The following is a 54,551-nucleotide window of genomic DNA, read 5'->3' as shown; positions in this document are numbered from 1 at the left end:
GCCGGTTACGAAAATCAAGGGAGTCATGGCTGCAAGCATCCTGTCTGGAAATGGAAAACGGCAACACCACGCGCACCCGGAGGGCGGGCATGGTGCTCGGAGGGGGTTTTCCGGTTCGCTGGGACAGCGAGGGAGGTGCGGATCCGTGCGGCGGCAGGCGCCGGACGGGGACCATCGTGCGAGGTCGGGGCGGCCGTGCCGGCCAAATCGACCGTCACCTGCGACCCGCCATGCTGGAAGCCACGCTTGGCCGCTCCAGCCCATTCGCAAAGGGTGGACACGCACTTACTCCCGGAAAGCCATAGTTTACAGATTGATGGCCGCCAACCCAAGGGGCAGACGCCACGTTCCTAAAAAGAAACGCCCCGCTGAGCGGGGCGTTCCGTTGCGCACCCCTTGTCGCAAGGGCGCTTGGCAGGTTGCGGGATCAGCGCTTCTTGCGCGCTTCTTCCTCTTCTTCCTTCTGCGGGGCCGGCTGGCCCTGCGCCTTCATTTCGGCATTGGCCTGGGCACGACGCTTGGCCTTGGCATCGGCCTCGGCCTGCGCCTTGTCGGCCTGGTCACCCTGCTGCGGGGCCGGCTGGCCCGCGTTCTGCGCCACCACCAGCGGCACTGCAACGGCGGCAGCGGCCAGGATTGCAACGGTCAGCAACTTCTTCATGAGGTCCTCCTCGCGGTATGGCTTGGATGTTTCGACCCGATGGGGCCGCCGGCGTTCAGATTCCAGCGACTGCCATTTTACCCCCTCCCCGGCGCCGAGGCTGAACCGCAGGCGTGCAAAATCGCCGTCCAGACCGCACACTTGCGCGTCGCTCCGCGCTTTAGAAGATAGATGAACGCCCGCTATAACGCCGCCGATATTGAAGTCCTGTCCGGCCTTGACCCGGTCAAGCGCCGTCCCGGCATGTATACCGACACCGCGCGCCCGAACCACCTGGCGCAGGAAGTGATCGACAACTCGGTGGACGAGGCCCTCGCCGGCCATGCCCGCTCGATCGAGATCACCCTGTACAAGGACGGCAGCGTGGAGGTCAGCGATGACGGCCGCGGCATGCCGGTGGACATCCATCCGGAAGAGAAGATCCCGGGCGTCGAACTGATCCTCACCCGCCTGCATGCAGGCGGCAAGTTCAGCAACAACAACTACACCTTCTCCGGCGGCCTGCATGGCGTCGGCGTCAGCGTGGTCAACGCGCTGTCGACCCTGGTGGAGGTGCACATCAAGCGCGAAGGTGCCGAACACCGCATCACCTTCCGCAATGGCGACCGCGCCACGCCGCTGGAGGTGGTCGGCACCGTCGGCAAGAAGAACACCGGTACCCGCGTGCGCTTCTGGCCGGACCCGAAGTACTTCGACACGCCCAAGTTCGCGGTGCGCGCGCTGAAGCACCTGCTGCGCGCCAAGGCCGTGCTGTGCCCGGGCCTGACCGTCAAGCTGACCGACGAAGCCACCGGTGAAGTCGATACCTGGTACTACGAAGACGGCCTGCGCGACTACCTGAAGCTGGAACTGGGCGAGCGCGAATCGCTGCCGGCCGACCTGTTCGTCGGCAACCTCAAGAAGGACACCGAGGTGGTGGACTGGGCCGTGGCCTGGCTGCCGGAAGGTGAGCTGGTCCAGGAAAGCTATGTCAACCTGATTCCGACCGCCCAGCATGGCACCCACGTCAACGGCCTGCGTACCGGCCTGACCGAGGCGCTGCGCGAGTTCTGCGACTTCCGCAACCTGCTGCCACGCAGCGTCAAGCTGGCCCCGGAAGACGTGTGGGACCGGGTGTCGTTCGTGCTGTCGCTGAAGATGACCGACCCGCAGTTCAGCGGCCAGACCAAGGAACGCCTGTCCTCGCGCCAGGCCGCCGGCTTTGTAGAGGGCGCCGCGCACGATGCGTTCAGCCTGTTGCTGAACCAGAACGTGGAGCTGGGCGAGAAGATCGCGCAGATCGCCATCGAGCGCGCCAGTGCGCGCCTGAAGACCGAGAAACTGGTCGTCCGCAAGAAGGTCACGCAAGGCCCGGCCCTGCCCGGCAAGCTGGCCGACTGCATCAGCCAGGACCTGTCGCGCACTGAGCTGTTCCTGGTGGAAGGTGACTCGGCAGGCGGCAGCGCCAAGCAGGCGCGCGACAAGGATTTCCAGGCGATCCTGCCGCTGCGCGGCAAGATCCTCAACACCTGGGAAGTGTCGTCCAACAGCGTGCTGGCTTCGGAGGAAGTGCACAACCTGGCCGTGGCCATCGGCTGCGACCCCGGCAAGGACGACATCACCGGCCTGCGCTACGGCAAGGTGGTGATCCTGGCCGACGCGGACTCCGACGGCCTGCATATCGCGACCCTGCTGACCGCACTGTTCCTCAGGCATTTCCCGGCGCTGGTCGATGCCGGCCACGTGTTCGTGGCAATGCCGCCGCTGTTCCGCATCGACGTGGGCAAGCAGGTGTTCTACGCCCTGGATGAGGAAGAGAAGCGTTCGATGCTGGACAAGATCGAGCGCGAGAAGATCAAGGGCGCAGTCAACGTCACCCGCTTCAAGGGCCTGGGCGAGATGAACCCGAACCAGCTGCGCGAGTCGACCATCCATCCGGATACGCGCCGCCTGGTGCAGCTGACCGTGGACGATGGCGAGCAGACCCGTTCGCTGATGGACATGCTGCTGGCCAAGAAGCGCGCGTCCGACCGCAAGGGCTGGCTGGAGTCGAAGGGCGATCTGGCCTCGCTGGAGGTCTGATCCGGAGCGGGGTCGGATCCCTTTCCGCAGGAAAGGGCTCTGACCCGGTTGGCGGCAGTGGGGTCAGAGCCGTTTCCTGTCAGGAAACGGATCCGACCCCATGCGCTCCGACCCCATCCGCCCCCATCGGCAAACCCGGCAGCGCCATAATGCGCGTCCACCCGTGTGGACCATCGTATTGGCCAGCCACTCGCTGCTGTTCCCCGGCCTGCCGCTGCAAAGTGCACGGCTGGTCCTGAGCCCGATCCGTCGTGACGATGCCGCCGCGCTGTTCACGCTGCAGTCCAACCCGGATGTCATGCGATGGTGGAACCATCCAGCCTGGACGCGACTGGCCGAAGCGCGCGAGCAGATCGACGATGACCTCGCCGCCCATGCCATCGGCACCCAGCTGAAGCTGGCCGTGCGCGAGTCGCTGGAAGGTCCGCTGCTGGGCATCTGCGTGGTATTCGCGGTGGACCGCGATGCGGCGCGCGCCGAGATCGGCTACCTGCTGGCACCCGATCGCCAGGGCCAGGGCTATATGCACGAGGCCCTGCAACAGGTACTGGCCTACCTGTTCCGCACCCTGCACCTGCACCGGGTGGAAGCCGAGATCGACCCGCGCAATGCGCCGTCCGCGCACGTGCTGGAACGCCTGGGCTTCCACCGCGAGGGGGTGCTGCGCCAGCGCTGGCGCATCCAGGGGCAGCTGGCCGACTCGGCCGTCTACGGCCTGCTGGCCGATGACGACGCCGCAGCCACCCTGCCCGCTTGACCCAATCTGGCCAGTAGCGGGCTCAACGCACGGCCATGCCTTTGGACACATACGGCATGGCCCGCCACCGGCCTAGCATCGGAACCCCCTTCCGCTGCCGAACCGGTGCCATGAAGTCCCTGCTGCACACTGCCGCGCTCTGCGTCGGCCTGCTCATCGCCCCTGCCAGCGTGCTGGCCGCGCCCGACGCCGAGGGCAAGCCCGACCCGAAAGACGACAAGACCGAAGCGCCTGCGCTGCCCGCCGACGCCTCGGCCCGCCAGAGCATGCGCCTGGCCGGCCGCACCCTGGACTACACCGCCACCGTCGGCACCCTGCCGGTACGCGATGCCAAGGGCAAGGTGATCGCCGATGTGGTGTTCACCGCCTACACGATGCCGGGCAAGGACCGGCCGGTGACCTTCGCGCTCAATGGCGGCCCCGGTGCGTCGTCGGTGTACCTCAACATGGGCGCGATCGGGCCCAAGGTGGTGACCTTCGGCTCCGAGGGTGACAGCGCATCGGCGCCGGCCACCCTGCACGACAACCCGGGCACCTGGCTGGACTTCACCGATCTGGTGTTCATCGATCCGGTCGGTACCGGCTTCAGCCGCGCGCGGATCGGCGACGATGAAGCCAAGAAAGCGCTCTACAACCCCAGTGCCGACGTCGAATACCTGTCGCGCTCGATCTACGACTGGCTGCTGCGCAACCAGCGCATGGCCTCGCGCAAGTACCTGACCGGCGAGAGCTACGGTGGCTACCGCGGCCCGCGCATCACCCACTTCCTGCAGACCCGGCTGGGCGTGGCAATGAACGGGCTGGTGCTGGTCTCGCCCTACCTGAGCCCGACCCTGGAAGACAACGCCGATGTCTCGCCGATGGCGTGGATGCAGACGCTGCCGTCGATCGCCGCGGCGCACCTGGAGCGCCAGGGCAAGCTGACCGATGCGGCGATGCGCGAGGTGGTGGAGTACACCCGTGGCGATTACGCCACCGCGTTGATGAAGGGCCGCAGCGATCCGCAGGCTACGGAAGCCATGCTGCGCCGGGTCACCGCGCTGACCGGACTGGACCCGCAGTTCGTGCGCCGCGCTGGCGGGCGCCTGGAGACCCAGGCCTACCTGCGTGAAGTGTTCCGCGACAAGGGCACGCTGGGCAGCCGCTACGACTCCAACGTGACCGCGTTCGATCCGTTCCCGAATGATCCGGAGCAGCGCGCCAACGACCCACTGCTGGACAGCATCATCGCGCCGACCACCACGGCGATGGTCGACTTCGTGACGCGCGTGGTCGGCTGGAAAGTAGATGCGCGCTACCAGGCGCTGAACTACGACGTGAACCGGCTGTGGGACCGCAATGGCGAACTGCGCCAGGGTGCGGTGACCCAGCTGCGCCAGGCGGTGGCGATCGACCCGCATCTGCAGGTGCTGATCGTGCATGGCTGGAACGACCTGTCGTGCCCGTTCATGGGCTCGATCCTGACCGTGGACCAGATGCCGACGATGGGCAGCAATCCGGACCGGGTGCAGGTGCGCAGTTATCCGGGCGGGCACATGTTCTACAGCCGGGCGGACAGCCAGGCGGCGTTCCGCAAGGATGTACAGGCGTTGTTCCAGCGTAATTGAAGGGGTTTGGCCGGGCCTGCGGCCCGGCACCCGCTGACAGCCACGGCAACGGCAACTGCAAAAGCTGGCTTCCTGAGGGCTGTTGGTGGGTGCCGACCGTTGGTCGGCACGGGGGCGGATCCCGTTGCTTGGCAACGGGCTCTGACCCTGGTTCTGCTCTGGCAGGTGTCGACCTTGGTCGACACGGTGGGTGCGGAAAATTCTTGCCCATGAAAAAGCCCGCCTGATACGGCGGGCTTTTTCGTTTGCAACCTTGGCGTGGCGATCAGGTCCAGCCGAACAGCTCGAACAGCTTCAGGATCAGGTACGCACAGCCACCGGCCGCCGGGATGGTCAGGATCCAGGCCCAGACGATGCGCTCGATCACGCCGAACTTCAGCGAGCGCGGGTTCTTGGCGAAGCCGACGCCCATGATCGCGGTGGAGATGCTGTGCGTGGTCGAGACCGGCATGCCGAAGTGGGCCGCCAGGGTCAGGATGGTTGCCGAGCTGGTCTCCGCGGCGAAGCCGTGGATCGGGTGCAGCTTGACCATCTTGTGGCCCAGGGTCTTGATGATCTTCCAGCCGCCCGAAGCGGTACCGGCCGCCATCACCACCGCGCAGGTCAGCACGATCCACATCGCGATGCCATCACCGGCATGCGCGTCCGGGTGCATGAAGGCCAGCCAGGACGGCAGGTCGTTCAATGCGCCGGTGGCTTCGGCACCGATCAGGGTCATGGCGATGATGCCCATGGTCTTCTGCGCGTCGTTGTGGCCGTGGGCGAAGCCCATGTAGGCCGCCGAGGCGATCTGCGCCTTGCCGAAGAAGGCGTTGACGATGCGCGGACGCGCCAGGCGGCCGATGGCACCACCGATCTTGGCCAGGCCGGCGATCAGCGCCCACAGCAGCACCATCACCACGATGCCGAGCAGGAAACCGGCAATCGGCGAGGTGATCATCGGCACGAACACCTTCCACAGCAGGCCCTTGTTCTGCGCCCAGCTGCCCAGGCGCTCGGACCAGATCAGCGCGTCCCAGTTGTTGTGGGCGGCAGCCAGGCCGGCGCCGCAGAGGCCACCGATCAGGGCGTGCGAGGACGAGGACGGCAGGCCCTTCCACCAGGTGATCAGGTTCCAGATGATGCCGCCCAGCAGGGCGCACAGGATCACCTGCGGGGTGACCTCGACCACGTTGGTGTTGAGCAGGCCCGAGGCGATGGTCAGCGCCACCGCGGTACCGGTCAGTGCACCGATGAGGTTCATGAAGGCGGCCAGCATCACCGCCCAGCCGGGCGAGAGCACCTTGGTCGCCACCACGGTGGCAATGGAGTTGGCAGTGTCGTGGAAGCCGTTGATGAACTCGAAGACGAGCGCGGCCAGGATCACCACCAGGACAAGGGTCAACATGCGGCGGCGTCCGTCAGCTGTTCTTCAACACGATCTGGTACGCCACCACGCCAGCCTCGCGGCAGCGGTCGATGGCCTTTTCCAGGATCTCGAAGAATTCCTTCAGCAGGAACATCTGCAGGTTGTCCAGGCGGCCCGAATAGATGTCGCGGTACAGCTCGAGCATCAGGCGGTCGGCCTCGTTCTCCAGCGAGCGCAGCTTCTCGTTGAGCGCGGTCATCCGGTCCAGGTTCATGTGGCGCAGGTCGGCCACCATCTCCACCACCACGCCGGCGGCCTGTTCGAGCATCGCCGCGCGCGGCGCGAAGTCGATGTGCTCCAGGTGCGTCGTGGCCAGCGAATAGCGGTCGGCGAACTTCTCGATCTGCTTGGGAATCTTGTACAGCGCCGAGCCCAGCGCTTCGATGTCTTCGCGCTCGATCGGGGTCATGAAGCTGTCTACCAGCGCCTGGCTGATCTTGTCCGAGGCCGCGCGTTCGCGCAGGCGGGCCAGCTTGAAGGCGTCCAGCGCGGGCTGGCGGTCGGCCTCGCGCAGCATGGAATGCAGCGCCTTGGCGGCGTCGGAAGCCGCGACGGCAGCCTCATCGAGCAGGGTGTAGAACTGTTTGCCGGAACCGAAAATGGTCTGCAGAGAGAACATTGAGAAACCTGTCAGCCGTCGCGGGAAGGACGGCACCAGATGGAATTATGACGGCTAGATGACCATCACGGGTATCCCCGCCCCCTTTCGAGGCCTTGGAACCCCCAACCTGAACAGGCGGTTGCCACCCTGCCATGCCCCTTTGCTAAGATGCCAGCGCGCCTTCGGGCGCACCTTATGGACGACGACCCTTATCCCCCTGCGCCGCGCCGGATCCCGTTCCTGAGCGCCTGCCGCCATCGCCAGCACCCGCCCTCCCTGCCACCAACCGGGGACGACGCCCGTGTTTGAAATGATCCTGATTGTCTTCGCGCTTGTTCTGCTGAACGGCTTCTTCGCCATGTCCGAGATGTCGGTCATGACCTCGCGCAAGAGCCGCCTGAAGCAGATGGCTGCCACCTCCAAGCGCGCGGCCAAGGCGCTGGAGCTGTCCGAGAAGCCGGAGAGCTTCCTGTCCACCGTGCAGATCGGCATCACCGTGATCGGCGTGCTGACCGGCTACCTCGGCGGTGAGGCGCTGGGCGAGGCCTTCGCCGGCTGGATCCAGGGGCTGATGCCGGGGTTTGCGTACGCGGGCAACATCGGTACCGCGCTGGCCGTCAGCCTGATCACCTTCATCACGCTGATCTTCGGCGAACTGGTGCCCAAGCGCCTGGCGCTGACCCGCTCGGAGGCCATTGCCGGCCTGGTCGCGATGCCGATGAGCTGGCTGGCCAAGCTGGCCCTGCCCTTCGTCTGGCTGCTGTCCAGGACCACCCAGCTGGTGCTGCGCCTGTTCGGCCTGGGCAAGGATGAAGTCGCCTCGGTGACTGAAGAGGAGATCCGCATGCTGGTGGCCGAGAGCCACGAAGCCGGTGTAATCGACGCCCACGAGCGTGACATGATGAACCGCGTCATGCGCCTGGGCGACCGCACCGCCGACAGCCTGATGACCCCGCGCAACCGCATTGCCTGGCTGGACACCCAGGCCGGGCTGGAGCGCAACCTGGAAATCATGGCCGAGCACGAGTTCTCGCGGTACCCGGTGTACCGCGACAACGACATGGACGTGGTCGGCGTACTTGAATTGAAATCGCTGGCCACGCGCATGGCGCGCGGCGACAACGCGCTGTTCCAGACCCTGCGCGAACCGCTTTACGTGTCCGAATCGACCCACGCGATGAAGCTGCTGGAGATCTTCCGCGAGGAACAGCAGTCGATGGCGCTGGTGGTGGACGAGTACGGCGAGATCCAGGGCCTGGTGACCATCAGCGACCTGATGGGCGCCGTGGTCGGCCGCCTGCAGGCGGTGGAGAATGCCGATGAAGACGCGCTGGTGGTGACCCGCGAGGACGGTTCGCTGCTGGTGGATGGCTCGCTGCCGATCGAAGACCTGCGCGAGCTGATCGGCAGCAACGAGCTGCCCGATGCCGAGGACGGCGATTACTACACCCTGGCCGGCATGTGCATCCACTACTTCGGCCGCATCCCGCACGCAGGCGAGTACTTCGACTGGGCCGGCTGGCGCTTCGAAGTGGTCGACCTGGACGGTGCGCGGGTGGACAAGCTGCTGCTGCGCACGCTGTCCGACGAGCAGGCCGATGAGCTCACCGCCTGAGGCCGGCCAGGGTCCAGGCGCCGAGCGCCCGGCCTACCGCAACGAGGGCATTCGCACCCTGCTGGAGATGTTCGCTTCCGGCGACCCCGCCGAGCACATGCCGCTCGGCCAGATCCTGAGCAACCTGCAGCAGAGCGCGTTCGGCGTGTTCCTGTTCGTGGCGATCCTGCCCTCGTTCATCCCGATCCCGGGCATGGGTGGCGCGGTCAGCGGCCCGCTGGTGATCCTGATCGGCCTGCAGATGCTTTTCTGCCTGCGCCGGCCGTGGCTGCCCGGCTTCATTGCCCGCCGCGGACCCAAGCGCGGCACCATGCACCGTTTCCTGGACCGCATCGACCGCCCACTGCGGCGCCTGGACAGGATGCTGAGGCCACGCCTGCCGCAGCTGTTGACGCCCCTCCCCGCCCACGCCTTCAGCGGCCTGCTGCTGGTGCTGCTGGGCCTGCTGCTCTCGTTGCCGATTCCCTTCACCAATTTCCTGTTCGGCTTCCAGCTGCTGCTGTTCTCGCTGGCGCTGCTGGAACGCGATGGCGCGCTGATGCTGTTCAACTGGATCGCCGCGTTGGCGGCGATCGCCTTCTTCGGCTTCAGTTCGGGACAGCTGGTGGGTTACACGGTGGACCTGTTCCAGCGCTGGTTCTGAGCCGGAATCCGGTAGAGCCGACCGCTGGCCGGCTGCCACGTTTCCAGGTCTGCCGGCCAGCGCCCGGCACTACCAATACCGGACATCGATCCTCACCGAAGATCGATGAAGCCATTGTCGGCCAACTGCGCCGGCTCGTCCTGCACCGCCGACAGCACGAAATTCAACGCCTTGCCCAGCAGCGTACCCGGACCATCCCAATACTCGGCCGAGTCGGCCCGCACGTGGATCAGGCGCAGGTTCGGGTCGTCCTTGCCGCCCGGGAAAAACAGTTTCATCGCCGGCGACCACAGTTCCTCGATCTTCGCGCGGTCGTCAACGATGCGCGCGCGCCCTGCCACCGATACGTAGGTGTTCTTCGACGGCGAGGCATAGGCCACGTTGACGTGCGGATCAAGCGCGATCTCGGCAACCTTCGGGCTGTCGGCGGTGATGACGAACCACAGGTCACCGTCGAAGGTGACCTGCTGGGTGGCCAGCGGCCGGCTGTAGAGTCGTCCGTCGACGCCGGTGGTGGTGAACATCGCCACCTCCACGTCCTTGATCAGTTCTGCCAGCTGGGCGATGTGTTCGGCGCGGGTATCCGCCATGGGAGGCTCCAATGGGAAGAGCCCCCATCAGACCCGTCGCGGCTGCAACGGGCCGTGACGCCATTGTTCAGCCCGCGTGGCGGGCATGCCAGGCCTGCATCGCCAGTTCGAACGAACGCAGGCGCGCACGGTGGTCATGCAGGTTGGCGGTGAGCATCAGCTCGTCCGGCGAGTGCCGCTCAACGAACGCGGCGATGCCATCGGCCACCTGCTGCGGATCGCCGAGCACGGTGCAGGCCAGGGCCCGCTCCACGCCGAGCTTTTCGTGCGGCTCCCAGAAGGCTTCGATGTCGTCGATCGGCGCCGGAATCTTGCCCGGCCGGCCGCGGCGCAGGTTGACGAAACTCTGCTGCTGGCTGGTGAACAGGCGGCGCGATTCGGCCTCGCTGTCACTGGCGACGACATTCAGGGCCAGCATCGCGTGCGGCTGCTTCAACGTGGCCGAGGGGCGGAACTCGCGGCGGTACACCGCCAGCGCCTCGTCCATGGCATCGGGCGCAAAGTGCGAGGCAAACGCATAGGGCAGGCCCATCGCGGCGGCCATGCGCGCGCCGAACAGGCTGGACCCCAGGATCCAGGTCGGCACCCGCAGGCCACCGCCCGGAACCGCCTGCACCGCCTGCCCGGGCTGTACCGGCTCGAAGTAGTGCAGCAGTTCGCGCACGTCCTGCGGGAACTGGTCGGCGCTGTCGAAGTAGCGGCGCAGTGCACGCGCGGTGGGCTGATCGGTGCCCGGCGCACGGCCGAGGCCGAGATCGATGCGGTCCGGATACAGCGAAGCCAGCGTGCCGAACTGCTCGGCCACCTGCAGCGGCGCATGGTTGGGCAGCATGATGCCGCCGGCACCGACGCGGATGCGCCGGGTGCCGCCCGCGACATGGCCGATCAGCACGGCCGTGGCCGCGCTGGCGATGCCGGGCATGTTGTGGTGTTCGGCCAGCCAGTAACGGCGGTAGCCCAGCGCATCGGCGTGCTGGGCCAGTTCCAGCATGTTGGCGAAGGCGGCGGTGGTGTCACTGCCCTCGCAGACCGGGGCCAGGTCAAGGATCGACAACGGGATCATCAGCGGTTTTCCGTCTCAGGATCCCCCCTGCATGGGGTCGGCCAGGCGCAGCGGCCAGTGACGGTGGCGGGATGCTGATTCCCGCGGAGCCGGTTCAGGGCCTGCCGGACCGTGTAGAGCCGAGCCCATGCTCGGCTGCTGTTGATCAACAAAAGGCAGCCGAGCATGGGCTCGGCTCTACAGAAGCGTGTCAGAACGCGCTGGGGCGCGGCTCCGGCAGCGGCTGGTCGACCATCGGCTTCAGTTCGGCATCCAGCGCCACGCGCTCGTCGAACACGAAACAGCGGCCTTCATAACCTTCGCCGCCCACCTCCTCGAAGTAGCCGAGGATGCCGCCATCGAGCTGCAGCACGTTGTCCATGCCATCGTTGGCCATCCACAGTGCGGCCTTCTCGCAGCGGATGCCGCCGGTGCAGAAACTGACCACGGTGCTGTCCTTCAGCGCCTCGCGATGCGGCGCCAGCGCCTCGGGCAGGTCGGTGAACTTGTGGATGGGCAGCACCAGCGCATCCTTGAAGGTGCCGTACTCCACTTCCTGCAGGTTGCGGGTATCGAGCATCACCACCGGCTTGCCGGCGTCATCGTGGCCCTGCCGCAGCCAGCGCTGCACGGTGGCCGGATCGACCGCCGGTGCACGCGGATAGTCCAGCGGCTGGCCGTCATCGCGGCGGAAGCTGATGATCTCGTCCTTCACCTTGGCCTTCAGCCGCGCGAACGGCTGGTGCTCGCTCAGGCTGGTCTTGACCCGCATCCCGGCAAAACGCGCATCGGCATGCAGCGCGGCGTAGAAATCCTCGACCGCCTCCGGCTCACCGGCCAGGAACAGGTTCAGTCCCTCGCCCGCCACCAGGATCGTGCCCCGCAACCCGGCCGCCTGGGCACGCGACAGCAGCTGGTCGCACAGGGCCTGGGGGGCGTCGATGACGGCGAAATGGTAGGCAGCGGTGTTGGCGATCATCCTGCCATTTTAGCGCCTCCCGCCCGCACAGACAGATTCAGGGGTCAGAGCCCTCTGCGCAGCAGAGGGATCCGACCCCAAGCCCGGCAGACACCCGGAATCTGTCAGAGGCGGGGCGGTGTGGGCAGGCGGGACCGTTGGCGCCATGGATGGCGCCATCGAGCCCCCAAGGATGGGTTTACGGCGTGTCCCGCCTGCCGACACCGCCCTGCCCGCCACGGATTGCCTGCCGTTGCTGTTGCTGTTGCTGTTGCTGTTGCCGGCCAGCGGCCGGCACTACCGCGGGTGCCGGGTGCAACCCGGCCGCGCCCCCTACCCCCGCAACAGCATGAACGGCAGCAGCACCAGCGCCGCCGCAGCGGCCATGCCCAGCAGCACCAGCACCACGAACACCGGCCGCCGCCGGAACAGGCTGCCAAAGGTCTCCGCCGTGCCATCCCGCAACGCCTGCTCACGCTCGGCCCGCACGCGCACACCGCGCGCCGCCTGGTACCCGGCCATCAGCGCCTTCGCGCGCGGATGATCGGCGTCCTCGCGCAGCCACAGGCCACCGTTGGAAATACCCCAGGGGCTGGGTTCGGTGCGGTACCAGGCGATGCCGTGCTGGTCGAGCAGCGTGCAGACATCGGCATATTCGTCGTCGCCGACATTGCGCAGATTGAGCAGGAGTTTTGCCATGCCGCCATGATACCCGGCGCCGATGCGCTACCCTTGCCGCCCTCGCCCTGCGCCCTTCTGGAGACGCCCGATGCGCCGCCTGCTGCTTCCCCTGCTGCTGTCCCTCGCCGCCGCTGGCTGCTCGAGCGAGCCCTCCGGTCCGCCGCCGGGCGGCACCCTGACCACCTTCGAGCGCATCGATACCGTCGCTGGCACCGGCACCGAAGCCGTTCCCGGCAGCAAGGTCACCGTGCACTACACCGGCTGGATCTACGACAACCGCACCGAAACCAAGCACGGCAAGACCTTCGACAGCTCCTTCAAGCACGGCCAGCCGTTCACCTTCGCGCTCGGCGCCGGCCAGGTCATCCGCGGCTGGGATGAGGGCGTGGCCGGCATGAAGGTCGGCGGCAAGCGCACGCTGATGATCCCGCCGGATTACGGCTACGGCGACCGCCGGGTCGGCCCGATTCCGGCCGGTTCGTCGCTGGTGTTCGATGTCGAGCTGCTCGATGTCAAGCCGTAATACCGCATTGCCCCATCGGGTCGCCGTCATCGGCGGTGGCCCGGCCGGCCTGTTCGCCGCCGAGCGCCTGCGCGCCGCGGGGCTGGACGTGGACCTGTACGAGGCCAAGGGCTCACCCGGCCGCAAGTTCCTGATCGCCGGCAAGGGCGGTCTCAACCTCACCCATTCCGATCCGCGGCCGCTGTTCGACAGCCGCTACCGCGAGCAATCCACGGCCGTGGGCCGCTGGCTGGATGGCTTCGACGCGCAGGCGCTGCGCGACTGGGCTGCCGGCCTTGGCGTGGAGACCTATGTCGGCAGCTCCGGCCGCGTGTTTCCGGTCGACCGCAAGGCTGCGCCGCTGCTGCGCGGCTGGGTGCGCCGACTGAAGGAACAGGGCGTGCGCCTGCATGCCAACCACCGCTGGATCGGCTGGGGCAACGACGGCGCGCTGCGCTTCGCCACCGAAGCCGGCGAGATCGATGTCCACGCCGATGCCAGCGTGTTGGCGATGGGTGGCGGCAGCTGGCCGCAGCTGGGCAGTGATGGCGCCTGGGTCGCCCCCTTGCAGGCACGAGGCGTGGACATTGCGCCGCTGCAATCGGCCAACTGCGGCTTCGACATCGACTGGACGCCGTTCTTCGCCCAGCGCAATGCAGGCGCACCGTTGAAGCCGGTGGTCGGGCACTGGCTCGACCTGGCCGGACAACCGCAGTCGCTGCAGGGCGAATGCGTAGCCAGCGAGTACGGCATCGAAGGCAGCCTGATCTACGCGTTGGCCGCAGACCTGCGCGAGACCATCAACCGTGATGGCCATGCCATGCTGTGGCTGGACCTGGTGCCGGGACGCGATGAAGCACGCCTGCTGGCTGATCTTTCGCGGCCGCGCAAGGGTCGCAGTTTTGGTGAGCATCTGCGCCGTCAGGCCGGCCTGGATGCGGTGAAGGCCACCCTGGTGTTCGAGATCCTTGGCAAGGATGCGGGCCACGACCTGCCTGCCGTGGCTACCACGCTCAAGCGCCTGCCGTTGCGCCTTCTGCGTCCACGGCCGATGGCCGAGGTGATCAGCACTGCCGGCGGCGTGCGCCTGGCTGCGCTGGATGATGGCCTGATGCTGCGGGCAGCACCCGGCGTGTTCTGTGCCGGCGAGATGCTGGACTGGGAGGCCCCCACGGGGGGCTACCTGCTGACGGCGTGCTATGCCAGTGGCCTGCGCGCCGCCGAGGGCGTGATCGGGTGGCTGGCTGGGCGGTGACACCCGCATTGTGGAGTTTAGCCGTGCTCAACTGCCTTTGATTCAGGCGATGAAGCAGTCGAGCATGGCTCGACTCTACAATCCCCGGGCGCTCACCACGGCCTGCGCATGCTCACCGAAGCCAGCGCCACGCCGCTGGGATGCGGGTAGGCTTCCTCCCGCACGGCAATGAATCCCTGCCGTTGGTAGAACGGCACGGCGTTTAGCGAGGCTGACAGCACCACCTCGCGCTCACGATCGGCCATCGCCAGCAGACGCTGCATCAGCGCCTGGCCGATGCCCGTGCCGCCACGATCCGGATCGACGAACAGCGCATCGACTTCATTGGCGTCGGTATCAAACACGCCGAACCCGAGCAGGACACCCTGCCCGTCCTCGGCCACCACGCAGCCTCCCTGCCCCAGCAGCCGTGCGTACTGCGACGGCGGCGGCGAAGCAGACCACGGATCGATCACCTCCGCCGGGTAATGGCTGCTGCACGTCTCGCGAACGCAACGCGTGCGCAGTGCCCACAGCATGGCGACATCGTCGATGGTGCCGGTCCTGAACCGCATGACATCTCCCTGTAGAGCCGAGCCCATGCTCGGCTCGGCTGTTCTTCGTTCCAACATCGCGATGAGAGAAGCAGCCGAGCATGGGCTCGGCTCTACAGCAACACATTATCGCGACTTGCTGGCGCGCAGCGCCTGGATCTTCGGCGGCGGCTGGAACGAATCGCTGCGTGCATCGGCCCAGAATGCATGGAACACCGCATGATCCGGCACCTTGTGCAGCAGCTCGCCCGGTTCCAGGTAGCGATACAGCGACGCCAGCGAGCGGATCTCGACAGGCGAAACACGACGCAGGATGTGCTCCGGCCCCAGTTCGGCCGGATCGTTCAGGCCGGCCGCACACAACAGCTCCTTCAGGGCGTGCAGCGTGTGCTCGTGGTAGCTGTACACGCGGGTGGCCTTGTCCGGTGCATCCAGGTGCTTCCAGCGCGCCGGGTCCTGGGTGGCGATGCCGGTCGGGCACTTGTCGGTATGGCAGCTCAACGACTGGATGCAGCCCAGCGCGAACATGAAGCCACGGCCGGCATTGCACCAGTCGGCACCCAGCGCGATGGTGCGCGCGATGTCGAAGGCGCTGGTGATCTTGCCCGCCGCGCCGATGCGGATCCGCTCGCGAAGGTCCAGGCCGACCAGCGTGTTGTGCACCAGCAACAGTGCTTCGTGCATCGGCACGCCGACATGGTCGACGAACTCCGCCGGTGCTGCGCCAGTACCGCCTTCGGCACCGTCGACCACGATGAAGTCCGGCAGCAGGCCGGTTTCCTGCATCGCCTTGGCAATGCCGAACCACTCCCACGGGTGGCCGATGGCCAGCTTGAAACCGACCGGCTTGCCACCGGACAGTTCGCGCAGACGGGCGACGAACTGCAGCAGTTCGACCGGCGTCGAGAATGCCGAGTGACGCGACGGCGATACGCAGTCCACGCCCATCGGCACGCCACGGGTGACCGAGATCTCGGCGGTCACCTTTGGCGCCGGCAGCACGCCGCCATGACCGGGCTTGGCGCCCTGCGACAGCTTGATCTCGATCATCCTGACCTGATCATGGGTGGCGTTGGCGACGAAGCGCTCTTCACTGAAACCGCCCTTTTCGTCACGGCAACCGAAGTAGCCCGAGCCGATCTCCCACACCAGATCGCCGCCCATCTCGCGGTGGTATGGCGAAATCGAACCTTCGCCGGTGTCGTGGTAGAAGCCACCGCGCCGCGCGCCTTCGTTCAGTGCGCGGATCGCGTTGGCCGACAGCGAGCCGAAGCTCATCGCCGAAATATTGAACACGCTCGCCGAATACGGCTTTGCACAATTGGCGCCGATCAGCACGCGGAAATCGTGCTTGGCGATGGCGGTCGGCGCCAGCGAGTGGTTGATCCACTCGTAATCCACCGCGTAGGTGCTGCGCAGGGTGCCGAACGGCACCGTGTCCATCTCGTTCTTGGCCCGCTGGTAGATCAGTGCACGCTGCTGGCGCGAGAACGGCACGTCCTCCAGGTCGCTCTGCACGAAGTACTGGCGGATTTCCGGACCGATCGATTCCAGGCCGTAGCGGAAGTGTGCCATCACCGGATAGTTGCGGCGCAGCGTGCTGCGCTTCTGCAGCAGGTCCCAGGTCCCCAGAGCCACCATCGCGGCGGTCAGGCCGACGCCCCAGTACCAGGCCGGCCAGATCGTGGCCAACCACAGGCAGATGGGGAACATCAGGATGGCGAGCAGGTAGACGATATACCGGTGCATGGCGTTCCTTGGTTGCAACTGCCTGCGAGTCTACCGTGCTGCCCGCCGCCCGGGTTTACAGGCGATCGTCAACCACGTTGCGTGGCCAGGCCGATTTGACGTCGTAGACCAGGCCGCCCGGCGCCAGCAGCGACCGGATACCGGCCTCGTCCATCGCCTTGAAGCGGGCATGGGCAACCGCCAGCACCACCGCGTCATAGGCCCCTGCCACGGGTTCGGCCAGCCACTGCACGCCCTCATCGGCCAATGCCGCCGGGCCGACCCAGGGATCACTGACCTCGACCTGAGCGCCGGCATCACGCAGGCGCTGCGCCAGCTCCAGCGCGCGGCTGTTGCGCAGGTCCGGGCAATCCTCCTTGAAGGTCACACCGAGCACCAGGATGCGCGACTGCACTGGTTCGCGGCCGCGTTCGGCCAGCATCGCCAGCACCCGCGACGCCACATGCTCACCGACGCGGTTGTTGACCTGCCGCGCGGTGTGGATCAGGTCCGGGTGGTAGCCCACGCTCTCGGACTTGTGCAGCAGGTAATACGGGTCCACGCCGATGCAATGGCCGCCGACCAGGCCCGGCCGGAATGGCAGGAAGTTCCACTTGCTGCCGGCGGCATCGAGCACATCCTGGGTATCGATGCCCAGCCTGTCGAAGATCAGCGCCAACTCATTGACCAGCGCGATGTTCACATCGCGCTGGATGTTCTCGACCACCTTGGCCGCCTCGGCCACGCGCATCGATGGCGCGGGGAACGTGCCGGCGGCAATGATGCGCTGGTACAGGCCATCGATCACCGCAGCCACTTCCGCTGTCGACCCCGAGGTGATCTTGCGGATGTCGGCCAGGCGCCGCTGGCGGTCACCGGGACTGACCCGCTCCGGGCTGTAGCCGCAGTAGAAGTCTTCGTTGAAGCGCAGGCCCGAGCCTTCTTCCAGCAGCGGCACGCAGACTTCTTCAGTGGTGCCGGGGTACACCGTGGATTCGTAGATCACCAGGTCACCCGCGCGCAGATGGCTGGCGATCAGCCGCGTCGCCGAACGCAACGGCTCCAGATCGGGCTGCTCATAGGCATCGATCGGCGTCGGCACGGTGACGATGTAGACGTTGCATGCATCAAGCAAGGCCGGATCGCTGCCGTACTGCAGCTGCCGAGCACTGGCCAGCTCGTCGGCCTCCACCTCCAGCGTATGGTCCTGGCCATCGCGCAGCTCGGCGATGCGATCGGCATCGATGTCGAAGCCCAGCGTCGGCCAGTGCCGACCGAAGGCCACCGCCAACGGCAGGCCGACGTAGCCCAGGCCGATCACCGCAAAACGCGGGGTCTCCGCTGCCGCAAGGGACGCGCTCACTGGCATGTCCCGCGCAACGGCATGCATGCCGCCATGGATTCGGCCGACCTGCTCATTCGCTGCACCACTCCGTGTAATTCCACGCCAGAAAGGCGACAGCGTAACGGCCCGGGCGCCTGCCCGCCAAGATGGGATCAGGAGCCCAGTGCGACCGCGGCCGGTTCCAGTTCGCCATCGGCGCCGGTCCAGGCCTGCCGCAGGCGCTCGAAGCCACCGCTGCCAAGCAGGAAGCCCGGCCACGCCGATTCAACGATCTGTGCCAGCAGCTCCGCATCAATGCGCCGGGTTCCCATCGACCAGCGCGGAAACGCCCGCTGCGCCACCGGCGCGCGGCACAGCACCTTCAGCTGGCCGTGGCTGCGCGCATTGACGATGCGCTGGTACACCGAATCGATACCGTCCTCCGGGCCTTCCAGGTACTGCAGGAAACGGCTGCCATCGAACATCAGCACACCGGTGACACCGGCTACACGGTTGAATGCCGTGGCATCGGCCAGCAGGCGGTCAAGATCGGTTGTCTGCAGATCGGCGCGGGCCTCACTGGCATAGGCAATCGCGTGCAGCGACATCGTGCGGCTCCCCCCCTGGGAACGATGGTTGGGACTATGACATGAATGGGAGCGACAGTTAAACACGCTGCCGCTCCACGGCAATCCGGCTGCGATTCTGCAGCTGGGCTACAATCGGCGCCGCGCTGCAGGCCCGGATGGCGAAACTGGTAGACGCATCGGACTTAAAATCCGCCGGGGGCAACCCCATGCCGGTTCGATTCCGGCTCCGGGCACCAACCGCGCTGCGCGAGTACACCTTAGATTGCACGCGAGTAACGCGGCTGTTCATGCGCCGCGCGCAGGTAGGGGTCGAAACACATCGCCAGCAGCCGCAGCAGCGGCCGACCCGGCTCGCTGGCGCGCACTACACCGTCGCGGTATTCGGCCAGGCCGTCTTCCTGCAACCGCTGCACCGAACGCAGGTCCTCGGCGAAGTACTGCTCGAAATCGACGCCATGGCGCTGGCCCAGCACGGCACCGTCCACCTCGCCCTGGCACATCAGCTGCTGGATGAGTTCAGCGCGCAGCTGGTCGTCGGCGCTCAGTGCCACGCCGCGCCAGACCGGCAGCTGGCCCTGGTCCACCGCGTCCTCCCACGACGGCAGGTCACGCGGATTCTGGCTGTAGGTGGCACCGATATGACTGATCGCACTCACGCCCAGGCCGAGCAGGTCGGTATCGGCGTGGGTGGTATAGCCCATGAAGTTGCGATGCAGCTGGCCGGCACGCTGCGCGCGCGACAGGTCCTCTTCCGGCAGCGCGAAGTGATCCATGCCGATGTACTGGTAACCCGCAGCAGAAAGCTTCTCCACCGCCAGGCCCAGCAGCGCCAGCTTGTCTTCCGGTGAAGGCAACCGGCGCTCGTCGATCTGCTTCTGCGCGCGGAACAGGTGTGGCAGGTGTGCGTAGCCATACACCGCCAGGCGATCCGGTCGCAATGCCAGCACTCGTTCCAGGGTGCGGCCGAATCCCTGCAGGCTCTGTCCAGGCAGCCCATAGATCAGGTCGACGTTGACAGAGCGCATGCCGCTGTCGCGGCAGGCATGCAGGATGTCCAGCGTCTGCTGCACGCCCTGTATGCGGTTGATCGATTCCTGCACATGCGGATCGAAATCCTGCACGCCCAGGCTGGCCCGGTTGAAGCCCAGCCGCGCCAGCATGGCGACATCGCGGGTATCGATGAAGCGCGGATCGAGTTCGATCGAGAAATCGCGCTGCGGCGAATCGCTGAAATCGAAGCGCCGGCGCAGCCCCTCCACCAGCGTGGTCATCGCCTCGGCCTCGAGGAAGTTCGGCGTACCACCGCCCAGATGCAGCTGGATGACCTCACGGCCGTCCTCGAACTGCGGCGCCAGCAGGTCGGCCTCGGCCAGCACGCGCGCGACGTAGCTGTGGCCCCGACCGCGGTCGCGGGTGATCACCCGGTTGCAGCCGCAGTAGAAGCAGGGGCTGGAGCAGAACGGCACATGCACGTACAGCGACAGCGCGCGCGCCAGCTGGTTGCTGTCGGCGATCGCCTGGCGCAGCGCCGGCGCGTCGAAGCCATCGTGGAAGTGCGGCGCGGTCGGATACGAGGTGTAGCGCGGCCCCGGCCGGTCATGCCGGCGCAGCAGGTCGGGGTCGAAGGTCCAGGCCAGGCCACCGGCGGCGGGAGAGAACGTGTCCATGCCGCCAGCATCGCGCCGGACGGCCATGACCGCCTTGACCCAGATCAATCGCGGGTGGGGATTCCCAGCACCGGCAGGCCCACCTGCGGCCAGCGCAGCATCTGGTAGCGCTTCCAGAAGGTGTCACCGATGCGCGCGGCGACGTCGTTGGCCAGCTCCTGCATCGGCGGGTTGCCGCACTCGGCGGTGGTGATCCGGAACAGCACCAGCCAGCGATCGAACAAGTCCTTGTCCAGCTCGATGGCCATGTGCTTGGACATCGGCGAGCCCTTGAAGCGGCGCGTGCCGCGCAGCATCGCCGACCAGAAATCGACCAGCTGCGCCAGATGTTCCGGCCAGTCGTGGACATGCGCCTGGAACACCGGCCCCAACCGCTCTTCCTCGCGCACGCGCGCATAGAAGTCGTGGACCAGGCGGGTCACTTCCTGCTCGGTGCACAGCCCGGGCGAGGCGACGGGCAGGACAGGTGGCGGTATTGCGTTCATCGGGGGTACCCAAAGCGTGCCGGCAGTGTGCCGCAGCCGGCCGGCACCGCCGTTGATCCAGATCAATGTCGGCGCAGTCCGCTGCACCTAGGCTGCCACGATTGCAGGAAGCATGCCCTGCGGATGCTGCGCCGGCCTCGGCGGAGTATACGCGCCGCCCTCATTCCGATCCGGGACAGCATGAACAGACCCTCTCCCAGCCGCCGCCAGCAGCTGATCCAGCACTGGGGTGCCATCCTCTGGCCCAGCTTCATCGCTGCCGGCCTGGCCAGCGTGGTGTTCTTCGCCTTCGTCGACCCGCTGCGGTTGCAGGCGATCAGCTTCCCGGGCACGGCGATCAGCCGTGAACTGGGCTATACGGCAGGATTCTTCATGTTCTGGTCGGTGACCGCACTTTCCAGCGCAGTCACCTGGTACCTGCAGCGGCCCCTGCCGAGCGATGACGACGACGAGCTGCCGCTGGGATGAGTACGCCCTGTACCGGAACCGGAACCCCACGCCCCTGGCGTTGGCGCGGCGCGCTCAGCGCGCTCTTGCTGGTCCTGTTCTATGCCCTGCCATGGCTGCGCTGGAATGGACACCAGGCCCTGCTGCTGGACATCAACGCACGGCGCTTCGACCTGTTCGGCTGGACGTTGTGGCCCGGCGATGTCGGCGTGCTGATCGGGTTGCTGGCGGTGCTGGCGGTGGGCCTTGCGCTGCTCACCCACCTCGCCGGCCGCATCTGGTGCGGTCATGCCTGCCCGCAGACGCTGTGGCGTCGTGCCTTCGACTGGATCGCGCACGGCATGGCCAAGGTCTTGCCAGTGCCAGCCGTGCGCCCGGCCACCCAGGTCGCGTGGGGGCTGCTGTCGCTGTGGACTGGCATCACCTTCGTCGGCCTGTTCAGCCCGATCGCCGGACTGCTGGCCGCCGCTCCGAATGCCGGCTGGAGCGGCTGGGAAACATTCTGGGTGCTGTTCTATGCCGCCGCCACCTGGGGCAATGCCGGCTTCCTGCGCGAGCAGGTGTGCCGTTCGCTGTGCCCGTTCGCGCGCATGCAACCACTGCTGATCGATCCACATACACCACGCATGCTGTACGACGCGCGCCGCGGCGAACCGCGCGGCATGCGCCCTCCGGGCATGGGGGGCGTGCTCGGACGCGGACGCGGCCTGCTCGACCCGACCACCGCACAGGACTACGTGTTCCGCGCCGCACATCCGCTGCTGGCCGGACCGATGCCCACCTTCAGCGCCGATCGCCTGGGCGACTGCACCGACTGCACCGCGTGTGTCAGCGCCTGCCCGATGCAGCTGGACATCCGCCAGGGACCGCAGGCCGATTGCCTGGCCTGCGGCGCCTGCCTGGACGCCTGCTCGCGGCAGCAGCACCAGGCCGGTTTCGGCCCGGGGCTGGTGCGCTACTGCAGTCCGCAGGCCATGGCCGGGCAACCGCGGCAATGGTGGCGACCGCGGACCCTGGCACTGCTGTCGATGCTGCTGGCGCTGTTGGCCTGTGGCGCCTGGCGCCTGCTTTGAATCAACGGGTCAACGCGGCCCGTTGGCGTGCGGCGGCACCAGCTGCGCACGTCGGACGATGCCGAGCTGTTCGATGATCAGCGCCATTTCATTGGTGACTTCGGTACGCTCGGTCCCCTGCGGGACCAGGCGGTCCAGCACCTGCTGGTAGGTATCCCAGAACGCCGGACCGCATCCGTGTTTGTGATAACTGGCTTCCAGTTCGCGGCGTACCCGTTCAGCCAAGCCATGCATGCCGTATTCCATACGACCTCCGTTGGACTTGTTCTGCATCGTTGACGGTCTACCGACTCACTTGCGAGCTACTGAAAGACTCCCGGGCTTCACGCCCGGTTGATGCCAATTAGTCATAGATTTCACGACAGGTCAATTACATGCAGCGACTTTCGTGATCGAAATTATTAATCGTTCACGAAACCACATACGGGATGACAGGCTTCCCGGATGGGCCGGAGCCGACAACCTACCCGATTCCTCCAGCCTCTGCCTTGGTAGGCCTCATCGATAGCCCGACCCCGTTCTATCGAAGTTTCCTATGTTGCTAAGCATACTTAGCAAATGGCACTTAGAGTGCTATATGCGACAAAAGGCGGCGCAGTTGAGGCTTATTCGCCCTGCGTGGCTTCAGTTGCCGGGAACAGGTTGGGATAGCGCTGATGCAGGATGTATTGGCGTAACGCAGGAATCGGGAAATCCTTGGGCCATTGCGACACTGCAGATCGGCTTATGCCAAAAAAGCGCGCCAGTTCGGCATCGGTGCGGAAACCCAGCCGGGTGCGCACCTGCCCCTTGCTCCAGAATTCGGTCACGGTCGGTCCTTCTGTTAACCAGACTTATTCTTGGAACAAGGGATCTTTGCGATCCACGCGTTAAGCTGGCTTGCATAGATGAATACTCTCGGCCAACGACTCGCCATTGCCATGAAGAAAGCCGGGCACCCTCGCCCGGCCGATCTGGCCCGCGCCGCCGATTCGACGACGGCAACCATCAGCAACTGGCTCAACGACCACGTCAGCCCCGCCCATGTGAAGGCCGAACAGCTGTTCCGCATCGCCGATGCGGCCAAGCTGGACGCGCGTGAACTGCTGTATGGCGTGAGCGGGCTTGGCGTCGGTGAGCGGGGCAATACCTATATCCCCAGCCAAGCCCACCTGGATGTCTGGCAGGACGCCTACGAACTGGTCAGCCATCTGGTGGAAGAGAAGGGCCTGGAGATCGACCACCGCCGCCACGCGGCCCTGGACCTGCTGGCCTTCGAACTGCTGATGGACGGCTTCAGCCGCAGCAAGGTCATCCGGGTGCTGACGACCTCGATGACGTGAATGCACTACCGCTGGTAGCATGGTCGCCGATGGGGATGGGGCTCCCCCGATAACCGCCTGAAAGGGCTGATGGCTCCTGCCAGGACGAACCGGCGTTCGTCGATGGCAGGCCGTGCCTGCCCTCGGCGTTCGCCATCGAATCAGCGAACCCGTACCCGAGGCACGTGATGCACGCATTGAACAACTACTTGCTGGTCTTCATCGGCGGCGGGCTCGGCGCCTGCCTTCGCCATGCCTGCAACCTGATCGGTACGCGGGTGGCAGTCGGCAGCCCGTGGCCATGGTCGACCTTCCTGATCAACATCAGCGGCGCGCTGCTGATGGGCGTGCTGGTCGAAGCCTTCGCCCTGCGCAATGGCGCCTCGCCGCAGCTGCGCCTGCTGCTGGCCACCGGCGTTCTCGGCGGCTACACCACGTTCTCCACCTATGCGCTGGAAATCGGCGTGCTGCTGCAGCGCGGCCAGCACGGCCTGGCAGCGTTGTACGCCGGCGGTTCGGTGGCACTGGGCCTGGTCGGCCTGTTCGGTGGCATGAAACTGGCCCGGCTGGTGCTGGGCTGAGACTCAGGCCGCGCCGGCGCGGGCCTGCCCGCGCCACTCGCGCGGCGACTGCCCGGTGTGCGCCTTGAATGCGCGCGACAGCGCGGCTTCGCTGCCGTACCCCACATCGTCGGCAATCCGCTTGAGCGGTCTGCCCTGGCGCAGTGCCTGCTGCGCCAGGCCCACCCGCCAGCCCTGCAGGTATTGACCGGGCGTGGTGCCCATCGCCTCACGGAAACTGGCAGCAAACACGCTGCGTGACATGCCGGCGACCTCGGCCAGGTCTTCCAGGGTCCAGGACTGTGCGGGCGCTTCATGCATCGCCACCAGCGCCAGCCGCAGCCGCGGATGACCCAGCCCGGCAAACAGGCCACCACGCATTTCGCCACCTTCCATCAGCTGGCGCAGCACCTGGATCATCACCACCTCGAACAGCCGGTTGACCATCGCCGCACGCCCGCAACGCTGCTCGAAGGCTTCCTCGAACAGCAGTTCCAGCGCTGCGTTGCCGCCGTACAGATCGGCCAGCGGCAGGCAGATGAAATCGGGCAATGCGGCGCTGATCGGGTTGAGCCGTCCGCCCTCGAAATGCAAGTTGGCGCAGGCCATGTCGGCGCCCTGCTGCGGGTCGGTACTGAAGCGATGCGGCATCGGCCGCGGGTACAGCAGCAGGCTCGGCACCTCGACCTGCACGGTCTGGTGGCCGTGGCTGACCTGCAGCGGGCCACGTCGCACCAGGTGCAACTGCCCGGCTTCATCCTCGCCCTCCAGCGTGTTGATGCCGCACAGCGCGCCGGCATGGAACACCGAGGCGGTGACCGAAAAACGTTCCAGCAGAATGGCGAGACGGTCGACCATGACGGGACTCCGGATCAAGCGAGACGAACTCAATGCGACAGATCGTATCGGATTCGGCGGTTGAGGGGGCGGCACTGGCTGAGTGATCCGTCTCGAATTCATGCAGCTGCGCCAGCATGACGACGGCCGCCTGGTGCTGCGCTACGCCGGGCCTGCCTCGGTACAGCGCATCACCACGAAGCGCTCTTCCGCGGCCGGTGCAACGAAGTGGCGGGTGATACGTTCGAACTCCTCGTCGCTGGCCTGGAACGGATGTTCGCCGAGAGCATTGCGCGCGCGCAGCCGCGCCTTGCAGACCTCATCGGCAATGTCGAGGAAATGCAGTTGATGTGCAGCGCCAACCGGCGAGAACACTTCACGTGCCCACGCGCGGCTGGCTGGCGTATTGAATGGAAAATCGAGCACCACCGAAACACCGGCCTGCAGCAATGTGCGCAGATGATCGGCCAGCACATTGCGCAACGTGGCTGCACGCTGCAGATAGTCGGCAATGGAATGGATTTCGCCCGGATACAGCGCCGCCAGCCACGTGTCTTCGCTGATCAATACGTGGCGCGGCTTCAACGCCAGCTGCTGCGACAGGGTGGATTTGCCGGCACCGATCTTGCCGCACACCAGGTGCAGCGTCGGCGCAGCGTCGTTCGATGAAAGGTCGTGCATCTGTATTCTCCTTGGTGGATTCATTACCCGGGAGAGCGCTGCATGCAACCCGCCTTCCCGGGCAGGTTGCTTGGCCGTGATGACCGCGCGCTACCCCGCCTTCCCGTGGGGAATGCGGATAATCGACGCGATGCTGTGCAGGGCCATGCCGCCAGCGTAGAGCGCAGCACCGCCGACCGGCAATGCCCTGCGGCACTGCAGCGCGCGCAAGGTTGTGCAGGGATCTATGCTCGGCGCCATTCCCGCATGGAATGACCCCGATGCGAACCTTGTTTCGATGTGCGCTTGCCCTCTGCCTGCTGCCCTGGATGACATTGCTGGCTGCACCACCGCCGGCACCGCGCACGCTCAGCGGCGAGCGGCAGGGCGCACCGTGGCGGCTGGATGTTCCGGCCAGCTGGAACGGCGACCTGGTGATGCTGGCCCATGGCTACGAACCGGTCGGCATGCCACGCACCGCACCCATGGCGGCCAATGACAGCACCGCGCCACTGCTGGCAGCAGGTTACGCCGTCGCGCAGAGCGCCTATGCCAGCCAGGGCTGGGCGGTGGCCGATGCGATCACCGACATGGAACGCCTGCGCCAACAGGCAGTGGCTGAACTCAAGCATGTCCGCCACACCTGGATGCTGGGATTCTCGATGGGCGGCGCCGTGACCATCGGCAGCCTCGAGCGCTTCCCGCAGCACTACGCAGGTGGCGTGTCGCTGTGCGGCGCCAATCTCGGTGGCGAACAGATCGCGACCGATCTGCTGACCACGCTGGTCGCATTCGATTACTTCTTCCCCAAGGCCGATGGGCTGCCGGCCGCCGGCCTGGTAGCGCGCGAAGTCGCCGCGCTGCCACAGGGCGAGTTGTACCAGGGCATCGCCAATGCCCTGCAACGTGATCCGTCGCACGCCGCAGTGCTGGCGCGGCGGCTGCAGGTGTCCCCTGATGCACTGGCCGGCGCCATCAGCCTGCACGCACTGGTGCTGCACGAACTGGCCACGCGCAGCGGCGGCATGCCGGTCGGCAACCTGGGGGTGGTGTACAGCGGATTCGGTGACGACGCCGCATTCAATGCCGGCGTTCAGCGCATCGATCCCGTGCCTGCGGCACAGGCGCATGTCCGCGACACGCTGGCAATGACCGGCGCACTGAAGCGACCGCTGGTGATCCAGTTCAACCACAACGACCCGACCATCGTGCCGCACATGCAGACGGTGTATCCGCAATTGGCCGTACGGGCTGGCGCACGCCCGCTGCCACGCGTGTTGCCGCCGGTGGGCGAAGGACACTGTGGTTTTTCTGGGACACAGGTGGTCGACGCCTTGAAAGCAGTGCAACGCTGAGTCCATCGCGTGCCGCAACGCATCACCACCGTGCGGGAAGGGGCTGCTCGGGTGGCGTGTGTCGTTCAGCCGCCAAGGCCTCGGCCTGACCAGCATGGTGCTGCACGATGCACGCCGCCCGATCGGCATGCAGGGCCAGGCGCTGACCGTGCGAGCGCAACCATGACGGGCCCAGTCAGCCGCCCAGCGTGCCCATCGTGAAGGTGTAGCCCGAGCTCATCAGGAATTCGCGCATGCGCATTTCCGCGCGCCGCGGTGAGGCCAGGCTGGCCGGCGCATACAGCGCATACACCAGGCCCGATCCCTCGATATGCTCGCGGCGGACCTCGCAGCGGGCGGTTTCCGAGGCAATCACCCATCCGTCCTTCAGCCGCTCCGGCCCGATGGATTGCCCGTTCTTCAAGCGAAAGGTCAGCCAACGCACATCTGCCATGACTTTGCTCATTTCCGTTTCGCTCCGTGGCTGAAGCGACGCGTGATGTCCTTGCTCGCCATTGCGGCTCCCTGAGACGTGGAACCCGACCATAGCGCCTTTCCATGTCGTGGGTGGCTGAGACTGGCGGCCGCGGCATGCGAGCTGCCGCACGGGTTCCCTCGCGGCGTCGGAAATGGCGACGGCAGGGAGCGTCCTGCCGGCGCAGTTCACGGGCAGGGAACCCGACTCACGCAGCGCGGTCGCTGCCCTGGTTCAAGGCGTGCAGCGCATCGGCCAGCGCCTGGATTTCGGCACGCAGGGCCAGCCGCTGCAACCACCGCCCGGGGATTCCGCGCGCACCATGGAATGCGCCCGCCAGCTGCCCCGCGATGGCGGCCGTGGTGTCGGCGTCCTCGCCAAGATTGGCCGCCTCGAGTACGACGGCTTCAAAGGTGTCGTGGCGATCAAAGCACCAGAGTGCAGCTTCGACACTGTCGACAACATAGCCATTGCCACGGATCTGCTCACGCGCGGCACCGCGGTAGCCGCCCGCCGCGATCTGCTGCAGCCGCGCGCTCTCAACGGGGACATTGCTGAGATCCAGCACCGCGTCACGGGTGCCACCTGCCAACGCCCGCTCCAGCGCGACCGCCAGCAAGCGGCACGCCTCCAGGCACTCCTGCGCAGCGTGCGTCGTTCGCGAACTCAGCTCGGCCATTGCCTGCAGGTCGGGGGTCCCGGCGTAGCGCAATGCCACCGGCGCCAAACGCATGATCGAGCCATTGCCAGCGCTGCGTGGATCGTCACTACCCGCCAGCGGATGGCCATCCTGCAGGAACCGGTCGATCGCAGCCCGCGTTGCCATACCGATATCGAAGCACTCGCCGGTCGCACTCCAGTACCCATGCCGGTACCAGTTGGCGTAGCGGTTCATCTGATCGTGCACATCGAAGGTGTCACAACGCACCAGGCTCTCGGCCAGGCACATCGCCATGGAGGTATCGTCGGTCCATTGCCCCGGCTGCAGCTGGAACGGCCCACCACCCACCATGTCGGTGATCGGGGTGAAGCTGCCACGAGGCTTGAACTCCAGCGTGGTACCGACGGCATCGCCGCACGCGAGGCCGAGCAAGGCGCCGCGGAAGTGATCAATCTGGTTCATCAGACCAGTGTAGCGCCACCGGATCCGCCATGACTGGCCGCCAGGCCGCGCAACGATCGCGCAAGCGGGAACGCAATCGTAGCCAACAAAAAAGCCCTGACCGGAGTCAGGGCTTTTCAATTGGAGGCCTCAAGCGGAATCGAACCGCTGTAAACGGATTTGCAATCCGGTGCATAGCCACTCTGCCATGAGGCCAACGTACTGCGCGCCAGGAACGGAACCCTGACAAGACAAAACCCCATGATGGGGCCTGTCGGAACATGGAGCGGGAAACGAGACTCGAACTCGCGACCTCAACCTTGGCAAGGTTGCGCTCTACCAACTGAGCTATTCCCGCGTAAGCCGACATGCTACCGGAAATCCGGAAAACACACCAGCGATTTCACCTTTCTGACTGCGCGCAAAGCCTTGCGGCTCAACGTGCCCCGCCTTGCCGTGGCGGGAGAAAAACAAGGCCCCTGCCGGGGCCCTGTAGAATCTGGAGCGGGAAACGAGACTCGAACTCGCGACCTCAACCTTGGCAAGGTTGCGCTCTACCAACTGAGCTATTCCCGCAGATTCCGTTCGACCTGCGTCGAAGGAGCGCTATTGTGTCCAACTTCCATCACGCCGTCAACAGTCTTCACATCATGCGGTCACGGGCGTCCGCACTGGGGTACGCTGCCCCGCCCAGCCCCATGCGCCCATGTTCCTTCGCGGCAAACCCTTGTTGATCGCCCTGCTGCTGCATCTGCTGGTGGCGCTGCTGTACTGGGCACTGATTCCGCTGGGAATGAACTGGTATCGCGACCATTTCGGCTTCACCGCCCATCGCGACATCGGCCTGGGCATCGCCCAGTTCCATCTGTTCTGGATGTTCATTGGCGCCCAACTGCTGATCGCAGTGTTGCGGCCATTGTTCGCCAAGCTGCTGGTGCTGGCGGCGCCGCTGGCGTTCGCCAGCTGGACGCTGATGCACGACCATCCGCTGCGCCTGGTGTACTTCACCGTTGGACCTGGCCTGCTGGCACTGGCCGCAATCGCCGCAAGCCTGCGCTATTCGTCGCGGGCAACCTCCCGCTACACCACGGACACCACCGATGCCTAGACGTTACATCCGCCTGTTCTGGCTGCTGGTCGCGCTGACCTGGCTGGCGCTGATCGCCGCACTGGTCAATGCCGGCTTCACTCCGGACTACTGGCTGCTGCACCACCTGGAAGGCGCCGAACTGCCCTACCCGACCAGCACCGTCATCGTCTTCGCGTTGCTGGGCACCGTCGAACTGGTGGTAGCCGCCTTGATCGTGCGGCCGTGGAGACTGAAACGCCTGTGGCTGCGCCTGCTGATCGCCTTCGCCCTTCTGCTGCTGTGGTCGGTGCCGTGGATGCTGTCGGCGATGCATCAGCCGCCGGTACAAGGCATGCATCTGCTGTGGCTGCTGCTGTTGGACGTGGGCCTGCTGCTGGCGCTGTGCATGGTGTCGGCGGTGAGCGCGTGGCGGGCGTTCAGGCGTCGAGGGCGCGCGGATGCGCCCCCGTTGCAGCACTAGGCCTACTTCCGGAACTCCACCCGCACATGCTGGCCGAAGCGCGCCTTGGCCTCGCCATCGAACTCCAGCACGCACTCCACCACCTTGGCCACGCCACGCCCCGCGTCTTCAGGCAGGCGAGCCTGCGCGAACACCGGGCTGATGCGTACCACGCGTGCGGGCGGCAGCGTGCTGGCGTTCTCGGCACCATCGCTGTCTGGCACCACGGTGGCCCTCATGCCCACCTGCACGGCATCGGCGTAGGCCGCGCTGAGTTCGGCACGTACCTGCAGCGGGCGCGCCGGCAGCAGTGATATCGCCGGCTTGCCGGCCTGCACGAAGGCGCCGAGGCCCGGCACCTGGCCGACCACGGTGCCGGCTTCCGGCGCGCTCAGCGACATCTGCTGCAGTTTCAGCCTGGCGTGTTCCAGCTTGTGCTGGGCCATGTCGACCTGCGCACCGGCCACGTCGACATCGGCGCGTACGCCAGCCAGCTGCTGCTTGGCCGCATCGGCCTGCTGGTTGGACGACACGCCTTCGCTCGCACCCGTGGACAGGCGGGTGGCATTGCGCTCCAGTTCGCGCAGCTGCGCCTGGCTGCCCTTCAGGCGGTCATTGGCCAGTGCGAGATCAGCGGTGGCCATCGCCACTTCCTGCTGCAGCAGCGCACCGTCCAGCGACAGCAGAAGCTGCCCCTTCTTCACCGTGGCGCCCTCCTTCACCAGCGCGGCGGTGATCGAACCATCCACCGGCGGCGCCAGCGCGATCAGGCCACCCTCGACATCGATGATGCCGCGCGCCACCGCAACCTTGCCGGCGGTGGCAGTGCTGGCTTTACCTGCAGGTGCCTGGGCGGGCGCGTCCCTGGAACAGGCGCAAAGCAGCAGTGCCGCGGACAGTACCAGGCTGAGGGGAAGCAGGTGCGACGTCTTGGTCATGGGGCGGACTCTACGGTTTCGTTCTGGCGGCGGTCATCACGGACCATGCCGTCTTCCATGGCGATCACCCGATCGGCATGCCGGATCAGGCGCGGATCGTGGCTCACGCACAGCACGGTGGCGCCATGCGCACGTGCGTAGCGATGCAGGATGTCGATCACGCGCTGGCCATTCTCGGCGTCCAGCGCGCTGGTGGGTTCGTCGGCGAAGATCAGTGTCGGCGACTTGGCGAAGGCACGGGCCACCGCCACGCGCTGCTTCTCACCGCCGGACAACTGCGCCGGGCGCATGTGGCTGCGGTGGCTGAGGCCCACTTCTTCCAGCGCCTTGCGCGCCAGCGGCTCGCTTTCGCGATTGCGCATGCCGCGGTAGCCCAGCGGCAGCTGCACCTGCTCCAGCGCAGTCAGTGCCGGGAACAGGTTGAAGCCCTGGAACACGAAGCCGACATGGTGCAGGCGGAAGCGCTCCACCTCGCCGCGGGTCATGTGGCCCACGTCCTGGCCCAGCGCGTGCACGCGACCGCCATCCGGCGCGGACAGGCCGGACAGCAGCGACAGCAGCGTGCTCTTGCCGCACCCCGAAGGGCCCGAGACCAGGGTCAACTCGCCCGGATAGATGTCCAGCGACAGGCCGCGCAGCACCGGCACCTGCATATCGCCGGACATGAAGCCTTTTTCCAGTGCGTCGGCCTGCAACGTTGGGGCGACGGCATGTTTGGAGGTCATCGGCCGGTCCTCAACGCAGCAGCAACGATGGATCGGAGCGGACCACACTGCGTACCGCCATGATGCTCGACAGCATGGCCATCACCGCGACCAGCGCCACGCAGCCGATGATGACCATCGGCGTCAGCTGCACCGGCACGCGCTGGGACTGTGCGATCAACAGCACGACGGTACTGAACGCCGCCGCCAGCAACATGCCCACGCCACCGATCAGCAATGCCTGCTCGAATACCACCCGTGCCAGCGCGTAGCGACCTGCGCCGAGCGCGTTGAGCGTGGCGTACTCGCGCACCGAACCAGCCACCACCGAGGCGAACGACTGGTTGGTGATCACCGCGCCGACGAAGCAGACGATGACGGCCATGAACAGCACCGCGATGCCGGCGCCGGTGTCGAACAACCAGTACTGCTGCGAACGGCTGGCGAACGCCGGCGCGGTCCAGAACTCGACCGGCGTGGCCTGGCCCATCGACGCAGCGAGGCGGTCGCGCACGCGGTCGGCCAGGTCCGGCGAGCGCAGGCCCGCCACGAAATAGGTACTACCCTCGTGCGGATCGGTACCGGCGATGGCACGCGCGGTATCCAGCGAGGCCAGCACGTTGACGCCACCGAGGCCACGCAGGCCCGGTTGCGCGGCGACCACGCGCACCGCCTTGCCATTGATCCATGCACGGTTGCTCTGCAGGTCCACGCCCAGCGTATCCAGGTCGGCGCTGTCGACGATCACCGCCCCCGGCTCGCGCAGCTGCGCGCGCAGGTCGGCAGGCAGGATGCGCGCGAACATCATTGCGTCATCGCCGGTGGAGATGCCGGACAGGTACACCGACACGTTGCCGGTACCCTGCGCGCCCGAGCGCCATTCGCCATCGACCCACTCGTAGGGTTCGACGCGGGTGACATCCGGGTCCATGCGCAGGTGGCTTTCGACGTCGGCGCTGATCGCATGGCCGTAGTTGACGCTCTGGGTGCCGGGGAAGCCGGCCCAGATGTCGGCCGAGGACGCTTTCACGTAGATCGCAGCGGTACCGAAGATGCCCAGCACCAGTGCCGCCTGCACGATCAACAGCACACCGGCGAAGCACATCGCCAGCACCACCGGCAGGAACCGGCGCCATTCATAGGCCAGGGTCTTGCGGGCCAGCGCGATCATTGCGATTCGCCCTCACCCTCGACAGGCAACGGAGCACCACCGAGGGCGCGGTAGAGCGACGCAAAGGCCAGCACGCGCGCACCCTGTGCACCGATCAGGTCGGCCTGCGCGGCGAGTGCCGCACGCTGCCCGTCAAGCCCGTCGAATTCGCTGGACAGCCCCAACTGCACCTGCCGCGCCTGCCGCTTGACCTGTTGCCCGGCGGCATCATCGGCCGCGCGCAGCGACTGGATGCTGCTGTCCTGGCGCGCCAGGCTGCCGAGCGCGCCTTCCACTTCGCTCACGCCTTCCAGCACCGCCTTGCGGTAACCCAGCAAGGCGGCATCCAGCTGCTTTTCATCGGCATGGAAGCGTGCGCGGCGCTGGCCCCAGTCCCACAGCGGAATATCGATGTACGGGCCGATCGACGGGCTCGAATCGGAATTGGAGCGGGCGTTCTGGGTTAGGTTGTAGGCGTACAGGATGGAGCCACCGAGGCTGACACGCGGATACATCGCGGCGCGTGCCGAACCCTTGCTGGCAGCAGCCTGCATCACCTCCGATTCGGCCAGCAGGATCTGCGGCCGATGGCGCAGCAGATAGGCCGGGACCTGCTGCAGCGAGAACGCACCCAGCGTCGGCGGCGTGCGATAGGCACGCCAGGCCGGGTCCGGGCCATCGCGTCCCAGCAGCAAAGCCAACGCACGGGCAGCGTTGTCCGCGTTTTCCCGTGCCTGCGCCGTGGCCGCGCGGGTGGCGGCCTGGCGTGCACGCAGGCGATCAAGTTCGCCGGGCTCATCAAGGCGCAGGCGCTGGCGTACCAGGGCCAACTGTTCGCCGCGATCGTCCACCGCCTGCTGGCGGGCCAACAGGTCCTGCTGGGCCTGCGCCACGGTCAGATCCAGATAGCTGCGCACCACGTCGGCGATCACCGCGACCTGCGCGGCACCACGCAGCGCCTCGGCGTTACCGGCCGACGCCTGCGCGCTCAACTGCGCGCTCTCGGCGGCGCCGAACAGGCCCAGGTCCCAGATCGCTTCGATACCCGCGTGGAAGTAGGTGTCGACCGCAGCGGCATCCTGCACCTGCTTGGCGCTGGCCGTGATTTCCGGCAGGAAGCGCGAATCGGACGTGCCGGCGACAATCCGCACGGCCTGCAGGCGCAGCGTGGCCTGCTGCAGGTCGAGGTTGCCGGCGATGGCCTGATCGACCAGTCCATCCAGCGCTGGGTCGGACAACACTTTCCACCACTGTTTGGCGTCCACCGCCACGCCTTGGCCCTGCGGCACCTGGGTCCAGGTGCTGGGCGTGCGATCAGGCAGATCCGGAACCGGCACCGACATGCAGCCCGCCAATGCGAGACTTGCGAGCAGCGCGCCGGGTCGCAGCACTGCCTGCAGGGAGAGTCCGCGCCCCGTCCTGGGCACTGCCACTGAAGTGATACGCCTGACCACCAGCCCGCCAACGTGTAGAAGGAGCATGAAGGCTACCGTGCGATTGTGGAGCGAACATGGAGAAATGGTCCGAAAAAGGTCACAGCACGCGTGCGGTTCAGGCAACGCCGGCGCAGGCCTTTCGCCAGCCTTTCAGTGCCTGCAGCAGGCGGAACACTGGTGCGGATTCCAGGTCATTGCGTCTGTTGCAGCCCCTCGTGCCAGGTGCTTCCGATCGTCCCCACGATCGCTGCGCCCCCCCGTCATGCCGATTGCGACACCAATGTCGGAATCGCCCCCAGCTGCAGACTTACCACGCCCACCATGAAAATGTCGTGGCCCGCCTGTAGCGACCCGCCTGGCCAACGTCATGACAAACGAAAAACGCCCCCTTGCGGGAGCGTTTTTCTGATTCTGGAGCGGGAAACGAGACTCGAACTCGCGACCTCAACCTTGGCAAGGTTGCGCTCTACCAACTGAGCTATTCCCGCAGATTCCGTTCGATCTGCGTCGAAGGAGCGCTATTGTGTCGATATTGCTGCACGGCGTCAACAGGAATTTTCACCGGCATTGCGGGAGGCGTTCAGGCCCTCAGGACCGACACCTCAGGTTCGCAGGCCACGGCGGTGGAAGTAGACCTGCTCGGCGATGCGCCGCGTGGCCCCCGTGTGCAGCAGTGCGTTGAGCGGCCAGTCGGCCTGCAGATGGTCCATCGCCCAGCGCAGCAGGCGCTTGCCGTGGAATGCCGGCGCCACCTGCCGCGCCACCCGTTCCGCTTCCGGCCCTTGCCCACGCAGATGGCGGGAAATCGCCTCGCCGACCGCCCAGCCGTGCCGCCACGAGGAGTGGATGCCGCCGGCGGACAGCGGCGAGACGATGCCTGCCGCGTCGCCGGTCAGGATCACGCGTTGGCCGGTGAAGGGCCCATCCGGCCGGCCGCACGGGACCAAGCCGGCGCGGGTGGCCGAGGGACGCGCCGAAGGCGGAATGCCGACCACATTGCGCACGTGGTCGAGGAAGCCATCGATATCCGGCGGCCGTACCTGTTGCGGGTCATGACGCAGCGCCAATCCCACCTGCAGCCCGGTCGGATTCTGCGCGACCCAGCCGATGTAGCCCGGTGCGTAGCGCTTGCTGACGAAGCAATGCAGTGCATCGCCCTGCGACACCTGCAGGCCGGCGAACTCACGCTCGACGCCGTAGAGGTTGTCACGCACCTGGCCAAGCCCGGTGCGTTGTGCCACGCGTGAGCGTGCGCCGTCAGCGCCAACCAGATAGGCGCATCGCCCTGCCCCATCCACCTGCCAGCCGTCACCACTGCGATGGGCGTCGGTAAAGGACTGCTGCAGGCGCAGGTCGACGCCGTTCGCATGCAGCTCGCTGGCCAGCCAGCGCATCAGGTTCGGCGTATCGGTGGTGAGGAAGTAATAGCCCGGTGCGGCCAGCAACACGCTGCGAAGGTTCGGCGCATACAGGCGCACGTTTGCGACCCGGTCCACCAGATGTTCGGGCATGCGCCCCAGCCAGGTCTCCTCCATCGCTTCCTTCACCACGATGCCGGTGGTGTGCAGGCGCTCGCCGGGGTCGACCTTGCGTTCCAGCACGCAGACGCGCAGACCGTACTGCGCGGCGGCCAAGGCGCAGGCGGCACCGGCGAAACTGGCGCCGACGATGACCACATCGTGGTCGTAAGCAGAGGATTGATGAGGCATCGCGGCATCGCCGGGCTGGAACGGAGATACAGCTTCGCGAGCACGCGTGGTGAGGCGATGGGGTGGCGGTGAAGCAGGGATGAAGTGCCCTGCACACAAACGAAAAACGCTCCCTTCCGGGAGCGTTCTTCTTGAATCTGGAGCGGGAAACGAGACTCGAACTCGCGACCTCAACCTTGGCAAGGTTGCGCTCTACCAACTGAGCTATTCCCGCTTGGGAGGCGAAATTCTACCTGTTCCAAGGATGGCGTCAAGCGGTTTTTCCGGGGCCTGCGAGGCGCCTTGCACCGCGTATCCATGCATGGCGTGGATCTACTACAGCGTCTCCGCAAACTGATGGATCCGCCCCCTCCGTGGATGCGGCATTTCCAGTAGATCCACGCCGTGCGGGGATAGGCGCATCGATGGGGTCAGAGCCCTTTCCTTCGGAAAGGGATCCGACTCCGGGGCTCAGACACCGGGCTCAGTTGCCCAGCTTCTTCTGCCGCGCACGCTCGCGCGCAGCGCGCTCATCGTCGCGCAGGCTCGGCCAGGCGGCGTGCAGGTACTGCAGGCCCGACCACAGGGTCAGCACGGCGGCAATGGCCAGGGTCCAGTCGCCGATATGGAACACCGGCCAGCCCATCCAGATGTCTTCCACCGGCACGTTCGGGGCCACCGAGTAAAGCAGGCACAGCAGCGCGACCATCTGCGCGGTGGTCTTGACCTTGCCGATCATCGCCACGCGCACCTTCGCGCGCTGGCCCAGCTCGGCCATCCATTCGCGCAGCGCCGACACCGCGATCTCGCGGCCGACGATGACCGCCGCCCAGAACGCCATCCACGGCGTCGGATGACCCTGCACGATCAGGAACAGCGCCACCGCCACCATCAGCTTGTCCGCGACCGGGTCGAGGAAGGCGCCAAAGGCCGACTCCAGCTGGTAACGGCGTGCGATCCAGCCATCGAGCCAGTCGGTGATCGCGGCCAGGCCGAAGATCGCCGCCGAAGCGAAGTTGGTCCAGGTGTAGGGCAGGTAGAACACCAGCACCAGCACCGGGATCATCACGATCCGCAACAACGTCAGCCAGGTGGGCAGGGTCAACTTCATGCTTGCGTGCTTCTCTCTCTACTCGGCCGCATCAGGCGTGGCCAACCCGTGCAGGTTAGCGTAGATACGTGCCGCGAGGGCGTCATTGATGCCTTCCACCTTGGCGATTTCCGCTTCGCCAGCGGCTTTCAGGCCCACCAGGCCGCCGAAATGCTTGAGCAGGCTGGCGCGGCGGCGCGGCCCGATGCCGGGGATATCCTCCAGTTTGCTGGTCATCCGCGCCTTCTGGCGGCGCCCCCTGTGGCCGGTGATGGCGAAGCGATGCGCCTCGTCGCGCACCTGCTGGATGAACTGCAGCGCCGGGCTGGCCGCGCCCGGGCGCAGCTCGCGGCCATCGGGCATCACCAGCGCCTCGTGGCCGGCACGGCGCTCCACGCCCTTGGCCACGCCCACCAGCAGCACGCCTTCCACGCCCAGATCGGCCAGTGCGGCCTGGGCCTGCGACAGCTGGCCGGCGCCACCGTCGATCAGCAGCACGTCCGGCAGCACGCCCTGCTCTTCCACTGCGCGGCGGAAACGGCGGTCGATGGCCTGGCGCATGGCGGCGTAGTCGTCGCCCGGCTCGATGCCGCTGATGTTGAAGCGGCGGTACTGCGCGCGCACCGGGCCGGCGGCGTCGAACACCACGCACGAGGCTACGGTGGCCTCGCCCAGGGTGTGGCTGATATCAAAACACTCGACACGCTTGACCGGCTCGGCCAGGCCCAGCATCTCGCGCAGCGCATCGCTGCGCGCGTGCTGCGCATTGCGGCTGTTGAGTTCGGTGGCCAGGGTCAGCTGCGCGTTGCGGCTGGCCAATTCCACATAGCCGGCGCGCTCGCCGCGCACGTTCCACTTCAGCTGCACCTTGCGCTCGGCCGAGGCCGACAGCGCGGCGACCAGCAGGTCGGCGTCGGGAATCTCGCGGTCCAGCAGGATCTCGCGCGGCGGCTCGAATTCGATGTAGTACTGCGAGACGAAGGCGGCAAGCACCTCTTCCGGGCTTTCCTCGCCATTGGTGCGCGGGAAGAACGGGCGGGTACCGAGGTTGCGGCCATCACGGAAGGCCAGCAGCAGCACGCAGGCCTGCGAGCCCTGCATGGCCACGGCCAGCACATCGAGGTCCGCGGCGCGGCCATCCACGTACTGGCGGGTCTGCATGCTGCGCAGCGAGGAGATCAGGTCGCGCAGGCGCGCGGCCTGCTCGAACTCCAGCGCCTCGCTGGCGGCCTGCATCTGCTCGCCCAGTTCGCGGGTCAGCTCGTCACTCTTGCCTTCCAGGAACAGGGCGGCGCGGCGCACCGACTCGGCGTACTCCGGCGCCGGGACCAGCTCCACGCACGGCGCGCTGCAACGCCCGATCTGGTATTGCAGGCACGGCCGCGAGCGGTTGCGGAACACGCTGTCCTCGCAGCTGCGCAGCTTGAACAGCTTGTGCATCAGGTTCAGCGTCTCGCGCACGGCGGTGACGCCGGGATACGGCCCGAAGTAGCGCCCAGGAATGGCACGCGGACCACGATGCAGCGCGATGCGTGGCCAGTCCTCGCGGGTCAGCAGCACATGCGGATAGGTCTTGTCATCGCGCAGTGAGACGTTGTAGCGCGGCGACAGCGACTTGATCAACTGGTTTTCCAGCAGCAACGCCTCGGCTTCCGAGCGCGTCACGGTCACGTCCATGCGCGTGATCTGCGAGATCATCGACATGATCCGCGCGTTCTTCGGGCTGCCGTTGAAATAGCTGCCGACACGGTTGCGCAGCGCGCGCGCCTTGCCCACGTACAGCAGGGTGTCGTCGGCGGCGTACATGCGGTACACGCCAGGGGCGGTGCTGAGCTGGGCCGCGAAGGCCTTGCCGTCGAAGGCCGGGGCGGGAACGTCGGTCATTCGCTGATCGGGACTTCGCTGAGCACGCCGCTGTCGGGGTCGAATCGCAGCACGGCATGGGCGTCAGTCTCGGCGATCCACACCGCACCGGCGCCCACCGCCAATCCGGCCGGGCCATGCAGGCGGCGCGGCAGCGGCTGGGTGGTCAGTTCACCGCCGCCCAGGCGCAGCGTGCGCAGGCGACCGTTGCCGGTATCGGCAATCCACAGCAGCGGAGCGTCCGCGCTCAATGCGATCGCCTGCGGATACTGCAGGCTGGCCTGCGCACGCGGGCCGTCTTCGCTGCCGAAGCGCCAGGGCCCCTGCCCGACCAGCGTCTGCACCAGGTCGCCGCGCAGTTGCAGTGCACGGATCGAGGATCCCAAGGCGTCGGCGACGTACAACACCTGCTGCACCACGGCCAGCGCAGTCGGTTGGGCAAAGGCAGCCAGGTGGCCGCTGCCGTCACGCTCGTCGATGGAACCACTGCCGGCGCGCCATTGCAGGCTGCGCTGGCCCAGGTGGTAGCTCCAGATGCGGTTGTCGCCGGCCATCGCGATGTGCAGCTGGTTGTCGGCGATGGCCAGGCCGACAGGATGGTCCAGCGAGACCTGCCGCGCCTGCGCCACCGGACCTTCCATCGGCGCACCGGGACGTCCGTTGCCACACAGCGTGTCGACGATGCCGGTCAGCAGGTTGATGCGGCGCACCGCATGGTTGCCGGTGTCGGCGACGTACAGCGAATCGCGCTCCAGCACCAGCGCCTGCGGGCGGTGGAACGCCGCTTCGGCCAGGTTGCCGTCCATGAAATCGGCGGTACCGAGGCCGAACTGGCGCAGGATGCGGCCGCCATGGCTGCATTCGAGAATGCGGTGGTGGCCACTGTCGGCGATGTACAGGCGTTCGGTGCTGACCGCCAGGCCCAGCGGGAACCGCAGCGCCTGGCGTGGTTCCGGATGCAGTTCGCTGCCGCCACGCGGCGGTGCCGACGGAGCGCCCTGGCACAGCGCGTTCAAGGCGCGTTCGAGTTCACCGGGTGCGCCCTGCCCGACCAGCCGTTGCTGTTCGCGACCCTGCGCATCCAGCAGCACCATGGTCGGCCAGGCGGTCACGCCGAAGCGGCGCCAGCCATCCCAGTCCGCGTCGAGGAGCACCGGCATGGCCAGGCCCTGGCGGCGCAGCAGCTTCAGTGCGGCACTGGCGTCGCGCTCGAAATCGAAGCGCGGCACCTGCAGCACCAGCGGCTGCAGCTTGCCGGGGTGGCGCGACAGCCATTGCCCGAACTCGGCCAGGCGTTGCGCACTCCAGGCGGAGGCCGCATTGACGAACAGCAGCGCGACCGGCCGGCCGCGCAGTTCGGTCAGGGTGCAAGGGGTGGCATTGAGCCAGGTGGCGAACTCGGGCAGGTCCGGGACGGGCTGGACGTTCATGACCCGATTATGCCGGAGTCGGCGTCATGCAACAGTCGTGCCACCGCACGTTTTGCAGCATCGTCGACCAGCGACCAGACCTGTTCGAAATGATCGCTGCCGCCGCTGTAGGGGTCGGGGATGGCTACCCGCCCCTGAACGCCCGACCAGGGCAGGTACAACGCCAGCCGTTCACGCTGGGCCGCCGACGCCAGGCGCCCGGCATCACGCAGGTTGGCCTCGTCGGCACACAGGATCCAGTCGAAACGGTCGAAATCCACGGCCTGCAGCTGGCGTGCGCGCAGGCCGCCGATGTCCACGCCGTGCCCGGCCGCGCAGGCGATCGCGCGGCGGTCCGGCGGCTCGCCCACGTGCCAGTCGCCGGTGCCAGCCGAATCAACCTGCACCCGCCCGGCCAGCGGCGAGGCATCCAGGCGTGCGCGCAGCGCACCTTCGGCCATCGGCGAACGGCAGATGTTGCCGAGGCAGACGACCAGCAGCCTCATCGCGGCGCCATCGCCTGCAGCAGCCCCTCGGCGCGCTCCAGGTCCTCGGGCGTGTCGATGCCCGGCGGGAACGGCTCGGGCGAGATCGCCACGCTGATCGGATAGCCCGCTTCCAGCACGCGCAGCTGCTCCAGCGATTCGACCTGCTCCAGCTGGCCCGGCGGCATCGCCGCGAACTGCTGCAGGAAGCCGGCGCGATAGCCGTAGATGCCGATGTGGCGCAACCAGTGGTGGCCGTCCGGCAGCGTGTCGCGGCTGCGTGCGAAGCCGTCGCGGTGCCAGGCGATCGGCGCGCGGCTGAAGTACATCGCCTCGTTGCGCACGTTGCGCACCAGCTTCACCACGTTCGGGTCGAACAGGGTGTGCGCGTCCTCGACGGTCGTGGCGAGAGTCGACATCGTCGCAGTGCCTGCGACCAGCGCATCGGCCACCGCACGGATACCGGCCGCCGGTGCGAACGGTTCGTCGCCCTGCAGGTTGACCACCACCGTGTCATCGGCCCAGCCGGCAATGCGTGCGCATTCGGCAAGGCGATCAGTGCCGGAGGCGTGCGTGGTCGCGGTCATCGCCACCTTCACTTCGGCCAGCCCGGACAGCGCATCGGCAATGCGCTGATCGTCGGTCGCTACCCAGACTTCACGGGCACCGGCCTGCAGCGCGCGGCGCGCCACATGCAGCACCAGCGGCTCGCCGCCCAGCGGGCGCAACGGCTTGCCCGGCAGCCGCGAGGCGGCATAGCGGGCCGGAATGGCGACGACGAATTCAGTCATGCAGGCGGTACTCGGCAGGCTCGTTACAACGGGAATGCGGGCAGCAGCGCGTGAATGCAAGCGCCGCCGCGCCACTCAGTTCGGCCGCAGCTTGTCCAGGCGATCGGTCAGCGCCACCCAGAACGCCGCGGGCAACTCGGCGCGCAACGGAACCGCGTAGTGCCAGTCGTTGCCGAACGCACGGCATTTCACCGCGTCCTTCTCGGTCATCAATACCGGCAGCTGGCTGCCGAAGGACAGGTCCTGCGGCTGGTAGGCCTGGTGGTCGGCGAACGCATGCGGCACCACGCCGATCCCGCGCGCGCGCAACATGTCGAAGAAGCGCTGGGGATGGGCAATGCCGGCCACCGCATGCACGCGCTGGCCCTTGAAGTACGCCAGCGGGCGAGCGCGGCCACCGGCCAGCGGCTGTGCACTGTCGATGTGCAGCGCCATCGGCCACTGGCCGAAGCCACAGGCCTGCGCTGCGGTTTCCTCATCGGCCTGGCCGAGGTTGACCACCCGGAAATCACATTCGCTGGCGCGGCTGACCGGCTCGCGCAACGGCCCGGCCGGAATCATCCGGCCATTGCCGTAGCGACGCTGCGCATCGACCACTTCGATCTCGATGTCGCGCGCCAGGCGGTAGTGCTGCAGGCCATCGTCGCAGACGATCACATCGCAGCCGGCCTCGATCAGCGCCTTGCCGGCGGCGACACGGTCGCGGTCCACGCGCACCGGCACACCGGTCTTCCAGGCGATCAGCACCGGCTCGTCACCGCCCTTGGCAGTTGGCGTATCGGCCTGCACCCACAGCGGCTTGTCGGCGTCTTCGCGACCATAACCACGGCTGGCCACGCCCGGCTTCCAGCCGGCTGCGCGCAGGCGCTCGACCAGGGCAATGGTCAGCGGCGTCTTGCCGGTACCACCGGCGGTGATGTTGCCGACCACGATGACCGGCACCGGCAGCGAGTGGCGCTTGCGCCAGCCACGCCGATAGGCGCGCCGGCGCAGCGCGGTGACACCTGCGTACAGCGGCGCCAGCAGGCGCATCGTCCACGGAACGGGGCTGCCGTCGTACCAGTACGCCGGGGTCTGGGTACCCTTGCCGGCCATCAGTCCTGCCTTTCGCGGAACTGCATGCTGTGCAGATGCTGGTAAAGGCCGCCCAGTTCGAGCAGCTCCTTGTGGGTGCCACGTTCAACGATGCGGCCATGGTCCATCACCAGCACCTGGTCGGCATGCTCGATGGTCGACAGGCGGTGCGCGATGACCAGCGTGGTGCGTTCCGGCATCAGGCGCTGCAGCGCATCCTGCACCAGGCGCTCGGATTCGTTGTCCAGCGCCGCAGTGGCTTCGTCGAGGATCAGGATCGGCGCGTCGCGCAGGATCGCGCGGGCAATCGCCAGGCGCTGGCGCTGGCCACCGGACAGCAGCGCGCCATTCTCGCCGACCGGGGTCTGCAGCTGCTGCGGCATGCGTGCGATGAACTCCCAGGCATTGGCCGCTTCGGCCGCCGCACGGATCTGCTCATCGGTCGCCTCCATGCCGTAGGCGATGTTGGCCGCGATGGTGTCATCGAACAGCATCACCTTCTGCCCGACGATCGCCACCTGCCGGCGCAGGTCGGCCAGCGGATAGTCATCCAGGGCCACGCCATCGAGGGTGATGACGCCGCCACTGGGCTCGTAGAAGCGCGGAACCAGCCGGATCAGGCTGGTCTTGCCGCTGCCGGAACGGCCGACGATGGCCGTCACCGTGCCCGGCCTGGCAACGAAACTGATGTCGTCCAGGGCAATGCCGCTGTCTTCGCGGTAGCGCAGCATGACGTGGTCGAACGCCAGTTCGCCGCGCACGCGCTGCACGCGGTGCTGGCCCTCATCACGCTCCACCGGCATGTCGAGGATGCCGAACAGGCGCTCGGCGGCGGAGACGCCGCGCGAAATCGAGGTCTGTACGCTGGTCAGTCGGCGCAGCGAGGGAATGATGGCCATCATCGAGGTCATCAGGCCCATGAACTGGCCGGCATTGAGGCGGCCGGCCAGGGCTTCGCGGGTCGACACCCAGACGATCACCGCCAGCGCCAGTGCGGCCAGGAACTGCACCACGCTGGACGCGGCGGCGCGGGTGACCTCGACCTTCATGTTCAGCGCCAGCATGCGGTTGGCCAGGCGCGAGTAGCGCGAGATCTCATGCTGCTGGGTGCCGTGCACCTTCACTTCCTGCTGCGCGGCCAGCGACTGCTCGGCAGTCTGCGCCATCGTGCCCATGCCGTCCTGGATGCCGCGGCTGATGCGACGGTAGCGCTTGCCCACGTAGGACACGATGCCGCCGATCAGCGGCACCACCAGCAGCATCGCCAGGGTCACCTTGACGCTCATCTGCAGCATCACCGCCAGCATCGCGATGATGGTGAGGGTATCGGCGACCACGGTCTTCAGCGCGTCGGCACTGGCCTGGGTGACCTGTTCCGTATCGAAGTTGAGGCGGCTGACCATTACCGGCGTCGCTTCGGTATCGAAGTGCGACGACGGCAGGTGCAGGTACTTCTGCAGCACCTGCTCACGCAGGTCGCGGACCACGCTGCGGCCGGTCTTGGCCAGCGTGTAGTCGCTGACCCAGGTGGCCAAGCTGCGCATCAGGAACAGGCCGAGGATGGTCAGCGGCAGCACCACGGCCGCGCGCGGCTGCGGATCGACGAAACCTTCGTTGACCAGCGGCTCCATCAGCTTGGTGAAGTGGTAGCCGGCGAGGGCTTCGACCACCATGGCGATGACCGCGCCGACCATGAACACCCAGTAGGTGCGGGTGTAGCCCAGCAGACGTTTGTAGATCGGCCACACCGGCGCGTGATGGGAACTCATGGACGCACCTCTGGCGCAGTTGCAATGGCGATACGACGGAAACCGAGCTGACCGAGCGCGTCCTGCGCAGTCACCACGGCCTGGTAGGGAGTACGCGCGTCGGCGCGCAGCAGCACGGGCTGGCTGCGATCACTGCCGGCGACGGCGACGATGGTCTGCTTGACGGACTCGACATCGCTGCGCAGCACTTCCTGGTCATTGATGAAATAACGGCCTTCGGCGTTGATCAGCACGCTGAGCGAACGCGGCGGTTCGTTGTTGGGCTGCTGGCTGGCGGTGGGCAGCTGCACCTGCAACGTCGAGCGCGCATCGAAGGTGGTGGTGACCACGAAGAAGATGATCAGCACCAGGATGACGTCGATCAACGGGACCAGATCGATATGCGGCTCATCCTGGGATCGGTCATTGCCGATACGCATCGATCAGGCCTTCGCCGCAGCGGCGTTGGCCGGGCGCGCCGACGGGGACGGGTTCATCACCCCCGGGCGGCCGTCGAGCGTATCCAGCAGGGCGCTGGCCTCCTGTTCCATCTCCACCACGTAGCCGTGGATGCGGCCCTTGAAGTAGCGATGGAACATCAGTGCCGGGATGGCCACGATCATGCCGGTGGCGGTGCACACCAGGGCCTTGCCGATGCCACCGGCCAGCTGGTTCACATCACCCACGCCATGGTCGAGGATGCCCAGGAACATCTGGATCATGCCGATCACGGTGCCGAGCAGGCCCAGCAGCGGGCCAGCCGAAGCGATGGTGCCCAGCGCGTTGAGGAACCGCTCCATGCGGTGCACCAGGTGACGGCCGGTATCCTCGATGCGCTCGCGGATCTGGTCGCGCGGGCGGTTGCGGGCTTCCAGCGCGGCCGCCAGCAGCGCGCCCAACGGCGAGTTGGCACGCAGGGTCTGCAGGTGCGCCGGGTCAAGCTTGCCGCGCGCGGCCCAGTTGCGCACTTCCTGGCCGAGGCCGGGCGGCAGCACCTCCGTTCGCCGCAGGGACCAGAAACGCTCCAGGATGATCGCCAAAGCCAGTACGCCCAACAGCAGCAGCGGCACCATCGGCCAGCCACCGGCCTTGACCAGTTCCCACACGTTTCAACCCTCCGGCCCAACGGCCGCTTGTTCGATCGGCGATAGGATAGCAGCCGACCGCGCCCGCCCAGCGGCATCCCACCACCGGGATGCATGGATGCGCTGTTCACGCAGCTGCAGCCCTTGTGCGCCAAGCCATACGCGGATCGCCCCGGACTCCGCAGTGGACACCACCTCGGCGCCCTGCGCCTGCCAGCGCCGGACCACGTCCTTGCGCGGGTGGCCGAAACGGTTCTGGTGGCCGGCCGAGACCAATGCCAGCCGGGCTGACACCGCCGCCACCCAGGGCGCGCTGGAGCTGCCGCCACTGCCATGGTGCGGCACCAGCACCACATCCGCCTTCAGCGCCGCCGCAGACGCCCGCAACAGCGCCTGTTCGGCCGGACGGCCGATGTCCCCCGGCAACAGGACCACGCCATGGGCACCGGCCACGCGCAGCACGCAGCTGTCTTCGTTTTCGGCCCGCTGGCTGCCGGCATCCGGGTGCAGCACCTGGAAGTCGACGCCATCCCAGTGCCAGCGCAGGCCGCGCTGGCAACGGCCGGCCCCGGCGATCGTACTTCCCGGCGGCGCCAGCAATGGCAGCCCCGGCAGCTGAAGACGCAGGCTCGGCAGGTTGCCGGCATGATCGAGATCGTCGTGGCTGAGCAGCACCCGCTCGGGCGGCGCCTGGCCCAGGGCCCGCAGTGACGGAACCAGGATCCGCTCGCTGCCCTCGCCCCCGTTCGGCGGCCCCACGTCATACCAGAGGGCATGCCGCGCAGTACGCAGCAACACCGCCGTGCCCTGGCCGACGTCATGCACCAGCAGCTCCAGCTCTCCCTCGGCCGGGCGCTCACGCGCCGGCCACAGCAGCGGCAGGCACAGCAGCAGGCCAGCCAGCCAGCCCCCGGCCCCCCGTGGCAGCAGCCACCAGAACACCCCCAGCAGCGCCGCCGGCACCGCCCAGGCCGGCGCCTCGGCCAGCCACCACATCGCCTGCGGGTGCGCCGCCAGTGGCTGCAGGGCCTGCCAGCTGATCTCGAACAGCCACGCCGCCGCGCGCCACGCCCAGCACCCAGCACCGTCGTGCAGCGCCTGCAGGGCGGTGCCCACCAGCGACAGGGGCACCACCAGCAATGTCCACCACGGGATGACCGGCAGGTTCACCAGCGGCCCCAGCCAGGCGGTGCCACCGAACAAGGCGATGCCCAGCGGCAACAGGCCGACGCTGGCCACCCCTTGTGCGGCCAGGAACCCGCGCAGGTTGGCGGCCACCCCGCGCGGACGTCCCTGCGGCAAGCACCACACCAGCCACAGTACGCCGCCGAAGCTGAGCCAGAAGCCCGCTGACAGCACCGACAGGGGCGCCGGCAGCAGCAGCGCCAGCGCCGCCAGCGCAAGCCCCTGCACGAGACCGAGCGGGCGCCGCCCGCTGCGCGCCAGGGCCACCAGCCCGATCATCAGTGCCGTGCGCACGGTCGGCAACTCACCACCGGCCAGCACCGCATAGCCCGCTGCGGACAGCGCCGCGGCGCAGGCCGCCGCCTGTGGACGTGGCCAATGCCGGGCCAGCAGGGGGCACAGCCACCACAGCCCTCGGCACAGCAACGCCCCCAGCCCCGCCACCACCCCGACATGAAATCCGGAAATGGCCACCAGATGGGTCAGCCCCAGCGCCCGCAGCTGATCCCAATCGGTGTCGGACAGGCCACGCGTGTCGCCCAGGGCGAGCGCCTGCACGAAGCGGGCGGCCGGATGGGCCACTTGCATCGCGATGGCGGCGCTGGTGCGCTCACGCCATGCCGGCAGGCCATGTCCGGCCTGCAGCTCACGCGCGCTGGCCGGCGCCCTCACCGTTCCAGTGCCGGCTACGCCACGCAGCAGCGCATGACGCTCACTGTCAAAACCCCCGGGATTGATCCGCGAGCGAGGGGCCCGCACACGCAGCGCCAGCTGCCACTGCGCACCGGCCAGGACCTGCCTGCGCCGCCCCTCGGCAGCGGCGCTGGACCTGCCTTGCCAGCCGTCGTTCCAGGTGACCTGGAGGCGCTTGCCGCGCAGCGATGGCAGTTCGCGGCTCTCGCTGACCTGCAGCAGGAAGCGGGTGTGCGCGGCCCGATGATCCGGCAGATCGATGACCCGGCCACTGACCACTACATCCCGAGCCGGTTGGCCCGGTGGCAGCTGGTCCTGCATTGCCCAGTGCGCGTGCATCGACGTCCATCCGGCACCGAGCAGCATGACCGCCGGCAGGCGCCCCCGCCATCGCAGGCCCCACCCGGCCATGCCAAGCACGATCATCACCGTGCAGACCCACAGCGGCGGCAGCTGCGACAGCTGCACGCAGCCCAACGCCCCCAGTGTGAGCGCCCCAGCGGTGCCACTGCCCAGCAAGGGAGACGGGGAGCGCTCGATGGCCATGAGGCCAGCCTGCCGCTGCCGGCGGCAGGTTGCCTATCGGGACTTGCCCCGCAAACGCGTCAGCGCCGCGCGCTGCCGCGATGGAAATTGACCCGGAAGCTTGCGCCGCCGCCCGCGGCCTCACCGACACTGACCGAGCCGCCATGGTGCTGCACGATCTCCTTCACCAGGTGCAGGCCAAGGCCACTGCCGCTGCCCGCCGCGCGCAGGCGATGGAACGGCTCGAAGATCGCCTCGCGGTCGCCTACTGGAATGCCCGCGCCCTGGTCGCTGACTTCCAGCAACCCGCGCGTGTCCAACCGCACACAGATGGTGCCACGGCCACCACCATGCACGATCGCGTTGTGTACCAGATTGGCAATCACCCGCCCCAGCGCCAGGCTGTCACCGTGGATCCACACCGGCGCGTCCGGCGCGTCCACTTCGAATCCATAGCCGGCGCCCACCACCAACGGCGCCAGGTCCGCGGCTGCCTCACGCACCAGCAGGGCCAGGTCCAGCCGCTGCAATGCGCCGACATTGCGGTCAAGCCGCTGCAGATCAAGCAGGTGCTCGGCAACATTGCCCAGCCGCGCCACGTCGGTCAGCAACTGCGATTTCAGCTCGCCCTGCGGCAGCTGCGACAGGCGCGCCTGCACCACGGCGATCGGCACGCGCAGCTCGTGCGCTGCGTCGGCAAGGAACTTGTCGCGCGCGGCGTAGCCCTGCTGCACCTTGTCGATGGCATCGTTGAACGCTTCCACCAGCGGCGCCACTTCCGTGGAGACCAGCCGCGCATCCAGCCGCGCACCGGGCTGGCCGATGTCCAGCTCCTTGGCCTGCTGCGCGGAACGGCGCACACCGCGCATGGCACGGTGGATCACGGTCGGCATCACCAGCAGGGTGACCACGATCAGTGGCAGGAAGAACCACAGGCCGATCAGGCGCAGCACCATCAGCGCACCGTCCAGCAGCCCGCCCTTGGGTGCTCCACCGACCATCACGGTGATGCGGCGCCCATCCTCGTTGCGGATCATCACCCGCGCCACGTCCAGGTAGGGCGGTACCAGCGAACCCAGTTCGGTGGCGCCCACGGTCGGCAGCCGCGCGAGCATCGGCGCGTGGATCGCGGGGATGGTGCCGCGCTCGAGCCACATGCCCTTGTCGTCCACCGCGGCGAACCAGAGATTTCCCCCGGCGTTGGCATCGAGCTTGTCCCAGCGCGCCTGGTCCAGCACCAGGCGGCCGTCTTCGCTGTGCACCGCCTTGGCCACCGCCTCGGCAACGAACATGTCCATGCCCCAGGAGTCCTTGTCACCCCAGGTCAGGATCAGCGCGACCACCGCGAACAGTACGGTGAAGGCCTGCGCCAGGAACAGGCGCCAGGCCAGGCCAAGGGTGATCGAACGGATCGGACGGGCCATCTCAGGCCTCCGCCAGCAGGTAGCCGACGCCCCGTATCACGTGGATCTCGACGCCGGCACCGGCCTGCTGCAGTGCCTTGCGCAGCTTGGAGATGTGCGCGTCGAGCGCATTGGACTGGATCTCATCGTCGAAACCGTACACCGCAGCCTCCAACGCACTGCGGGTGACCGTGCGCCCCTGCCGCATCGCCAATGCCTGCAGCACCAGTACCTGCCGACGTGGCAGCGCCAGAGGCTGGCCCTCCACCTGCGCCTGCAGCGATTCGAAATCGAACTCGAGCCGCCCCAGCCGCAGGCTCGGTGTCACCATCGCCGAAGGCCTGCGCGATACCGCGCGGATGCGCGCCATCAGTTCCTCGATCGCCACCGGCTTGACCAGATAGTCATCGGCACCGACGTCCAGGCCTTCGACCTTGTCCGACAGCGTGCCCTTGGCGGTCAGCATGATCACCGCCAGGTTCGGCCGCAGCGCACGCGCCGTCGCGACGAATCCGGCGCCATCGCCATCGGGCAGCTGGCGATCGAGCAGCAGCAGCTGGTGCACCGGTTCGCGCAACGCGAGCGCGGCCTCGGCCAGGCTGCCGACCACGTCGGCGACCACGCCCTGCCGCTCCAGGCCCGATTGCAGGGCGCGGGACAGATCAGGATCGTCTTCGACCAGGAGGATGCGCATCAGGAACTCGTCTGCCGGAAACGCTGCCGATCATAGTGCCTGGCGCCAGGGTTTTGCGCCCATGCGTGCCGATCACGCGGGCGCAATGTTCTGACAATGTTGCCCCCTCACCATGCGCAGCCATCCTCCGCAACGTGGCTGATCGATGCCGTCGCTGTCCCCGACCCTGCTGCGCCCGCAGCTGTTCACCGCTGCCCTCGGCGTGCCGTTGCTCGCCCACGCTGCCGAGCAGAACCCGGGCGTACAGGCCGGCATCAGCGCTGGCGCGACCTCCGGTGCGTACGCGCACTACGACGTCAAACCGCTGGTGGTACCGGCCATTGCCTGGCAGGGCGAGCGCTTCTTCGCCAGCCCCGGCTCGCTGGGCATGTACCTCTACAAGGGCCAGGGACTGCGCCTGTCGGCGGCGGTCACGCCCTACACGCTGCGCTTCAAGACCGACGACGTGAACGATGCTCAGCTGCGCCGCCTGCACAGCCGGCAGATGTCGGCCATGGCCGGCATCAACGGCGAGTACAGTGCCGACTGGGGCATGGTCGAGGCCAGCGTGATGCGCGAAGTGACCGGCCATGGCGGCGGTTTCGAGTCGCGCCTGCATTACAGCTACCCGATCCAGGCGGGTCGCTTCACCTGGGTGCCGCGGGCGGGCGTGGTGCACTCCAGTGCACGGCTGCTCGACTACTACTACGGCATCAGCGATGAAGAAGCCCTGCGCTCGGGCCTTGCCGCCTACCGCCCCGGCAGCACCACGCCGCCGAGCCTGCAGATCGCGGTCAGCACGCCACTGGGCACGAAATGGCGCGCCACCGGCGTGGTGGCCAACCAGTGGTTCGGTGATGCAGTGAAGGACAGCCCGATGGCACGACGTGGCACGCAGACGTCGGCCTTCGTTTCCCTGATGCGCTCGTTCTGAGCGAGCGCCCCCTACGGACAAGGACCCCCATGGCCTCCGTCTCCTCCGCCACCGAAGCCCACGCGATCCTGCGCGCGCCCGACCTGGACAGCGCCGAGCGCGTCTATCTGGGACTGATGCCCGACCTTGAACATGTGAATGCACTGGCACGCCGTGCAGTGGGCCTGTCACGCGTTGCCGACGCGGCACGCGGCTATGCGTTGTCGATGACCCTGGTTGGACTGCGCCTGCAGGAACTGGAGATGGGCGAGCCGACGGCCAGGGAACACCGCCAGGCAACCCTGCGCAGCCTGCGCCAGGCCTTCAGCGCCTGACGGCACATGCACGGACACTGCCGCCGCACCCTTGCCGCGGCACCCGTATTCACTGCATCAGCAGCCAAGCCCACGCGGTAGCGTCGCTCAGCGCAGCGTGGTCCACGCCAGCAGCGCGCACAGGATCGCCACCCAGATCACTGCCTTGAACGTGCCTTCCAGCATGTTGCCGCCGAACAGGCGTTCCAGGAACGGATTGGGCCTGGACACCGGGACGTGATCGCTCATGCGGCAGCTCGTTGAAGTGACGGCGCGGTTGCGCGGTAGCGCCGAGTCTACGCCTGCGCGTCCCGGATTCATCGCCGCCTGCCCGCCTTTGGCGGCGCAATCCCCGCCTTCGTCGCAGGCCGGCTGCGGTGCCCGGCCGGCCATGCCAGCCTGCACGCACTTTCCCGCTGGAGCACCGTGCCATGCCGATGCTTGCCCTGGTCCTGCTGTTCTCCAGCCTGTTCGGCGACGGCAGCGGGCCCACCGAGGATGCCCTGCGCAGCCAGATCCTGCGCACCGAAGGACCGCAGGACACGCATGAAGCGCTGCCCCTGCAGCTCTATCACCTGCGCCAGGACCGCGTGCTGCGCCTGGGCAGCCAGCAACTGGCAGGCGACCATGGCGGCAGCCCGCATGCTGCGCTGGCCCGGGCAGGTGTAGCGCAGCTGTGGGAACGCGTCGATGGCCACTGGCGGATCCAGCGTTCGATCACCATCACCCACTGATTTCACGCCACTGAACCTGCAGGAATGTGGCTTCGCGGGAACGCCGGGGTCCTGCCCCTGGAAAGAAAAAAAGCCGGCCCCAGGGCCGGCTTTCATCGTTTCCACCGCTTCACCGGCAACGCCGGGAACAGGTGGTGGGCGGTACAGGGTTCGAACCTGTGACCCCTACCATGTCAAGGTAGTGCTCTACCGCTGAGCTAACCGCCCATCTTGTTCTTGCCGCCCGAAGGCTGGCCTTGTTACGTAAAAACCCGGCGCCAGGGCCGGGCTTTGCAGTTCACGAGAGCCCTTTTGCGAGGACTTCGTGGTGGGCGGTACAGGGTTCGAACCTGTGACCCCTACCATGTCAAGGTAGTGCTCTACCGCTGAGCTAACCGCCCGTTTTGCTTCTGCATTTCCGCGATTGCGTCGGTGCAGGCCGCGTATATTACGGATGCCGGCAGGGAAGCGCAACACTTTTGTGAAGATGATGCTGCACTGCCGCGTTCAGCCCAGGCTGGCTTCCTTCAGCTGGCGGATCTGGTCACGCACGCGCGCGGCATCCTCGAATTCCAGATCCTTGGCGTGCTGGTACATCTGCTGTTCCAGCGCCTTGAGACGGACAGCCAGCTGCGCCGGCGACAGCGAACGATAGTCGGTCGCCTCTTCGGCCACGCCCGCCCGGCCCTTGCCCTTGCCCTTCTTGGCTTCCTTCTCCGCGGCATCCGAACGCGCGCCCTCGAGGACGTCGACGATCGGACGCGCCACCGAACGCGGCACGATGCCATGTTCTTCGTTGTACTCGACCTGCTTGGCGCGGCGGCGGTCGGTTTCATCGATCGCCGCCTGCATCGAACGGGTGATCCGGTCGGCATACAGGATCGCCTTGCCGCGCACGTTGCGGGCGGCGCGGCCGATGGTCTGGATCAGCGAGCCGGTGGAGCGCAGGAAACCCTCCTTGTCGGCATCGAGGATCGCCACCAGCGATACCTCGGGCATGTCCAGGCCTTCGCGCAGCAGGTTGATGCCGACCAGCACGTCGAACTTGCCCAGGCGCAGGTCGCGGATGATCTCCACACGCTCGACCGTGTCCACGTCCGAGTGCAGGTAACGCACGCGGATGCCATGCTCGGTGAGGTATTCAGTGAGGTTTTCAGCCATGCGCTTGGTCAGCGTGGTGACCAGCACGCGGTCGCCCGCCTTGATGCGCGCGTTGGCCTCGCTCATCAGGTCGTCGACCTGGGTACCCACCGGCCGGATCTCCACCACCGGGTCGATCAGGCCGGTCGGGCGCACCACCAGTTCGGTGATCTCGTCTCCGGCCTCGCGGTATTCATACGGACCCGGCGTGGCCGACACGTAGATGCTGCGCGGGCAACGCTCCTCCCATTCCTCGAAACGCAGCGGACGATTGTCCAGCGCGGACGGCAGGCGGAAGCCGAACTCGACCAGGGTTTCCTTGCGCGAGCGATCGCCCTTGAACATGGCGCCGATCTGCGGAATGGTCACATGCGATTCGTCGATGACCAGCAGCGCATCGGCCGGCAGGTAGTCGAACAGGGTCGGCGGCGGCTCGCCGGCGGCCTTGCCGGTCAGGTGCCGGGAGTAGTTCTCGATGCCGTTGCAGTAACCGACCTCGGCCATCATCTCCAGGTCGAACTGGGTGCGCTGCGCCAAACGCTGCGCCTCCACCAGCTTGTTCTGCGCGTACAGCTGCTCCAGCCGCTCCTTCAGCTCCACCTTGATCGTCTCGATCGCCGCCAGCACGCGTTCGCGCGTGGTCGCATAGTGGGTCTTCGGATACACGGTGAAGCGCTGCATGTTGCGCAGCGTCTCGCCGGTCAGCGGATCGAACAGGGTGATCTTCTCGACCTCGCCATCGAACAGCTCGAGGCGCAGCGCTTCACTGTCCGACTCGGCCGGGAACACGTCGATCACTTCGCCGCGCACGCGGAAGGTGCCGCGCTGCAGTTCGTACTCATTGCGCGTGTACTGCAGCTGGGTCAGGTGGTTGATCAGGTCGCGCTGGTCGATGCGCTCGCCCTTGGACAGGATCAGGCGCAGCGACAGGTAGTCTTCCGGCGCGCCCAGGCCATAGATCGCCGACACCGTCGCCACCACGATCGCGTCCGGGCGCGACAGCAGGGTCTTGGTCGCGGCCAGCCGCATCTGCTCGATATGTTCATTGATCGAACTGTCCTTCTCGATGAAGGTGTCCGACGACGGCACGTAGGCTTCCGGCTGGTAGTAGTCGTAATAGCTGACGAAATACTCCACCGCGTTGTGCGGGAAGAACGCCTTGAATTCGCCATACAGCTGCGCCGCCAGCGTCTTGTTCGGCGCCATGATCAGCGTCGGCTTCTGAATGTTCTGGATGACGTTGGCGATGGTGTAGGTCTTGCCCGAGCCGGTCACGCCCAGCAGGGTCTGCTTGGCGATGCCGGCCTCGAAGTTGCTGGTCAGCTTCGCGATGGCATCGGGCTGGTCGCCCGCCGGCGAATACGGCGAGACAAGTTCAAAACTGTCGCTCATGGTGTTGCCAGTTCCCGGGAAGGATGAGTATACGGGGCGAGGGGTGACGGCTGGCTGAGGGGTGGCCGGGCAGCCCGCCACGGGGATTCCCGATGGCGGCCGCGCAGCCTGGC

At 67.1% G+C, this 54,551-nt stretch carries 56 protein-coding genes, 8 tRNA genes and 1 riboswitch (1 of these 65 running past the window's edge); of the genes, 18 read left to right on the top strand and 46 right to left on the bottom strand.

Features of this window, described 5'->3' with window-relative positions; genetic code table 11:
* On the bottom strand, positions 1–27 hold the start of the coding sequence (gene pyrG, locus AC5P7F_RS09825) for a CTP synthase (RefSeq protein WP_014646697.1). The gene continues 1,638 nt to the left of window position 1, outside the view; the window shows 27 of its 1,665 coding nt (coding positions 1–27); the start codon lies at positions 25–27; the stop codon falls past the left edge of the window.
* 400 nt (positions 28–427) lie between these two features.
* Positions 428–661: a hypothetical protein gene (locus AC5P7F_RS09820; protein ID WP_014646695.1), complete on the bottom strand. Its 234-nt coding sequence runs from the start codon at positions 659–661 to the stop codon at positions 428–430.
* Between the two features lie 171 nt (positions 662–832).
* On the opposite strand from AC5P7F_RS09820, the gene parE reads away from it, so the two are divergent.
* The 3 genes from parE (at position 833) to AC5P7F_RS09805 (ending at position 5,086) form a co-directional block, all read left to right on the top strand.
* Entirely contained in the window at positions 833–2,722 is a 1,890-nt protein-coding gene (gene parE / locus AC5P7F_RS09815; protein WP_164077624.1) for a DNA topoisomerase IV subunit B, read from the top strand.
* A 178-nt stretch (positions 2,723–2,900) separates the two neighbouring features.
* Positions 2,901–3,479, top strand: a complete 579-nt coding sequence (locus tag AC5P7F_RS09810) for a GNAT family N-acetyltransferase (RefSeq protein WP_164077630.1) — start codon at positions 2,901–2,903, stop codon at positions 3,477–3,479.
* Positions 3,480–3,589: 110 nt separating this feature from the next.
* Positions 3,590–5,086, top strand: a complete 1,497-nt coding sequence (locus AC5P7F_RS09805; protein ID WP_014646692.1) for a S10 family peptidase — start codon at positions 3,590–3,592, stop codon at positions 5,084–5,086.
* A gap of 265 nt (positions 5,087–5,351) precedes the next feature.
* Here the strand turns inward: AC5P7F_RS09805 and AC5P7F_RS09800 are convergent, their stop codons facing one another.
* Together AC5P7F_RS09800 and AC5P7F_RS09795 are read right to left on the bottom strand one after the other, a co-directional pair.
* Positions 5,352–6,473: an inorganic phosphate transporter gene (locus tag AC5P7F_RS09800; RefSeq protein ID WP_014646691.1), complete on the bottom strand. Its 1,122-nt coding sequence runs from the start codon at positions 6,471–6,473 to the stop codon at positions 5,352–5,354.
* A gap of 13 nt (positions 6,474–6,486) precedes the next feature.
* Positions 6,487–7,113, bottom strand: a complete 627-nt coding sequence (locus AC5P7F_RS09795) for a DUF47 domain-containing protein (protein WP_004152833.1) — start codon at positions 7,111–7,113, stop codon at positions 6,487–6,489.
* Between the two features lie 292 nt (positions 7,114–7,405).
* On the opposite strand from AC5P7F_RS09795, the gene AC5P7F_RS09790 reads away from it, so the two are divergent.
* Both AC5P7F_RS09790 and AC5P7F_RS09785 read left to right on the top strand, forming a co-directional pair.
* The gene (locus AC5P7F_RS09790; RefSeq protein ID WP_041863295.1) at positions 7,406–8,710 is read left to right on the top strand and encodes a hemolysin family protein; all 1,305 of its coding nucleotides are present in this window, start codon (positions 7,406–7,408) and stop codon (positions 8,708–8,710) included.
* Positions 8,694–9,353 carry an exopolysaccharide biosynthesis protein gene (locus AC5P7F_RS09785; protein ID WP_014646689.1) on the top strand — a complete coding sequence of 220 codons (660 nt, stop codon included), beginning with the start codon at positions 8,694–8,696 and terminating at the stop codon, positions 9,351–9,353. Before AC5P7F_RS09790 ends, AC5P7F_RS09785 begins: the two co-directional genes overlap by 17 nt.
* 92 nt (positions 9,354–9,445) lie before the next feature.
* Here AC5P7F_RS09785 and AC5P7F_RS09780 read toward each other — a convergent pair whose 3' ends face one another.
* The 4 genes from AC5P7F_RS09780 to AC5P7F_RS09765 all read right to left on the bottom strand — a co-directional run bounded on the left by AC5P7F_RS09780 (position 9,446) and on the right by AC5P7F_RS09765 (position 12,642).
* Positions 9,446–9,943 (bottom strand): pyridoxamine 5'-phosphate oxidase family protein, encoded by a 498-nt coding sequence (locus tag AC5P7F_RS09780; RefSeq protein WP_014646688.1) that lies wholly within the window; start codon positions 9,941–9,943, stop codon positions 9,446–9,448.
* A 67-nt stretch (positions 9,944–10,010) separates the two neighbouring features.
* Positions 10,011–11,006, bottom strand: coding sequence for an LLM class flavin-dependent oxidoreductase (locus AC5P7F_RS09775; protein ID WP_014646687.1), 996 nt, complete (start codon positions 11,004–11,006; stop codon positions 10,011–10,013).
* 190 nt (positions 11,007–11,196) lie between these two features.
* A complete protein-coding gene (locus AC5P7F_RS09770; RefSeq protein ID WP_164077625.1) occupies positions 11,197–11,964 on the bottom strand; it encodes a sulfurtransferase in 768 nt (255 codons plus the stop codon).
* Positions 11,965–12,276: 312 nt separating this feature from the next.
* The gene (locus tag AC5P7F_RS09765; protein WP_032959288.1) at positions 12,277–12,642 is read right to left on the bottom strand and encodes a DUF6164 family protein; all 366 of its coding nucleotides are present in this window, start codon (positions 12,640–12,642) and stop codon (positions 12,277–12,279) included.
* Between the two features lie 70 nt (positions 12,643–12,712).
* On the opposite strand from AC5P7F_RS09765, the gene AC5P7F_RS09760 reads away from it, so the two are divergent.
* On the top strand, positions 12,713–13,147 hold the full coding sequence (locus tag AC5P7F_RS09760; RefSeq protein ID WP_014646684.1) for an FKBP-type peptidyl-prolyl cis-trans isomerase: 435 nt from the start codon (positions 12,713–12,715) through the stop codon (positions 13,145–13,147).
* A complete protein-coding gene (locus AC5P7F_RS09755; protein ID WP_164077626.1) occupies positions 13,134–14,381 on the top strand; it encodes a TIGR03862 family flavoprotein in 1,248 nt (415 codons plus the stop codon). The genes AC5P7F_RS09760 and AC5P7F_RS09755 overlap by 14 nt, the downstream gene beginning before the upstream one ends.
* Before the next feature lie 92 nt (positions 14,382–14,473).
* On the opposite strand, the gene AC5P7F_RS09750 is transcribed toward AC5P7F_RS09755, so the two are convergent.
* The 4 genes from AC5P7F_RS09750 to AC5P7F_RS09735 form a co-directional block, all read right to left on the bottom strand.
* The gene (locus AC5P7F_RS09750) at positions 14,474–14,935 is read right to left on the bottom strand and encodes a GNAT family N-acetyltransferase (protein ID WP_032959291.1); all 462 of its coding nucleotides are present in this window, start codon (positions 14,933–14,935) and stop codon (positions 14,474–14,476) included.
* Positions 14,936–15,040: 105 nt separating this feature from the next.
* Entirely contained in the window at positions 15,041–16,663 is a 1,623-nt protein-coding gene (locus AC5P7F_RS09745) for an FMN-binding glutamate synthase family protein (protein ID WP_049442295.1), read from the bottom strand.
* 55 nt (positions 16,664–16,718) lie between these two features.
* Complete coding sequence (locus AC5P7F_RS09740) at positions 16,719–18,005, bottom strand: nucleotide sugar dehydrogenase (RefSeq protein ID WP_014646680.1); 1,287 nt, start codon at positions 18,003–18,005, stop codon at positions 16,719–16,721.
* A 134-nt stretch (positions 18,006–18,139) separates the two neighbouring features.
* On the bottom strand, positions 18,140–18,574 hold the full coding sequence (locus AC5P7F_RS09735; RefSeq protein WP_014646679.1) for a BLUF domain-containing protein: 435 nt from the start codon (positions 18,572–18,574) through the stop codon (positions 18,140–18,142).
* Positions 18,575–18,705: 131 nt separating this feature from the next.
* On the opposite strand from AC5P7F_RS09735, the gene AC5P7F_RS09730 reads away from it, so the two are divergent.
* Positions 18,706–18,792 (top strand) — tRNA-Leu (locus AC5P7F_RS09730).
* Positions 18,793–18,813: 21 nt separating this feature from the next.
* Here AC5P7F_RS09730 and hemN read toward each other — a convergent pair.
* The gene (hemN, locus tag AC5P7F_RS09725; protein ID WP_041864131.1) at positions 18,814–20,223 is read right to left on the bottom strand and encodes an oxygen-independent coproporphyrinogen III oxidase; all 1,410 of its coding nucleotides are present in this window, start codon (positions 20,221–20,223) and stop codon (positions 18,814–18,816) included.
* 44 nt (positions 20,224–20,267) lie between these two features.
* Positions 20,268–20,708: a group III truncated hemoglobin gene (locus AC5P7F_RS09720; protein WP_041863293.1), complete on the bottom strand. Its 441-nt coding sequence runs from the start codon at positions 20,706–20,708 to the stop codon at positions 20,268–20,270.
* 180 nt (positions 20,709–20,888) lie between these two features.
* Between AC5P7F_RS09720 and AC5P7F_RS09715 the strand changes: the two genes are divergently transcribed.
* Both AC5P7F_RS09715 and AC5P7F_RS09710 read left to right on the top strand, forming a co-directional pair.
* Entirely contained in the window at positions 20,889–21,176 is a 288-nt protein-coding gene (locus AC5P7F_RS09715; protein WP_032959293.1) for a hypothetical protein, read from the top strand.
* Positions 21,173–22,228 carry a 4Fe-4S dicluster domain-containing protein gene (locus tag AC5P7F_RS09710; RefSeq protein ID WP_046429888.1) on the top strand — a complete coding sequence of 352 codons (1,056 nt, stop codon included), beginning with the start codon at positions 21,173–21,175 and terminating at the stop codon, positions 22,226–22,228. The genes AC5P7F_RS09715 and AC5P7F_RS09710 overlap by 4 nt, the downstream gene beginning before the upstream one ends.
* 9 nt (positions 22,229–22,237) lie before the next feature.
* Here AC5P7F_RS09710 and AC5P7F_RS09705 read toward each other — a convergent pair whose 3' ends face one another.
* Both AC5P7F_RS09705 and AC5P7F_RS09700 read right to left on the bottom strand, forming a co-directional pair.
* Entirely contained in the window at positions 22,238–22,474 is a 237-nt protein-coding gene (locus AC5P7F_RS09705) for a hypothetical protein (RefSeq protein WP_005416001.1), read from the bottom strand.
* Between the two features lie 359 nt (positions 22,475–22,833).
* A complete protein-coding gene (locus AC5P7F_RS09700) occupies positions 22,834–23,037 on the bottom strand; it encodes a helix-turn-helix domain-containing protein (RefSeq protein ID WP_014646673.1) in 204 nt (67 codons plus the stop codon).
* A 111-nt stretch (positions 23,038–23,148) separates the two neighbouring features.
* On the opposite strand from AC5P7F_RS09700, the gene AC5P7F_RS09695 reads away from it, so the two are divergent.
* Positions 23,149–23,550 (top strand): helix-turn-helix domain-containing protein, encoded by a 402-nt coding sequence (locus AC5P7F_RS09695; RefSeq protein WP_005415999.1) that lies wholly within the window; start codon positions 23,149–23,151, stop codon positions 23,548–23,550.
* Positions 23,551–23,572: 22 nt separating this feature from the next.
* Positions 23,573–23,636, top strand: a riboswitch (Fluoride riboswitch).
* Positions 23,637–23,717: 81 nt separating this feature from the next.
* A complete protein-coding gene (gene crcB / locus AC5P7F_RS09690) occupies positions 23,718–24,110 on the top strand; it encodes a fluoride efflux transporter CrcB (protein WP_014646672.1) in 393 nt (130 codons plus the stop codon).
* 3 nt (positions 24,111–24,113) lie between these two features.
* Here crcB and AC5P7F_RS09685 read toward each other — a convergent pair whose 3' ends face one another.
* Positions 24,114–24,947: a cupin domain-containing protein gene (locus AC5P7F_RS09685; RefSeq protein WP_164077627.1), complete on the bottom strand. Its 834-nt coding sequence runs from the start codon at positions 24,945–24,947 to the stop codon at positions 24,114–24,116.
* A gap of 141 nt (positions 24,948–25,088) precedes the next feature.
* Positions 25,089–25,607 (bottom strand): AAA family ATPase, encoded by a 519-nt coding sequence (locus tag AC5P7F_RS09680; protein WP_164077628.1) that lies wholly within the window; start codon positions 25,605–25,607, stop codon positions 25,089–25,091.
* Positions 25,608–25,867: 260 nt separating this feature from the next.
* Here AC5P7F_RS09680 and AC5P7F_RS09675 point away from each other — a divergent pair, with 260 nt between their 5' ends.
* Positions 25,868–26,941 carry an alpha/beta hydrolase family protein gene (locus AC5P7F_RS09675; RefSeq protein ID WP_164077629.1) on the top strand — a complete coding sequence of 358 codons (1,074 nt, stop codon included), beginning with the start codon at positions 25,868–25,870 and terminating at the stop codon, positions 26,939–26,941.
* A 175-nt stretch (positions 26,942–27,116) separates the two neighbouring features.
* On the opposite strand, the gene AC5P7F_RS09670 is transcribed toward AC5P7F_RS09675, so the two are convergent.
* The 5 genes from AC5P7F_RS09670 to AC5P7F_RS09650 all read right to left on the bottom strand — a co-directional run bounded on the left by AC5P7F_RS09670 (position 27,117) and on the right by AC5P7F_RS09650 (position 29,073).
* A complete protein-coding gene (locus AC5P7F_RS09670; RefSeq protein ID WP_032959304.1) occupies positions 27,117–27,386 on the bottom strand; it encodes a hypothetical protein in 270 nt (89 codons plus the stop codon).
* A 217-nt stretch (positions 27,387–27,603) separates the two neighbouring features.
* Positions 27,604–28,518, bottom strand: coding sequence for an ADP-ribosylglycohydrolase family protein (locus tag AC5P7F_RS09665; protein ID WP_014646667.1), 915 nt, complete (start codon positions 28,516–28,518; stop codon positions 27,604–27,606).
* Positions 28,519–28,639: 121 nt separating this feature from the next.
* Positions 28,640–28,713: transfer RNA gene (locus AC5P7F_RS09660), tRNA-Cys, on the bottom strand.
* Between the two features lie 66 nt (positions 28,714–28,779).
* A tRNA-Gly gene (locus AC5P7F_RS09655) sits at positions 28,780–28,855 on the bottom strand.
* A 142-nt stretch (positions 28,856–28,997) separates the two neighbouring features.
* Positions 28,998–29,073: transfer RNA gene (locus tag AC5P7F_RS09650), tRNA-Gly, on the bottom strand.
* 130 nt (positions 29,074–29,203) lie between these two features.
* On the opposite strand from AC5P7F_RS09650, the gene AC5P7F_RS09645 reads away from it, so the two are divergent.
* A complete protein-coding gene (locus tag AC5P7F_RS09645) occupies positions 29,204–29,605 on the top strand; it encodes a hypothetical protein (protein ID WP_046429875.1) in 402 nt (133 codons plus the stop codon).
* Positions 29,598–30,047, top strand: a complete 450-nt coding sequence (locus AC5P7F_RS09640; RefSeq protein WP_014646638.1) for a hypothetical protein — start codon at positions 29,598–29,600, stop codon at positions 30,045–30,047. Before AC5P7F_RS09645 ends, AC5P7F_RS09640 begins: the two co-directional genes overlap by 8 nt.
* A 2-nt stretch (positions 30,048–30,049) precedes the next feature.
* Here AC5P7F_RS09640 and AC5P7F_RS09635 read toward each other — a convergent pair whose 3' ends face one another.
* The 19 genes from AC5P7F_RS09635 to AC5P7F_RS09545 form a co-directional block, all read right to left on the bottom strand.
* Entirely contained in the window at positions 30,050–30,964 is a 915-nt protein-coding gene (locus AC5P7F_RS09635; RefSeq protein ID WP_014646637.1) for an HlyD family secretion protein, read from the bottom strand.
* Positions 30,961–31,689: an ABC transporter ATP-binding protein gene (locus AC5P7F_RS09630; RefSeq protein WP_049404602.1), complete on the bottom strand. Its 729-nt coding sequence runs from the start codon at positions 31,687–31,689 to the stop codon at positions 30,961–30,963. The genes AC5P7F_RS09635 and AC5P7F_RS09630 overlap by 4 nt, the downstream gene beginning before the upstream one ends.
* Positions 31,690–31,699: 10 nt before the next feature.
* Positions 31,700–32,839, bottom strand: coding sequence for an ABC transporter permease (locus AC5P7F_RS09625; protein WP_032959316.1), 1,140 nt, complete (start codon positions 32,837–32,839; stop codon positions 31,700–31,702).
* Positions 32,836–34,299 (bottom strand): TolC family protein, encoded by a 1,464-nt coding sequence (locus AC5P7F_RS09620; RefSeq protein WP_164076926.1) that lies wholly within the window; start codon positions 34,297–34,299, stop codon positions 32,836–32,838. The genes AC5P7F_RS09625 and AC5P7F_RS09620 overlap by 4 nt, the downstream gene beginning before the upstream one ends.
* A 367-nt stretch (positions 34,300–34,666) precedes the next feature.
* Positions 34,667–34,742, bottom strand: a tRNA-Gly gene (locus AC5P7F_RS09615).
* A 114-nt stretch (positions 34,743–34,856) separates the two neighbouring features.
* Entirely contained in the window at positions 34,857–35,963 is a 1,107-nt protein-coding gene (locus AC5P7F_RS09610) for an NAD(P)/FAD-dependent oxidoreductase (protein ID WP_075075706.1), read from the bottom strand.
* A 138-nt stretch (positions 35,964–36,101) separates the two neighbouring features.
* Positions 36,102–36,177 (bottom strand) — tRNA-Gly (locus tag AC5P7F_RS09605).
* Positions 36,178–36,426: 249 nt separating this feature from the next.
* Entirely contained in the window at positions 36,427–37,053 is a 627-nt protein-coding gene (gene pgsA / locus AC5P7F_RS09600) for a CDP-diacylglycerol--glycerol-3-phosphate 3-phosphatidyltransferase (protein ID WP_012510614.1), read from the bottom strand.
* A gap of 18 nt (positions 37,054–37,071) precedes the next feature.
* Entirely contained in the window at positions 37,072–38,916 is a 1,845-nt protein-coding gene (gene uvrC / locus AC5P7F_RS09595) for an excinuclease ABC subunit UvrC (protein WP_014646611.1), read from the bottom strand.
* Positions 38,913–40,325 (bottom strand): hypothetical protein, encoded by a 1,413-nt coding sequence (locus tag AC5P7F_RS09590; protein WP_164076927.1) that lies wholly within the window; start codon positions 40,323–40,325, stop codon positions 38,913–38,915. The genes uvrC and AC5P7F_RS09590 overlap by 4 nt, the downstream gene beginning before the upstream one ends.
* Positions 40,322–40,810, bottom strand: a complete 489-nt coding sequence (locus tag AC5P7F_RS09585; RefSeq protein ID WP_164076928.1) for an arsenate reductase/protein-tyrosine-phosphatase family protein — start codon at positions 40,808–40,810, stop codon at positions 40,322–40,324. The genes AC5P7F_RS09590 and AC5P7F_RS09585 overlap by 4 nt, the downstream gene beginning before the upstream one ends.
* Positions 40,807–41,580, bottom strand: coding sequence for a 3-deoxy-manno-octulosonate cytidylyltransferase (kdsB, locus tag AC5P7F_RS09580; protein ID WP_014646608.1), 774 nt, complete (start codon positions 41,578–41,580; stop codon positions 40,807–40,809). The genes AC5P7F_RS09585 and kdsB overlap by 4 nt, the downstream gene beginning before the upstream one ends.
* 75 nt (positions 41,581–41,655) lie before the next feature.
* The gene (gene lpxK / locus AC5P7F_RS09575; RefSeq protein ID WP_032960871.1) at positions 41,656–42,675 is read right to left on the bottom strand and encodes a tetraacyldisaccharide 4'-kinase; all 1,020 of its coding nucleotides are present in this window, start codon (positions 42,673–42,675) and stop codon (positions 41,656–41,658) included.
* Positions 42,675–44,423 carry a lipid A export permease/ATP-binding protein MsbA gene (gene msbA / locus AC5P7F_RS09570; protein ID WP_014646606.1) on the bottom strand — a complete coding sequence of 583 codons (1,749 nt, stop codon included), beginning with the start codon at positions 44,421–44,423 and terminating at the stop codon, positions 42,675–42,677. Before msbA ends, lpxK begins: the two co-directional genes overlap by 1 nt.
* Entirely contained in the window at positions 44,420–44,842 is a 423-nt protein-coding gene (locus AC5P7F_RS09565) for an ExbD/TolR family protein (protein ID WP_053494939.1), read from the bottom strand. Before AC5P7F_RS09565 ends, msbA begins: the two co-directional genes overlap by 4 nt.
* Before the next feature lie 3 nt (positions 44,843–44,845).
* Positions 44,846–45,508, bottom strand: coding sequence for a MotA/TolQ/ExbB proton channel family protein (locus AC5P7F_RS09560; protein ID WP_014646605.1), 663 nt, complete (start codon positions 45,506–45,508; stop codon positions 44,846–44,848).
* Positions 45,509–45,511: 3 nt separating this feature from the next.
* Positions 45,512–47,911, bottom strand: coding sequence for a DNA internalization-related competence protein ComEC/Rec2 (locus tag AC5P7F_RS09555; RefSeq protein WP_164076929.1), 2,400 nt, complete (start codon positions 47,909–47,911; stop codon positions 45,512–45,514).
* A gap of 59 nt (positions 47,912–47,970) precedes the next feature.
* Entirely contained in the window at positions 47,971–49,314 is a 1,344-nt protein-coding gene (locus tag AC5P7F_RS09550) for a sensor histidine kinase (protein WP_032960874.1), read from the bottom strand.
* A gap of 1 nt (position 49,315) precedes the next feature.
* Positions 49,316–49,987: a response regulator transcription factor gene (locus tag AC5P7F_RS09545; RefSeq protein ID WP_005415973.1), complete on the bottom strand. Its 672-nt coding sequence runs from the start codon at positions 49,985–49,987 to the stop codon at positions 49,316–49,318.
* Positions 49,988–50,132: 145 nt separating this feature from the next.
* Between AC5P7F_RS09545 and AC5P7F_RS09540 the strand changes: the two genes are divergently transcribed.
* Together AC5P7F_RS09540 and AC5P7F_RS09535 are read left to right on the top strand one after the other, a co-directional pair.
* Positions 50,133–50,900, top strand: a complete 768-nt coding sequence (locus AC5P7F_RS09540; protein WP_164076931.1) for a MipA/OmpV family protein — start codon at positions 50,133–50,135, stop codon at positions 50,898–50,900.
* 29 nt (positions 50,901–50,929) lie between these two features.
* Entirely contained in the window at positions 50,930–51,214 is a 285-nt protein-coding gene (locus tag AC5P7F_RS09535) for a hypothetical protein (RefSeq protein ID WP_014646601.1), read from the top strand.
* 87 nt (positions 51,215–51,301) lie between these two features.
* Here the strand turns inward: AC5P7F_RS09535 and AC5P7F_RS09530 are convergent, their stop codons facing one another.
* Complete coding sequence (locus tag AC5P7F_RS09530) at positions 51,302–51,442, bottom strand: hypothetical protein (protein WP_162838510.1); 141 nt, start codon at positions 51,440–51,442, stop codon at positions 51,302–51,304.
* A gap of 182 nt (positions 51,443–51,624) precedes the next feature.
* Between AC5P7F_RS09530 and AC5P7F_RS09525 the strand changes: the two genes are divergently transcribed.
* A complete protein-coding gene (locus AC5P7F_RS09525) occupies positions 51,625–51,927 on the top strand; it encodes a hypothetical protein (protein ID WP_046429817.1) in 303 nt (100 codons plus the stop codon).
* Between the two features lie 132 nt (positions 51,928–52,059).
* Here AC5P7F_RS09525 and AC5P7F_RS09520 read toward each other — a convergent pair.
* The 3 genes from AC5P7F_RS09520 to uvrB all read right to left on the bottom strand — a co-directional run bounded on the left by AC5P7F_RS09520 (position 52,060) and on the right by uvrB (position 54,438).
* A tRNA-Val gene (locus AC5P7F_RS09520) sits at positions 52,060–52,134 on the bottom strand.
* A 98-nt stretch (positions 52,135–52,232) separates the two neighbouring features.
* Positions 52,233–52,307 (bottom strand) — tRNA-Val (locus AC5P7F_RS09515).
* Between the two features lie 106 nt (positions 52,308–52,413).
* On the bottom strand, positions 52,414–54,438 hold the full coding sequence (uvrB, locus tag AC5P7F_RS09510; protein ID WP_014646599.1) for an excinuclease ABC subunit UvrB: 2,025 nt from the start codon (positions 54,436–54,438) through the stop codon (positions 52,414–52,416).
* Positions 54,439–54,551 lie beyond the last annotated feature (113 nt).

The organism is Stenotrophomonas sp. YJH_SMC_105-26, assembly GCF_059368915.1.
This window is presented reverse-complemented; position numbering and strand designations above follow the sequence as displayed.

Coding starts and splice junctions, on each gene's coding strand:
- AC5P7F_RS09820 (WP_014646695.1), bottom strand. CDS start 661: ATGAAGAAGTTGCTGACCGTTGCAATCCTGGCCGCTGCCGCCGTTGCA.
- parE (WP_164077624.1), top strand. CDS start 833: ATGAACGCCCGCTATAACGCCGCCGATATTGAAGTCCTGTCCGGCCTT.
- AC5P7F_RS09805 (WP_014646692.1), top strand. CDS start 3,590: ATGAAGTCCCTGCTGCACACTGCCGCGCTCTGCGTCGGCCTGCTCATC.
- AC5P7F_RS09800 (WP_014646691.1), bottom strand. CDS start 6,473: ATGTTGACCCTTGTCCTGGTGGTGATCCTGGCCGCGCTCGTCTTCGAG.
- AC5P7F_RS09795 (WP_004152833.1), bottom strand. CDS start 7,113: ATGTTCTCTCTGCAGACCATTTTCGGTTCCGGCAAACAGTTCTACACC.
- AC5P7F_RS09790 (WP_041863295.1), top strand. CDS start 7,406: ATGATCCTGATTGTCTTCGCGCTTGTTCTGCTGAACGGCTTCTTCGCC.
- AC5P7F_RS09785 (WP_014646689.1), top strand. CDS start 8,694: ATGAGCTCACCGCCTGAGGCCGGCCAGGGTCCAGGCGCCGAGCGCCCG.
- AC5P7F_RS09780 (WP_014646688.1), bottom strand. CDS start 9,943: ATGGCGGATACCCGCGCCGAACACATCGCCCAGCTGGCAGAACTGATC.
- AC5P7F_RS09775 (WP_014646687.1), bottom strand. CDS start 11,006: ATGATCCCGTTGTCGATCCTTGACCTGGCCCCGGTCTGCGAGGGCAGT.
- AC5P7F_RS09770 (WP_164077625.1), bottom strand. CDS start 11,964: ATGATCGCCAACACCGCTGCCTACCATTTCGCCGTCATCGACGCCCCC.
- AC5P7F_RS09765 (WP_032959288.1), bottom strand. CDS start 12,642: ATGGCAAAACTCCTGCTCAATCTGCGCAATGTCGGCGACGACGAATAT.
- AC5P7F_RS09760 (WP_014646684.1), top strand. CDS start 12,713: ATGCGCCGCCTGCTGCTTCCCCTGCTGCTGTCCCTCGCCGCCGCTGGC.
- AC5P7F_RS09755 (WP_164077626.1), top strand. CDS start 13,134: ATGTCAAGCCGTAATACCGCATTGCCCCATCGGGTCGCCGTCATCGGC.
- AC5P7F_RS09750 (WP_032959291.1), bottom strand. CDS start 14,935: ATGCGGTTCAGGACCGGCACCATCGACGATGTCGCCATGCTGTGGGCA.
- AC5P7F_RS09745 (WP_049442295.1), bottom strand. CDS start 16,663: ATGCACCGGTATATCGTCTACCTGCTCGCCATCCTGATGTTCCCCATC.
- AC5P7F_RS09735 (WP_014646679.1), bottom strand. CDS start 18,574: ATGTCGCTGCACGCGATTGCCTATGCCAGTGAGGCCCGCGCCGATCTG.
- hemN (WP_041864131.1), bottom strand. CDS start 20,223: ATGGACACGTTCTCTCCCGCCGCCGGTGGCCTGGCCTGGACCTTCGAC.
- AC5P7F_RS09720 (WP_041863293.1), bottom strand. CDS start 20,708: ATGAACGCAATACCGCCACCTGTCCTGCCCGTCGCCTCGCCCGGGCTG.
- AC5P7F_RS09715 (WP_032959293.1), top strand. CDS start 20,889: ATGAACAGACCCTCTCCCAGCCGCCGCCAGCAGCTGATCCAGCACTGG.
- AC5P7F_RS09710 (WP_046429888.1), top strand. CDS start 21,173: ATGAGTACGCCCTGTACCGGAACCGGAACCCCACGCCCCTGGCGTTGG.
- AC5P7F_RS09705 (WP_005416001.1), bottom strand. CDS start 22,474: ATGGAATACGGCATGCATGGCTTGGCTGAACGGGTACGCCGCGAACTG.
- AC5P7F_RS09695 (WP_005415999.1), top strand. CDS start 23,149: ATGAAGAAAGCCGGGCACCCTCGCCCGGCCGATCTGGCCCGCGCCGCC.
- crcB (WP_014646672.1), top strand. CDS start 23,718: ATGCACGCATTGAACAACTACTTGCTGGTCTTCATCGGCGGCGGGCTC.
- AC5P7F_RS09685 (WP_164077627.1), bottom strand. CDS start 24,947: ATGGTCGACCGTCTCGCCATTCTGCTGGAACGTTTTTCGGTCACCGCC.
- AC5P7F_RS09680 (WP_164077628.1), bottom strand. CDS start 25,607: ATGCACGACCTTTCATCGAACGACGCTGCGCCGACGCTGCACCTGGTG.
- AC5P7F_RS09675 (WP_164077629.1), top strand. CDS start 25,868: ATGCGAACCTTGTTTCGATGTGCGCTTGCCCTCTGCCTGCTGCCCTGG.
- AC5P7F_RS09670 (WP_032959304.1), bottom strand. CDS start 27,386: ATGAGCAAAGTCATGGCAGATGTGCGTTGGCTGACCTTTCGCTTGAAG.
- AC5P7F_RS09665 (WP_014646667.1), bottom strand. CDS start 28,518: ATGAACCAGATTGATCACTTCCGCGGCGCCTTGCTCGGCCTCGCGTGC.
- AC5P7F_RS09645 (WP_046429875.1), top strand. CDS start 29,204: ATGTTCCTTCGCGGCAAACCCTTGTTGATCGCCCTGCTGCTGCATCTG.
- AC5P7F_RS09640 (WP_014646638.1), top strand. CDS start 29,598: ATGCCTAGACGTTACATCCGCCTGTTCTGGCTGCTGGTCGCGCTGACC.
- AC5P7F_RS09635 (WP_014646637.1), bottom strand. CDS start 30,964: ATGACCAAGACGTCGCACCTGCTTCCCCTCAGCCTGGTACTGTCCGCG.
- AC5P7F_RS09630 (WP_049404602.1), bottom strand. CDS start 31,689: ATGACCTCCAAACATGCCGTCGCCCCAACGTTGCAGGCCGACGCACTG.
- AC5P7F_RS09625 (WP_032959316.1), bottom strand. CDS start 32,839: ATGATCGCGCTGGCCCGCAAGACCCTGGCCTATGAATGGCGCCGGTTC.
- AC5P7F_RS09620 (WP_164076926.1), bottom strand. CDS start 34,299: ATGCTCCTTCTACACGTTGGCGGGCTGGTGGTCAGGCGTATCACTTCA.
- AC5P7F_RS09610 (WP_075075706.1), bottom strand. CDS start 35,963: ATGCCTCATCAATCCTCTGCTTACGACCACGATGTGGTCATCGTCGGC.
- pgsA (WP_012510614.1), bottom strand. CDS start 37,053: ATGAAGTTGACCCTGCCCACCTGGCTGACGTTGTTGCGGATCGTGATG.
- uvrC (WP_014646611.1), bottom strand. CDS start 38,916: ATGACCGACGTTCCCGCCCCGGCCTTCGACGGCAAGGCCTTCGCGGCC.
- AC5P7F_RS09590 (WP_164076927.1), bottom strand. CDS start 40,325: ATGAACGTCCAGCCCGTCCCGGACCTGCCCGAGTTCGCCACCTGGCTC.
- AC5P7F_RS09585 (WP_164076928.1), bottom strand. CDS start 40,810: ATGAGGCTGCTGGTCGTCTGCCTCGGCAACATCTGCCGTTCGCCGATG.
- kdsB (WP_014646608.1), bottom strand. CDS start 41,580: ATGACTGAATTCGTCGTCGCCATTCCGGCCCGCTATGCCGCCTCGCGG.
- lpxK (WP_032960871.1), bottom strand. CDS start 42,675: ATGGCCGGCAAGGGTACCCAGACCCCGGCGTACTGGTACGACGGCAGC.
- msbA (WP_014646606.1), bottom strand. CDS start 44,423: ATGAGTTCCCATCACGCGCCGGTGTGGCCGATCTACAAACGTCTGCTG.
- AC5P7F_RS09565 (WP_053494939.1), bottom strand. CDS start 44,842: ATGCGTATCGGCAATGACCGATCCCAGGATGAGCCGCATATCGATCTG.
- AC5P7F_RS09555 (WP_164076929.1), bottom strand. CDS start 47,911: ATGGCCATCGAGCGCTCCCCGTCTCCCTTGCTGGGCAGTGGCACCGCT.
- AC5P7F_RS09550 (WP_032960874.1), bottom strand. CDS start 49,314: ATGGCCCGTCCGATCCGTTCGATCACCCTTGGCCTGGCCTGGCGCCTG.
- AC5P7F_RS09545 (WP_005415973.1), bottom strand. CDS start 49,987: ATGCGCATCCTCCTGGTCGAAGACGATCCTGATCTGTCCCGCGCCCTG.
- AC5P7F_RS09540 (WP_164076931.1), top strand. CDS start 50,133: ATGCCGTCGCTGTCCCCGACCCTGCTGCGCCCGCAGCTGTTCACCGCT.
- AC5P7F_RS09535 (WP_014646601.1), top strand. CDS start 50,930: ATGGCCTCCGTCTCCTCCGCCACCGAAGCCCACGCGATCCTGCGCGCG.
- AC5P7F_RS09530 (WP_162838510.1), bottom strand. CDS start 51,442: ATGAGCGATCACGTCCCGGTGTCCAGGCCCAATCCGTTCCTGGAACGC.
- AC5P7F_RS09525 (WP_046429817.1), top strand. CDS start 51,625: ATGCCGATGCTTGCCCTGGTCCTGCTGTTCTCCAGCCTGTTCGGCGAC.
- uvrB (WP_014646599.1), bottom strand. CDS start 54,438: ATGAGCGACAGTTTTGAACTTGTCTCGCCGTATTCGCCGGCGGGCGAC.